Raw genomic sequence first — 54,052 nt, 5'->3', positions numbered from 1 at the left:
GCGCAGGACGAGGACCGTGCAGTGCCGGCCGGGCACATGCCGTACGACATTGGCGACCAGCTCGGTGAGCGCCAGCTCGGCGGCGTCGGTCAGCTCGGCCAGGTCCCAGCGGGCCAGGAACATCCGCACGATGCGCCGCAGGTGCCGCGCCGAGTGCTCACCGACGGTGAAGCCCATGCGGTAGCCGGCGTCCATGTGCGCTGGTGAGTGGTCGGTTGCGTGATTCATGTCACCAGGGTGCGACGACGCGATTACGCTCGGCTACTGACCGAAAGGAGCGCCTCACGGCGTTGAACTTGGGGGTGGCCGCCGCATGGTCGACATCCGCGATCTCGATCCCAGCGCATCGCCGCTGGACTACTACGGCTCCGAACTGCGCCGCCTGAGAGAGGCGGCCGGGCTCAAGCAGGGGCAGCTCGGCGACATCGTCTTCTGTACGGGCTCACTGATCGGCCGGATCGAAACGGCACGCAAGGTGCCGACCCGCGACTTCTCGGACGGATCGACGCGGCGCTGGGGACGGGCGGGACGTTCTCGCGACTGGTGGGGCTGGTGCTGCGGAGCCAGCTGCCGCACTGGTTCCAGCCGTACGCGGAGATGGAGGCGAAGGCGGCGTACATCTCGACGTACCAGGCGCAGCTGGTGTACGGCTTGCTTCAGACGGAGGCATACGCGCGGGCGGTGCTGGCAACGGGTCTGCCGGACAACCTGGATGAGCTGGTGGCGGCTCGAATGGAACGCCAGCGGATCCTGCGTCGGCAGCATCCGCCCATGATCTGGGTGGTGCTGGACGAGGCCGCGCTGTACCGGCCGATCGGCGGCCTGGAAGTCATGCGGAAGCAACTGGCTCACTTGTTGAGCTTCCGCGAGGAGCGCTGGGTGAGGATCCAGGTGCTCCCCTTCGCGGCCGGTGAACACGCGAGCCTGATCGGCTCGTTGAACACCCTGCGGTTCGACGACGACCCGGACCTCGTCTACACGGAGGACCTCATCTCGGGGCACATGACTGCCAACCCTGAGACTGTCAAGGAAGCCGCGCTTCGTTACGCTCACTTGCAGGCCGCTGCCCTCTCTGTAGAGGATTCGGCGGCACTGATCATCCGCGTAAGGGAGGAACGTTATGGGCGCCAGCCAGGACCTGACCAGCGCGCGGTGGCGTAAGTCCAGCTACGGCGGTAACACCGGCGGCGAGTGCGTCGAGTGCGCCCCGCTCGGCGCCGCCGCCTGGCGCAAGTCGTCGTACAGCGGTAACACCGGTGGTGACTGCGTCGAGAGCGCCGCCCAGCCCTGCCGTATCGCCGTCCGCGACTCCAAGCAGCCCGCAGGGCCCGCCTTCACCGTCGCACCCTCCGCCTTCGCGGCCTTCGTGGCGGCGGCGGTCGACGGCGCGGTCTAGAACGCCGGGCGGAGCCCACGAAAACGGGCTCCGCCCGACGAGCCGCGCCTGAGTTGCGGGATGCGGCGAGGGGGCGAAGAGTTGTTCTTGTGATGCCAGTGCACCGTTGAGCCGTGGGGCTCCGGTGACCCAGGGCCGCCTCAAGGGGCTGAGTCCACAAGAACAAAGCAGCACACCACAAGTGCACCTGGAACCCTCATGTCCAGAACTGTCCGACGACAGATCCCCCGCATCGTTGGCGCGTCCTGCTTGGCTGCCGTGCTCGCGCTGCCGGTAGGCATGGGTGCTGCTGTGGCAGCGCCCGATGTCCTCGTCCAGGCCACGACGGCAGGCCCCCCCGACCCCCCGGACCCACCGCCGGAGCCGGAGCAGCCGCAACCCGAGCAGCCGCAGCCGGAACAGCCCGAGCAGCCGCAGCAGCCGCAGCCCGAGCAGCCGCAGCCGGAACAGCCGCAACCCGAGCAGCCCGAGCAGCCGGAGCAGCAACAGCCGGAGCAGCCGGAACAGGAGCAGCCGGAACAGGAGCAGCCGGAACAGCCGCAGGATGGGCAGAAGAAGTTTGTGACGCCGCAGGAACAGAAGGAAGTGAAGGAACAGGCGCAGGACGCGCCGGAGCAGGTGAAGGCGAACCTGAACAAGGTGCTGGCCGAAGCGCTGAAGATAATCAACAGCCCGACCGCCTCGGCCGAGGACAAGCGGGTATACGGGTACATTGTGGCTGATATCAGCAAAACGCTGAACGCCATCGACGACCCGAATACCTCGGCGGAGGACAAGGCCACGTACACGAAGTTCCTGGCGGGCATCACCGGGGCATTGCAAATAGCCCAGGACCCGAAGAAGTCGGCGAACGAAAAAGCTGCCTACAGGGACATCGCCGACAATATGGCCCTTTGGGTGACGAAGCTTCAGGATCCCAATATAACGCCGGCGGACAAGGCGTTCTACAAGGCCAGAGTGGAATTGCTCAGCGACGCGCTGGTGGCACTCTCGAAGCCGAAGGGCAAGCCCCTGGCTCCGCCGGAGCAAAAGAAGATAGTCACGGGAGTGGAGAAGACTCTCGATGCGCTGAAGGCAACCCAGGACCCGAACACGAAGCCCAAGGATCCGAAGGATCAAGAGAAGATCAAGCAGGTCGTGGACAAGAACAGCAAGGCGCTGGTGACAGTCCAGAACCCGGACGCGTCGGAGCAGGAGCGGAACGACGCGCAGGCAACGGTGAACCAGCTGGACAGTGCTCCCCAGAATTCCCAGTTCCTGGAATTCATGGAAGAAGTCAAGCGCCTCGGGGCGCCCTCGACCTGTGTCCAGGCGATAGAGAACCGAACGAATGAGGCCGGCTGGCCGGAAGGATCTCTCTGGGGTCTGTCTGATCCGTCGTGCGCCCAGACGGTATCTGCCGGCGCCGACGGAGGCGGCAAGTGGAGTGCGCTGTTCCAATGCGTGGCGCGCAGCCCGTTCTCTGAATGTGTGGGCACCGTCCCCAAGGAGTGAAGCCACGAGGCCAGTTCCCGGCTTCGGTCAGGCCACGAGAAGGCCCTCCGCGAAGAATTCGCAGTGGGCCTTCTTCTGCTCGCGTTCCTGCCCTTCCGTCTGGCGCTCGGCTTCTTCGAGGTGAACTCGCCCACCGCGCGGACTTTCGGCAACGCGGCGTGTGAGCACAGGGAGCGGTACGGTACGGCTGTGGCTCGGCGTCAGGCTCGCCTGCTTCGGGCGGTTGACGCGCCGCTCGCCCTCCACCCGCCGGCTGCCCTCGGAACTCACCGCAGCATCGACCGCTCCGTGGGCGCCAGCCGTAGCCGCTGCGGGGCCTTGGCCCACCGTTTCGAAAGGGCCGGCAGCACCTCCTCGCGCCAGTGTTCCGAATGCTGTAGACGATTCAGGTGGTCGTCGAGGTGGTCTTCGCCGGTGAAACGTGCGAACCGTACGAAGACCTCCTCGTCCACCCGTACCGGCAGCGCCGGGAAGGTGTTCGGGGCGTGTTCCGACCGCAGGTACGCGAGTGGCTCGCCGCCGGTCTCGGCCAGTACGGGCCGCACCCGCTCCTCGAAGAACTCGACGAACGCGGTGTCGAACGGGCCGTGGCCGTACCAGATCGTGGCGAGGACCAGCGGCGTCGGCGACGCCGCCGGCTCACCGGCGGCCTGCCGGGCGCCGACCGGCACGGGGAACCCGCCGCGTGCCGAGGCCGGCCGCAGCAGCAGGACGTCATCGGAGTCGGTCATCGTCGCGTTCGCCTGGTCGCGGTGCGCCTGCCAGACCGGTCCGCCGTAGAAGCTCTCCAGCGCCTCGGCGCGGCTCGCCATGTCGTCGAAGCCGCGGAGCCAGACGAACCGGTCGGGGTCGTCCAGGTCGCGGAACTGCCCGAGGACGGTCATCCCCACTGCCTCTTGGGGCTCGACGAACTCCCGGCCGAACAGGTCGATCAGGACGTCTCGCTGTCCTGGGCGCAGTGTGTACTGCCGCAGTTCGACGACCGGACACCGTAAAGGTTTCAACAGCCTTACTCCTCGTTCGGTTGACGGAGCGGTCTTCGTCGCAACAAGCGGTATGGCGACCGCCCGACCACCGGCCTGTCTGCCGGCTGGTCCGCCAGCGTCTCGCGGAGTACGTCGGCGATCGACGTGTCCGCCAGCTCCCGCCGCATGGCCTGCTCGACCCGACCGTAGGCGTCGCTCAGGGCGGGCCGGATGCCTCGGCCGACCGGACACTCCAGATTGGGCTCGGTGCGGTGCAGGCCGAACGCCGGCTGCGCGCCGACGGCGTCGTACACCTCGAGAAGGGTGATCTCCTCCGGCCCACGGGCCAGGCTCCAGCCCGCGCCGGCGCCGTGGCGGACCTCCACCAGGCCGGCCCGCCGCAGGTCGCCGAGGCTGCGCCGGATGATCACGGGGTTGGTGTTGACGCTGGCCGCGACCTGCTCCGAAGTGAGAACCGCCGGCACCTTCCGCCCCGCCCGGCCGACACTCGGAATCCAAGCCGCCGTCCCCCTTTCCGGCAGCTCGGACACCTTACGGACTTCTGACGCCCCGCCAGATGGGCCCAGGACTCCGGTCCTACGCCGACGACAGGATGTACGGGCCGCCAGGCACCTGGGACCATGACACCCATGGTTCAGCAGCACACAGACACCGAGCCCACCCGTGCCTCCTCCCGCCCACCGCGCCCCACGCGGACCTGGGCCGTGGTCCTGGCCGCCTGCGCCGGGCAGTTCCTCGTCGTCCTCGACGTGTCCGTCGTCAACGTCGCCCTGCCTTCGATGCGCGCGGACCTCGGACTGAGCGCGATCGGCCTGCAATGGGTGGTCAACGCGTACTCGATCGCCTTCGCCGGATTCATGCTCCTCGGCGGGCGCGCCGCCGACCTGTTCGGCCGCAAGCGGACCTTCCTGACCGGGCTCGGCCTGTTCACCGCCGCGTCCCTCGCGGGCGGCCTCGCCCAGGAGGACTGGCACCTGCTGGCCGCCCGCGCGGTGCAGGGCCTCGGCGCGGCGGTGCTGGCGCCCGCGACGCTCACCATCCTCACCTCGGCCGTCCCCGAGGGGCCCGCCAGGGCACGGGCCATAGGAACGTGGTCGGCGGTCGGCGCGGGCGGCGGGGCCGCGGGCGGGCTCGTCGGCGGCGTACTGACGGACGCGCTGTCCTGGCGCTGGGTGCTGCTGATCAACGTTCCGGTCGGCGCGCTGGTCCTCGCGGGCGCTGCCCTGTGGCTCGTCGAGGGCCACTCCAGGGACGGGCGGCGCCTGGACCTGCCCGGCGCGCTGCTGGTCACGGCCGGGCTCGCGACCCTGGCGTACGGGATCGTGCAGACCGAGGCCGAGGGCTGGGCGGCGGCGGCCACCCTGGTCCCGCTGGCCGCGGGACTGGCTCTCCTCGGCGTCTTCGTGGCGGTGGAGGCGCGGACCGGGGCACCGCTGATGCCGCTGAAGTTCTTCCGGGTGCGGGCGGTCTCGGCGGCGAACGCGGCGATGTTCGTGAACGGCTCCGCGATGTTCAGCATGTGGTTCTTCATGACGCTGTACGCCCAGAACGTGCTGGGCTACACCCCGCTCGGCGCCGGGCTCGCCCTCGTCCCCAGCTCGCTGAGCGTCGTCCTCGGCTCGAAGCTGGCCCCGCGCCTCATGGCCAGGGCCGGCGCCCGCCGGGTCGCGATCACCGGCACCCTGGTGGCGGCGTGCGGCATGGCGTGGCAGTCCGCGATGAGCGCCGAAGGGACGTACCTCACGGCCATCCTCGGCCCGGGTGTCCTGATGATGGCCGGTGCGGGACTCGCCTCCACCCCGCTGGCCTCGCTCGCGACGTCGGGCGGCGAGCCGGGTGACGCCGGGCTCCTCTCGGGCCTGATCAACACCTCCCGCACGATGGGCGGTGCGCTCGGCCTCGCGGTGCTGTCGACGGTCGCGGCGTCCAGGACGGCGGGCGAGGCGAGCGCGCAGGCGCTGACGGCGGGATACGCGCTGGCGTTCCGGGTGGGGGCCGGGGCGCTGCTCGCGGGAGTGGTGCTGATGCTGGTCTGGCTGCCGCGCCACCGCGAGAGGCAGGCGTAGCGCGAGGCAGGAGGCGAGAAGGGACGGGAAGAGGGTCAGAGCCAGCCCTGCTGCCTCGCCGCCCGTACCGCCTCCATGCGGTTGCGGGTGCCGGTCTTGCCGGTCGCCGACGCCAGGTGGTTCCGTACGGCCGACTCGGACAGATGCAGCTTCCCGGCGATGTCCGCGACGGTCGCCCCGTCCACCGCCGCGTTCAGTACGTCGCACTCGCGCGCGGTGAGCGGGCTGGGCCCGGAACTGAGGGCGGCCGCCGCGAGCACCGGGTCGATGACGGTCTCGCCGGTCAGCACCCGCCGGATCGTCGCCGCCAGCTCCTCCACCGGGCCGTCCTTGACCAGGAAACCCGCCGCGCCGGACTCCATCGCGCGGCGCAGACAGCCGGGCCTGCCGAAGGTGGTGAGGATCACCACCCGGCAGTCGGGGACCTGGTCGCGCAGCAGCGCGGCGGCGTCGAGCCCGCTGAGACCCGGCAGTTCGATGTCGAGGAGCGCCACGTCGGGGCGGGACGTGAGGGCGGCGTCCACGATCCGGTCGCCCGCGGACACCTGGGCGACGACCTCGATGTCCGGTTCCAGTCCGAGCAGCAGGGCGAGGGCGCCGCGCATCATGCCCTGGTCCTCGGCGAGGAGGACTCTGATCATGGGGTGGGCTCCAGTTCTGATTCCGGTTCCGGTTCTGGTTCGAGGTCGGTGCGTACGGGCAGTTCGGAACTCCGTCCGGGGCGCGTACCGCGCCGAAGCTCTCGGCCGCCCCCGCGAAGCTCACCGCGGGTCCGTCGTCCCTTGCCGTCGTCATGCGAACGACGGTATGGAACAGGGGCGGTGCCCCGGCAGATGCGCCTGTACGGACTGGGCCGGGGCAAATGTACTGGCGCGGCGGCCGCGCCCCGGCCCCCAAACGCCGGACGGGCCCGGTTCCCGGGCCCGTCCGATGCTCTTGAACACACACCAGGCGCGCCTGCGGCCCGGAGACCTGCGGCCCGGACCTGCGCGGCCCGGACCTGCGCGGGCCTGGGCCTACGGCCTGCGGTGGCGGCCGTGAGCCGGAGCGCTGGAATCCTCCGTCGTGGCCGCGCCTCCCCGGTGCTTTCCGGAGCGGCCGGCGGCGTCCCGTTCGGCGGCCGAAGGCTGCGGCCGCGTCTGGATCGTGTCGGTTCGGGCTTCAGACATGGTGGGAGGTCCCCTGGAATCGCTGCGATCACTTTCAGTGGTGCAAGACCCGCCCCGCCGTCACCGTCCGCATCCAGCCGAAACGGCTGCGCAGCCCCGGCCCGAGTCTAACCACGGGCCCCGCGCCCGGTGAGGGGCGCCTGCTGAAGCGGTACGGGCTTGCACACCACAGGAGTGTCCTTGGCCGCGGATGGTTCCCCACCTGCGCGTTCCGCTTGTGCGGTTTCGGTGATGACGACGTCTTCCGGGGCTTGGACGGCGGCCACCCCGCACGGCACCGCACCCGTCGCGTACGGCAGCCGCAGCACCCCCGCGCGCGTCCACAGCCCGGCCCCCGCCAGCCACCCCGCCGGCGCCGCGAGGTGGTGCAGCCTGCGCCCGGAAGGACGCCACACCCCGACCCAGCTCCCCGCCGCCCCGTCGATCCGCAGCGCCACCGCGCAGTTCTCCGGCATCAGCTCCTGCCCCGGCTGCACCGCGAAAGGCGTCACCGCGCAGTCGGCGGGCCCCAGGCACTCGGGGAAGCGCACCGGAAGCATGCTCCCCAGCACCCCCCAGCCCAGCCGGTCGTGCCCCGGCGCGTCCGACCTGATCAGCAGCAGCCCGCTGTCCGCGTCGGCGAGCAGCAGCCGGTCGTTGCTGCCCTCCGCGATCTGGAGCAGCGGCGTCACCTCCCCGCCCCGCTCCAGGTCGACGGCCACCGTCTTCGTCACCCCGTCGGCCTCCCGGTCCAGGGCGAGCATCCGTCCCGTACGGTCGAGCCACACGCCTCCCGAGCAGCGCCCCGCGACCTCGGCGACGCGCTCGGGCCCGAAGGCGCCGCCCGCCACCAGCCATACGGTGGTGGACGCTTCGCCCACGGCCAGGGCGTACGCGCGACTGCCGTCCGGGGCCGGCGGCAGCAGTGCGAGCCGCTCGCACTCGACCGCGCCGACGGGCAGCTCCCCGGTCCGCGGTCCCGTCGGATACAGCAGCGAGAAGGAGTGCCGGCCGCCGCCACCGCCGAAGACGTGCGAGGCGCCGCCGTGGCGCCGGTGGATCAGCACCCGCCCGTCCGCCAGCGGCAGCAGCCCGGTGTCCGGCTCCTCGGGCTGGTCGGCGGGGAGCGGCACGGCGTAGGGCTCGGGGCCGTCGAGCGTCCACCGCTCGGGGAACCGCGCGTCCCCCTCGCCCGCCAGCCGTGCGCCGTAGGAACCGTCAGCGGCGATCGTGAACACCGCCGCACCCAGGGCGTCGCCGTCAGCGGCGGTCTCGATGGCAGGGGCCGTCATCGTCAGTCACCTCCGGCGACCGAAGCTAGTTTTCGCACTTCCAGCCGAACAACACAAGACCGTGCACTTCACACATAAGGGTGGCCATCGTCTGATTCGGCTGAGGGGACGGGGGCGGATGTGCTGGGGGGTGCGCCGGGGGCCGCAAGCCAGGCATGTCCGACCGAGGCCGCCCGGCCTGCCCCGCCCGATCAGGAGCTCTCGATGTCCGTACGACGCCGCGATACCGCCGCGGTCTCCCTCGCCGTGGCCGCGGCACTCTCCCTCGCGGCATGCAGCGGCAGTGACACCGCGGCCACGAGCGAGGAGAAGAGCGGCGCGACAAGAAGGCGCAGCGGCCCGGTACCGGCATCGGCGCCAGGCAGCCCGCCCTCTCGTTGGTCCGCCGCCTCCCCGGCAGGATCCGCCGGTACGCGAAGAGCTCCCTCATCGGCACCACCCGCGAAGACGCCGGGTCCTCGACGGCCTCCGCACGTACGTGACCACGTGAAGGACCGGCCCGGGCGGGCCGCCTACGCCATGGTGGGCGGGGCACCCGGCGCAGGTAACCTGTCTGCGTGCCCCGTCTGTCTGAAGTCATCGCCGCGCTCGACGCCCTCTGGCCCCCGGAGCGGGCCGAGAGCTGGGACGCGGTCGGCACGGTCTGCGGCGATCCCGACGCCGAGGTGGCCCGGGTCCTGTTCGCCGTCGACCCGGTGCAGGCGACCGTCGACGAAGCCGTACGGCTCGGCGCGGACCTCCTCGTCACCCACCACCCGCTCTACCTGCGCGGTACGACGACGGTCGCGGCGTCCACCTTCAAGGGCCGTGCCGTGCACACCCTGATCAAGAACGACATCGCGCTGCACGTCGCCCACACCAACGCCGACAGCGCCGACCCCGGCGTCTCCGACGCCCTCGCGGGAGCGCTGGACCTGCGGGTCACCGGCCCCCTCGTCCCCGACCCCACCGACCCGTCCGGCCGCCGGGGTCTCGGCCGTGTCTGCGCACTCGACCCGCCGGCCACCCTGGGCCACTTCGCGGCCCGCGTCGCCGCCCGGCTGCCCGCCACCGCGCAGGGCGTCCGCGTCGCCGGCGACCCGGACGCGCTCATCAGCACCGTCGCCGTCAGCGGCGGCTCCGGCGACAGCCTCTTCGCCGACGTACGGGCCGCCGGCGTCGACGCCTTCGTCACGGCGGACCTGCGCCACCACCCGGCGTCCGAGGCCCGCGAACAGACCCCCCTCGCGCTGATCGACGCCGCGCACTGGGCCACCGAATGGCCCTGGTGCGAGCAGGCCGCCGCTCAGCTGGACGAGATCTCCGACCGCCGCGGGTGGGACCTGCGCGTCCACGTCTCGAAGACCCTCACCGACCCCTGGACCTCCCACCACACCCCCACGACCGCCCTTCCGACGAGCGCCTCGCGCGCCCCTTTTGATCCTTCTGGAGCCCCCAACTGAACGCCGCGCCCGCCGACCAGATCCGTCTCCTCGACGTACAGGCCCTCGACCTGCGCCTGTCCCAGCTCGCCCACCGGCGCAACTCCCTCCCCGAGCACGCCGAACTCGAATCGCTCACCAAGGACCTCGCGCAACTTCGCGACCTGCTGGTCGCCGCGCAGACCGAGGAGAGCGACACCACCCGCGAGCAGACCAAGGCCGAGCAGGACGTCGACCAGGTCCGCCAGCGCGCCGTGCGCGACCAGCAGCGCCTCGACTCCGGCGCCGTCTCGTCCCCCAAGGACCTGGAGAACCTCCAGCGCGAGCTCGTCTCGCTCGCCAAGCGCCAGGGCGATCTGGAGGACGTCGTCCTCGAAGTCATGGAGCGCCGCGAGTCGCTGCAGGAACGTGTCGCCGAACTGTCCGGCCGCGTCGCCTCCGTCCAGGCCAAGGCCGACGACGCGACCGCGCGCCGCGACGCCGCGTTCGAGCAGATCGACAGCGAGGTGGCCACGGTCACCAAGCAGCGCGAGGTCGCCTCGGCCACCATCCCCGCCGACCTCCTCAAGCTGTACGAGAAGCTCCGCGTCCAGTCCGGCGGCGTCGGCGCGGCCCGCCTCTACCAGCGCCGCTGCGAGGGCTGCCGGCTGGAGCTCAACATCACCGAGGTCAACGAGGTGCGGGCCGCCGCCCCCGACGCGGTCGTGCGGTGCGAGAACTGCCGCCGCATCCTTGTCCGTACGTCCGAGTCCGGCCTGTAGCCGTGGGACGCAGCCTCGTCATCGAGGCCGACGGCGGCTCCCGGGGCAACCCGGGTCCCGCCGGCTACGGCGCGGTCGTCCTCGACCCGCAGACGGGGGAGACGCTCGCCGAGGCCGCCGAGTACATCGGCGTCGCCACGAACAACGTCGCGGAGTACAAGGGCCTGATCGCCGGGCTCCGCGCCGCGCACGCGCTCGCACCGGACGCGACCGTCCACGTCCGCATGGACTCCAAGCTCGTCGTCGAGCAGATGTCCGGCCGCTGGAAGATCAAGCACCCGGACATGAAGCCGCTCGCGGCCGAGGCCGCGACCGTCTTCCCGCGGGTCCGGGTCACCTACGAGTGGATCCCCCGGGAGAAGAACAAGCACGCCGACCGGCTCGCCAACGAGGCGATGGACGCGGGCAAGAAGGGCAAGAAGTGGGAGCCGTCGGCCTCCACGGCCGACCTCGCCTCCCGTGCCTCCGCCCCTCCCCGTGTGGTCGGCGACGCGGCGGCGGGCGCGGCGAAGGCGCGGGCCGCGCTGGGGCGTGGAGCGGCGGTGCCCGAGCCGCTGACGCTGCCGAGCGCCTCGGAGCCCGAGCCCGCACCCACCGTGGCCACCGTGGGCTGGGGCACCTCCGCCGACGTGGGTACGCCCACGACCTTCGTCCTGCTGCGCCACGGCGAGACCGCGCTCACCCCCGAGAAGCGGTTCTCCGGGAGCGGCGGCTGCGACCCCGAGCTGTCGGCGGTCGGCCGCCGCCAGGCCGAGGCGGTCGCCGCTTCCCTGGCCGCGCGCGGCACCGTCCAGGAGATCGTCAGCTCCCCGCTGCGGCGCTGCCGCGAGACGGCGGACGCGGTGGCGGCGCGGCTCGGCCTGGACGTACGCGTCGAGGAGGGCCTGCGCGAGACGGACTTCGGGGCGTGGGAGGGCCTGACGTTCGGCGAGGTCCGCGAGCGCCACCCCGCGGACCTGGACGCCTGGCTGGCCTCCCCGAAGGCGGCGCCGACGGGCGGCGGCGAGAGCTTCGCGACGGTGGCGCGGCGGGTCTCGACGACGCGCGACAAGCTGATCGCCCGTCACGCGGGCCGCACGGTCCTGGTCGTCACCCACGTGACCCCGGTCAAGACGCTCGTACGCCTGGCCCTGGGCGCCCCGCCCGAGTCCCTGTTCCGGATGGAACTCTCGGCGGCGTCGCTGTCGGCGGTGGCGTACTACGCGGACGGCAACGCGTCGCTGCGCCTGCTGAACGACACGTCGCACCTGCGCTGAGCGGGAGGCGGGGGGACCGTCCGGGGCGGGTGGGTCTCGCGGTCCCGGATGCCGTCCCCGGAGCGGCCCGCCCCCGGCCGGCCCCGGGGCGGCGGTACGCCCCCGCGCCCGGCGACCGCCTCAGCGGCGCAGCCCCGCCGCCTCCCGGGCCAGCGCCTCCACCCGCCCCCAGTCCTTCGCGGCCAGCGCATCCGCCGGGAGCATCCAGGTGCCGCCCACGCACCCCACGTTCCCCAGCGCCAGATACGACGGCGCCGAGGCCGACGTGATGCCGCCCGTGGGGCAGAAGCGGGCCTGGGGCAGCGGCGCCCCCAGGGACTTCAGGTAGGCCGTGCCGCCCGCCGCCTCCGCCGGGAAGAACTTCATCCCGCTCACGCCGCGCTCCAGCAGCGCCACGACCTCCGAGGCCGTCGAGACCCCCGGCAGGAACGGAATCCCGGACGCCGCCATCGCGTCCAGCAGCGCGTCCGTCCACCCCGGGCTCACCAGGAACCGCGCCCCGGCCGTGACCGCGTCGTTCACGCCCGCCGGGGAGATCACCGTGCCGGCCCCGACCACCGCGTCCGGCACCTCCGCGGCGATGGCCCGGACGCAGTCGAGCGCGGCGGGGGTCCGCAGCGTCACCTCGATCGCCGGCAGCCCGCCCGCGACCAGCGCGCGCGCGAGCGGCACCGCGTCGGCGGCGTCCTCCAGGACGACGACAGGGACGACGGGCGCAAGGTCCAGTACGGAAGTCATGCCGTCATCCTGCCGTCGGCAGACGCAGTGCGCAACGCGCGTTGCGAAGCATGCAACGCTCAGTGGATCTGCCTCACCACCACGTCCAGCGCCCACGCCTTCCCGGCCTTCTCCGGAGCCGTGGCCTCCACCACGTGTCCCAGATCCCGCAGCGCCGAGACCAGCTCCGCGGGCCCGGCCGGGTTCGCCCCCGACGCGAGCAGGTCCCGTACGATCCGCCCCTTCGTCGCCTTGTTGAAGTGGCTCACGACGGACCGCTTCTCGACCCCGTTCGCGTCGGTCTGCGCGTGCAGCACCCGCACGGTCGCCGTCCGCCCGGCCACGTCCCCCTTCGGCTTCCAGGCCGCCGCGTACGCCGACGACCGCAGGTCCAGCACCAGCCCGTCGCCCGCGGCCACCGGCATCGCCGCGGCCATCGGCCCCCGCCAGTACGCCCCCAGTGCTCCCAGCCCCGGCAGCCTGACGCCCATGGAACACCGGTAGGAGGGGATCCGGTCGCCGATCCCCACCGCGCCCCACAGCCCCGAGAACACCAGCAGCGACTCCCGGGCCCGCTCCCGCGCGGCCGCGTCCAGGGTGGCCAGGTCCAGCGCGTCGTACAGCACGCCGGTGTAGACCTCCCCGGCCGGCCGCGCCCCGGCGGTCCGCAGCTCCACGTTCTTGGCGATCTCGCCGCGCAGCCCCTCGCTCAGGCCGAGGACCGCGCGCGCCTTCTCCTCGTCGGCGGCGCACAGCTCCACCAGCTCGTCCAGCACCGCGGCCCGCGCCCCGGCCAGCTCCGGCAGTGACAGGGACTCCGGCTTCAGGGGCGCGCCGGAGCCACTGGCGGCCTTTCCTTCGGACGGGGGCAAGAGCACGAGCACAGCGGAACTCCTCGATGACGACGACGCGCGTACGCACACGGCAAAACGCCAGGGTAAGCGGATCCCGCCGGGCCGCCCCGACCCGCCGGCCCCGCCGCCCCGTCCCGCCGGCCGTTGCGCGGGTCACGCGGGCGAGCTGTCCGACGCCCGCGTGACGGCGTCGACGAACGCGCGCGGGTCGTCGGCGTGCAGGCGCACGGTCCGCGTCTCGGCCCGCTCCCCGAGCGGCCGCAGGTAGGCGACCGGCACGGACAGCTCCAGGGTGACGGTCGTCTGCCCGCCCACGCGGAGGCCGAGGACGCCGTCCTCCTTGGTGCCGGAGTAGCGCCGTTCGACACGTACGGACCGGACCGAGGCGGCCGGCACGCGTACGTCGTAGAAGCCGCCGTACCGGATCCGCAGCGACCCGTCCGCGCCGACGACGTGCGGCCGGGTCACGCAGGCGGCGTGCAGCCCGAGGACCTGGATCACCGTGTACACGTCCAGGAACAGCACGACCGCGTGCACCGCCGGCCACGGGATGAGCAGCGCCGGCATCACCGTCTCGACGACGGCGACGAAGAGCAGGCCGCAGAGCATCGCGGTCTGCGGCCCGGTGTACGGCGCCGCGTACGCCCCGGGCCCGACCCCGTGCCGCCGCCTCGCGAGCCAGAGCGCGAGGCTGTGCAGCGCCCGCACCTCGTGCTCCACGAGCCGCAGCGTCCGCACCGGAGCGGCGGCGCGCACCGCCGCCCAGCCCCCGCCGGCGTACAGCCGCCGCACACGCAGCACCTGCCACACCAGCGCCGCGAGCACCAGTGCCTCGGCGGCGGCGACCACCGAGGACGGCACGTCGACCCCGGCCAGCAGGCACGTGACCAGTGCGAGCTCGGCCCCCATGACGAAGATCCCCGCAGTCCGCCCCGTCACCCTGTCACCGTTCCATCCTGTACGTGAGCAGCTCCATCACCCGGCGTACGACGGCGGCCTGGGCAGGGGCGAAGTCCGCGAGCACGGCTTCCCCGTACGCGCCGGCCGCGACGACGGGCCCTTCGGCCGGGACGGCCGCGATCGCGGCGTCCGGCACGGCGGCCGCGAGCTCGTCGGCGAGCGGCCCGATCCGGGGGTCGTCGCGGGCGGCGTCGGCCAGCGCGTCGAGCCGCTCGTACAACGCCACCACACCCGGGTCCCGGGTCATCGGCGCGAGCGCTTCCAGCAGCTGATCGCCCTTGCCGTCACCGGCCAGCAGGGTCAGATGGTCCCGGTCCTTCGCCGCCGACGGCGAATCGGTGACCGGCAGCCCGCCCAGCAGCTCGGCCAGCGCGGGCGGTACGGGGCCCTCGGCGGGCAGCGTCCCGGCCTCGGCCTGCGCCAGCAGCTCGCCCAGCCGCGCCCGCCGCCGCCGGACGTCCGCCTCCTGGCGGGCGAGGTCCGCGTCCAGTTCGCGCAGTACGACGGCGAGTTCGGTCCCCGCGTCGTCGGCGAGGACGTCCCGCACCTCGTCCAGGCCGAGCCCCAGCTCGGTCAGCCGCCTGATCCGGGCCAGGAGGACGGCGTGCCGCACCCCGTACACGCGATAGCCGTTGGCCAGCCGCGGGGGCTCGGGCAGCAGGCCCTGGTGGTGGTAGTGCCGCACGGCACGGGGGGTGACCCCGGCGAGGGCGGCGATCTCTCCGATCCGCATGGGGTCAGTAGAAACCCTGACGCTGCGGCAGGGTCAACCCGGCCGGCCTGGCGGGTAGCATGGTCGGCACGGCAGACGAGCCGGGCGGACGGCCGCGTGGGGATCTCCGGATCTCCCCGAGGAACGTCCGGGCTCCACAGGGCAAGGTGGTGGCTAACGGCCACCCGGGGTGACCCGCGGGACAGTGCCACAGAAAACAGACCGCCGGGGACCTCGGTCCTCGGTAAGGGTGAAACGGTGGTGTAAGAGACCACCAGCGTCTGAGGTGACTCAGGCGGCTAGGTAAACCCCACCTGGAGCAAGGTCAAGAGGGGCCGTCGCGAGACGGCCCTGCGCGGACGATCGAGGGCTGCCCGCCCGAGTCCGCGGGTAGACCGCACGAGGCCGGCGGCAACGCCGGTCCTAGATGGATGGCCGTCGCCCCGACGACCGCGAGGTCCCGGGGCACAGAACCCGGCGTACAGCCCGACTCGTCTGCCACCTACCCCCTCTGACCAGCGAAAACGTAGGGCAGAGGTTTTTCGTGCATGCGAAGGCTCAGCTCAGCCCGGTTCGTACCGGCTCACACCGGACCTCGCACCCCCTGACGTAGCCATGAAAGCAGCCATGGAACCGGTAGTGAGGCGTGCCCCGGAACGAGTGTCGGGCCGGCTCTCCCCGAGCCTGCCCGGGTACCCGAGGAAGGAAAGAGGTCGTGCGGCTGTCCGACCTCGCCGGGCGGCAGGGGTGGACGATCGCATCGACTCCGCAGCCGGCTCCGTCAGTCGATGCTCTCGTAGGGGTTGCGGATCGTGTGGCGGGCGGCGGCTGTGGCCAGGACGTTCTGTGGGTAGCGGGAGCCGGGCACGTAGTAGCGGCCCTTGGTGTTGCCGACCGGGGTCAGCAAGTCCCTGCGCATCAGGTGCTGCATATCGCGCTGGGCTTGTTGTTCACTGATCCCTTCCGCTTTTTCGTAGCGGAAGCGGCGTACCCGGCCGGTCATGGCGACTTCGTGCAGGGCGGTGATCTGGCGTTCGGTGACGCCGAGCATCTCGCGTTGCTCATCGAGCTGGATCCAGCACGTGTTGGAACGGTCCACGCGGTGTTGGACACTCTGGGTCTGCTCGTGATAGGCGCGCAGGTTGAACCGCACCCACGGGGTGGCGTCCCGCGTCGGGCTGTAGACGGGGCCGCCGACCTCGCGTAGCACCTTGTAGTAGTCCCAGGTGTGACCGGGCATACCCAGCCAAGCCTCGATGGAGGAGAACTCGGGGGCGAGGGCGCCTTCTCGGGCGATCAGGAGGGTTTGCAAGGAGCGGGACATACGGCCGTTGCCATCGGCCCACGGGTGGATCTTGACGAGATTGAAATGGGCCATCGCGGCGCGGACGAGTGGGTCGGAGTCGATGTCACCCGTGTTGAGCCAGTCGACCAACTCACCCATCAGGGCGGCCACATCGTCTTCGTGAGGGCCCTCGTACTCTATGGCGTGGGGGTCGCCGACGGCGGTGATGAAGACCGGGCCCCGCCGCCACTGCCCGGCAAGCCTGCGAGGGTGGTGGTGGCCCTGCAGCATCCAGTGCAGCGCGTTGAGCAGGCCCTTGCTGTACTCGAAATCGGGGGCATCGTGAAGTGACTGAAGGTAGGTCATGGCCTGCTGATAGGCGACAGTCTCTGCACGATTCGCCTCGGTGATGTCCACCTTCTCCTGCGCGTCGTCCATGAGGTCGGCGACATCGCGGGCATCGACTTTGTAGCCCTCGATGGTGTTGGACGCGGCGATGGCCGAAGCGGTCAGATGGCGGCGCAGATCGAGGGTCCACTTGGTCGGGGCTTGCTGCACGGCGTGACGCAGGGCGCGACGCATGTCGGCGACTTCGGCCAGGACGTGGTGGTCCGTGGTGGAGAGTCGAGGCGTTTTGTACAGCATGACGTAATGATACCCACAGGGTGTCATTACGTCGAGCGTGTTACTGGGCGGCGACCTGACGACCCTGCTGATCGAACGCAGGGCCGGCGCCTTCGACGGTTGCTCCGGCATCGCGCATTCGCGGGCACCGGGCGACTGCGAGCATTGTCCTGGCAGGCCTGATCTCGTACGACGCAGACCATGTCCTCACGGCCATCGGTGCCGTGAACTGGCGAATTCGAGGGGGACGTCTCCTTGCGCAGCCATCAAAGTAGCCAGGGGAAGCGCCCTCCCCGCATGTTCGCGCAGGTCATATCGGTGTGGTGACTCTCCCCGGCGTACAGCCCGACTCGTCTGCCCGCTAGGCCCCTGACCTGCGAAGCGGCGCTCCACCCTGCGATCGGATGGAGCGCTGGGGAGAATCCGGGGAGATCCGTTACGCAGTGGGGTCGACTTCCGTCACCTCCGCCTCGACAGCGGGGGCCGGCTCGGGTCCGGGCCCGAGTGCGGCCGTGCCGGCAGGGCATGCCTGGGCTTTCAGGGGTGTGCGACTTGGCAGGAATTCAGCCGCCCACAAGAACCACCGGCAAGAAGGAGACACGGAGATGTCGAGCAGTGCACCGGCCAAGCGTGTACTGAGGGGAGTGGCGGGTGTGTTCGCCTTGCCGGCGGGGGCGTCCGCACCTGTTGTCGCGGCGCCGGCACCGTCAGCCGCGAGCGCCGCCGCCGACTTCCCCGAGGGGGTGAAATTCAAGATCCAGAACTATCGGACCCAGGGCTGTCTGTTGGCCGAGTCGGGATTCGACCAGGTCAACGCCCCTCTGCATCCCGGGGTCGACTTCTGTTCGGCGGAACACGCCCTCTGGATTCAGGGAAGCGGCGACAGTATCCGCAGCGACTTCAAGGAGAGGGTCCAGCCCGGGGTTCACTGGTGCCTTGCCGGAGCCGAGAGCGGGAGGGTGAGCACCGAGCCCTGCGACGGCGGGTGGAATCAGAGATGGACCCGTTTCTCGGAGGGCTTCATGAAGAACTGGGCGACCAAGCAGTGTCTGGACGTCAGGAGTGAGAGTCCGTACCTCGTGCACACCCGTGGATGCCTGAAGCACGAATGGCAGAAGTGGGCCTTCAAGCCCGTCTGACCCCGATCTTCCCTGATGAGTCGTCAGTTTATCCGGCGGCCCGGCTCCTTCCTCACCCGGCCGCGCCGGGACAGTGCGGCGGTCATCCGCATCAGCGGCGGCAGCAGCCCGTACGCGGCCACCGGCACCACGATCGCCGTCAGGACGAGTGTCTGTACGGCGAGCGGCAGCGGGCTGACCCACGGCCGCAGCGCCACCATGGCGAGGGTGATCGTCGGATACACGGCCAGCCAGGTCAGTAGGGCCCGGACGTGCACCGACGGGGCGAACGGGGTGGAGCGTGACGAGGACATGGATTTGCCCCTCCGAGGTGCTGAAGACGTTTCCAACTCTTTGGTTGGATACTGGCACGGCCCGGTGATCGTGTCCAACCATCTGGTTGGTACTGGCATACCCTGAAGCCCATGGCATGGGACACGGAACGGACGAAGCGGCTGCTCCTGGAGGCCGCCAGGGCGGAGTTCGCCGCATACGGCATCGCCGGAGCGCGGGTGGACCGGATCGCGGCGAAGGCCGGGGTCAACAAGGAGCGCATCTACGGCTACTTCGGCAACAAGGAGAAGCTGTTCAACGTGGTGCTCGTCGACGCCATGACGGAGCTCGCCGACAAGGTGCGGCCGGGCGAGGGGCCGGTCGGCGAGTACGTCGGCCGCGTCTTCGACTTCCACCGCAGGGACCCGGCGCTGCTGCGGCTGCTGATGTTCGAGGCACTGCACTACGGGGACGCGCTGGTGGACCGGAACCCGAGGCGCGTCGAGTGGTACGAGGTCGCGGTCGGGACCCTGGCGGAGACCACGGGCCGCACGACGGAGGAGGCCGGGCGCCTCCTGATCACCCTTGTCGGGCTGGCCGCCTGGCCGATCGCGATGCCGCAGCTGGCCCCGCTGGTACTGGGCGCGCAGGGGCGGGACGACGAGGCGCTGACCGGTCTGCGGCAGTTCGTGGTCGATTTCGCGGAACGCGGCGTGCGGCCGAGGGAGGAAGAGCCGAGAGGGAAAGGGGAGAGGGGGGAAGGAGGGACGGGGGAAGAGGGGAAAGGGGAAGGGCCGGAATGAGGAGAACACGGGCTTGCGCGCCCACGGTCCTCCCCGATCCTCCTCGGTGCCGACGGACCGGCCGGGTGCTCAGGCGTCCGGGCCGTCTCCCTCTTCCCCCTCCGGGATGCGCGCGCCCGCGCCGCCGACCCTGATCCGCCCGTCGCCCGCGCGCAGTTCCACCGTCAGGACGCCGGGGCGCCCCATGTCGTCGCCCTGGTGGAGGGTGAGCACCGACTCCTGCGGCACGAGGCCCAGTTCCCGCGCGTACGCCCCGAAGGCCGCCGCCGCGGCCCCCGTCGCCGGGTCCTCCACGACGCCGCCCACCGGGAACGGGTCACGGACGTGGAACGTCGTCGCGTCCTCACGCCACACCAGCTGCACCGTCGTCAGGTCCAGGCGGCGCATCAGCACGGCCAGCCGCTCGAAGTCGTACGACAGCCGCGCCAGCCGCTCGCGGGTCGCGGCCGCCAGGACCAGGTGGCGGTTGCCGGCGTACGCGATGCGCGGCGGGAAGGCCGGGTCGAGGTCGGCGGCGGCCCAGTCCAGCGCGGCCAGCGCCTCCGTCACATCGCTCTGTGCCGCGTCCGCCACGTGCGGTTCGACGCTGGTGAGGGTGGCGCGGTACGCGCCGTCGGCGGACGCGGTCACCTCCACCGGGACCGTGCCGGCCGGCGTCTCGAAGACCAGGTCCCCCGGGCGGCCCCGGTGCTCGGCGAGCGCGATCGCCGTCGCGACGGTGGCGTGGCCGCAGAACGCGACCTCGGCCTGCGGGCTGAAGTACCGGACGGTGAAGGCGCGTCCGGGCTCCAGCTCCTCCATGAGGAACGCCGTCTCGCTGTAGCCGACCTCGGCCGCCACGGCGAGCATGGTCGCGTCGTCGAGCCCGGCCGCGTCCAGGACGACACCCGCGGGATTGCCGCCCTCCGGATCGGTCGAGAAGGCCGTGTAGCGCAGGACGTCGGTGCGGGTGAATGACTTCATGCCGCGGTCAACCGCCGTATCCGCCGTGATGTTCCCTCAGCCCCGCCCGATGTACGGCATCGTCGTCGCCAGCACCGTCGCGAACTGCACGTTCGCCTCCAGCGGCAGCTCCGCCATGTGCAGCACCGTGCGCGCCACGTCCCGCGCGTCCATCACCGGCTCCGCCATCAGCTCGCCGTTCGCCTGGAGGATGCCCGCCTGCATCCGCTCCGTCATGTCCGTCGCCGCGTTGCCGATGTCGATCTGGCCGCACGCGATCCGGTACGGACGCCCGTCCAGGGAGAGGGACTTGGTCAGGCCCGTCATGGCGTGCTTGGTGGTCGTGTACGCGAGGGAGTGCGGCCGGGGCGCGTGCGCCGAGATCGAGCCGTTGTTGATGATGCGGCCGCCCTGCGGGTCCTGGTCCTTCATCTGCCGGAACGCCGCCTGCGCGCACAGGAACGAGCCGGTGACGTTCACGTCGACGACCGAGCGCCACTCCTCGTACGCGATGTCCTCCACCGGCACACCGCGCGGCCCGAACGTGCCCGCGTTGTTGAAGAGCAGGTCGAGGCGCCCGTACCGCTTCCGTACGGCGGCGAACAGCGCGTCCACGTCGGCCGGAAGCGACACGTCCGCCTGTACGCACGACGTCTCGCCGCCCGCCTCCCGCGCGGTCTCTTCCAGCGGCCCGGTACGCCGCCCCGCCAGCGCGACCGACCAGCCCGACCCCGCCAGGGCGAGTGCGACGGCCCGGCCGATGCCCGAGCCCGCTCCGGTCACGACGGCGATCTTCGTCCGAGGGTTCATGGCCCAGCAGCGTACGTGACACGTACATGAAAGCGTGACGACGCCCCGTACCACTCCAATACCTCTGACAACAGCCGTCAGGGGAGGGGCAGATGACCATCGCATCGGGCCATGACCAGGAGACACGGGCCGCCGCACGGCACATCCGCCGCCGCCGGTTCCTCACCGTCACCGGGGCCGCCGCCGCGCTCGCCTTCGCGACGAACCTGCCGGGGACCGCCCACGCCGCGGAGTTCGACGCCCGGAAGATCACGGACGATCCCTTCACCCTCGGTGTCGCGTCCGGCGATCCGCTCCCCTCGTCCGTACTGCTGTGGACGAGACTCGCCCCCAGGCCGTACGAGCCGGACAGCGGCCTGCCGCGCGCCCGCGTCCAGGTGCGCTGGGAACTCGCCCGCGACGCGGGCTTCCGGCGGACCGTCAGGCGCGGCCACGTCACCGCGCACCCCGAGTTCCACCACAGCGTCCGCGTCGAGGCCGGCGGGCTCGACCCCGACCGCGTCTACTACTACCGCTTCCGCGCGGGCGACTGGATCAGCCCGGTCGGCCGCACCCGCACGGCGCCCGCCCGCTCCGCGCGGATCAGGGAGCTGCGGCTCGGCGCGGTCTCCTGCCAGGCGTACCACGACGGGTACTTCACCGCGTACAAGCACCTCGCGGAGGAGGACCTCGACGTCGTCTTCCACCTCGGCGACTACCTCTACGAGTACGCCGTGAACGCCGCCGGAGGCGCCCGCGCCTACGCCGACCACCGCGTGCCCGCCCACTTCAACCACGAGACGGTCACGCTGGAGGACTACCGCCTGCGGTACGCCCTCTACAAGTCCGACCCGGACCTGAGGGCCGCGCACGCCGCGCACCCCTCCGTCGTCACCTGGGACGACCACGAGACGGAGAACAACTACGCGGGCGGCACCCCCGAGAACGGCGTACCGCCCGAGGAGTTCCTGCTGCGCCGGGCGGCGGCGTACCGCGCCTACTGGGAGAACCAGCCGCTGCGCGCCCCGCAGCGGCCCGACGGCGCCGACATGCGGCTCTACCGGCGGCTGCACTTCGGGCGGCTCGCGCAGTTCGACATCCTCGACACCCGCCAGTACCGCTCCGACCAGGCGTACGGCGACGGCTGGCAGCTCCCGGGCCCCGAGTCCGAGGACCCGTCGCGCACCATGACCGGCGCGGAGCAGGAGCGGTGGCTCATCGACGGCTGGCGCGACTCGCGGGCGCTGTGGAACGTCGTGCCGCAGCAGGTCACCTTCGCCCGGCGGCGCAGCGCGGGCGACCCGAAGGTCAGCATGGACGCGTGGGACGGCTACCCGGCCTCCCGCAAGCGCGTGCTCGCCGGCGCGGAGGCGGCCGGCGTCGACAACCTCGTGGTGCTCACGGGCGACGTCCACGTGGCGTACGCCTTCGACCTGAAGAAGGACTTCGAGGACCCGGCCTCGCGCACCGTCGGCACGGAGTTCGTCACCACGTCGGTCTCCAGCGGCAAGGACGGCGCGGAGAGGCCCGCCAACTACGACCGCCTGATGCGGGGCAACGCGCACCTGAAGTTCTACGACGGCAGGCGCGGCTACACGACGCTCACGCTCGGCGAGGACGTGGCGCGCGCGGACTTCCGGACGGTGTCCGCGGTCACCACGCCCGGCGCGCCGGTCACGACCGCCGCCTCACTCGTCACCGAGGCGGGGAACCCGGGCCTGAAGCCCGCCTAGGCCCTGCTCGTCCTCGTCGCCCGGGTAACGGACGCCGATGCGGTCGCGCACCGCGTCGAGCGTCCGCATCACGGCGAGGCTGCCGTCCAGCGGGACCAGCGGCGACTCCTTCTCGCCCGCGCGCAGACAGCGCATCACCTCGGCCGCTTCGTACTGGAGGCTGTGACGGCCGGCGATTCCGGCGGTGAACTCCTCCGGCTCCGCCCCGTCCCGGTGCAGCGTGAACCGGTCGGGGTGGAAGAAGCCGCGTCCCAGCTCGATCCTGCCCTTCGTCCCCGTCACGGCCGCCGTGATGGGGGTGTCGGCGGTGATGGAGCAGGACAGCAGCGCCGTCACCCCCGCGTCCCACCCGAGCAGCATGCCGGTGTTCAGGTCGACGCCCTCCGGCGACAGCAGCGCGTCGGCCTGTACGCGGTCGGGCTCGCCCAGCAGCAGATGCGCGAACGACACCGGGTACACGCCGAGGTCCAGCAGCGCCCCGCCGCCCAGCGCCGGATCGCGCAGCCGGTGCTCGGACTCGAACGGCCCCGCGAGCCCGAAGTCGGCGTGCACGGTGCGCACTTCGCCGATCGCCCCGTCCTTCACCAGCTCCGCGAGCCGCCTGATGGCGGGGTTGCAGTACATCCACATCCCCTCCATCAGGAAGCGGTCGTGGCGGCGGGCCACGGCGACCAGTTCCTCCGCCTCGCGGGAGTTCAGCGTGAACGCCTTCTCGCACAGCACCGCCCGGCCCGCCTCCAGGCACAGGCCGGCGGCCGCCCGGTGCGCGGAGTGCGGGCCTGCGACGTACACCACATCGACGTCCTCGTCCGCGGCGAGCTCCGCCCAGCTCCCGTACGCCCGCGGTATCCCGAACCGCTCGGCGAACGCCTTCGCGCCGGCGGTCGTACGGGATGCCACCGCCACCACCTCGGCGTTCTCCGTGTCCCGCATCTCCAGCAGGTCCGCGGTGAACGAGGACGCGATGCCGCCCGTCGCCAGCACGCCCCACCGCACGGTCGTTCCGCCCATACCCGGCCCCCAGAAAAAGGTGTCGACCACTCCGGACGAGCTGAGAGCATAGGTCCGTATTCAACGACATGGAGATGCGAATGCCGGAGACCGGCCAGTCCGCGCAAGGCCACATACCCGGGGCGGAGGCAGCGGCCGCAACCGGCTCCGTCCCCGCCCCCGTTGCCGCCCCCGCCCCCGTCGCCACCACCGCCGCCCGTCGCACGGGTCTCCTGGTCACGCTGGTGCTCGGCGGGCTCACCGCCCTGCCGCCGCTCTCCATGGACATGTACCTCCCCGCCCTGCCCGCGGTCACCGAATCCCTGGGCTCGCCCGCCGCGACCGTGCAGCTCACCCTGACCGCGTGCCTGGCCGGCATGGCGCTCGGACAGCTGGTCGTGGGCCCGATGAGCGACCGGTTCGGCCGCCGCGGGCCGCTCCTCCTCGGCATGCTCGTGTACGTCGTGGCCACCGCGATCTGCGCGTTCGCGCCCTCCGCCGAACTCCTCGTCGCCTTCCGCCTCCTCCAGGGGCTCGCGGGGGCGGCGGGCATCGTGATCGCCCGGGCGGTGGTCCGTGACCTCTACGACGGCGTGGAGATGGCGCGTTTCTTCTCCACCCTGATGCTGATCTCCGGCGTGGCGCCGGTCGTCGCGCCGGTCGTCGGCGGCCAGGTGCTCCGCCTGACGGACTGGCGGGGCATCTTCGCCGTCCTCACCGTCATCGGCGTCCTCCTCACCCTCGTCGTGTGGAGGTGGCTGCACGAGACACTGCCGCCGGGCCGCCGCCACCAGGGAGGCGTGGGCGAGGCACTGCGCACGATGCGCGGCCTCCTCGCGGACCGCGTCTTCACCGGTTACCTGCTGGCCGGCGGTCTCGCCTTCGCCGCCCTCTTCGCCTACATCGCCGCCTCGCCCTTCGTGGTCCAGGAGATCTTCGGCGCGTCCCCGCAGACCTTCAGCCTGCTCTTCGGCATCAACTCGGTCGGTCTGATCGCCGTCGGCCAGATCAACGGCAAGCTGCTGGTGGGCCGGGTCAGCATGGACAAGGTCCTGGCCGTGGGCCTGTCCCTCATCGCGCTCGCCTCGCTCGCGCTGCTCCTGATGACCACGGGCGTCTTCGGCGAGACCGGCCTGGTCCCGGTCGCGGCCGGACTCTTCGTCCTGATGTCGTCGATGGGCCTCGCCCTGCCCAACGCCAACACCCAGGCCCTGATGCGCACCCCGCACGCGGCCGGCTCGGCGTCCGCGCTGCTCGGTACGTCGTCGTTCCTGATCGGCGCGATCGCCTCACCGCTGGTCGGCATCGCGGGCGAGGCGACGGCGGTCCCGATGGCGGTGGTCCAGCTGACCTGCGCGCTGGCCTCGCTCATGTGCTTCGCGGCCCTGTGCCGCCCGTGGCGGCGCACCGCGCCGGTGTGACGGAGAGGTTCCCGGGAGGACTGGGCCCGGCCGCCCGAGACGGGACTGGAGGGCCCGCCCCAGGGCAGCCCGGGAAGGCGGAACAACCGGCCCGGGCCGGCCCTGAGGACCGGTCACTTGCGCCAGAACAAGTGGTGCGTCACCCCGCTCGGGCTGGGCACGACCTCCAGGTGGAACCGGTCGAGCAGCTCGTCGGGGGACTCCCAGAGCCGTACTCCGGACCCGAGCTCCACCGGCGAGACCGCCACATGCAGGGTGTCGACGAGGTCGGCGTCGAGGAACTGCCGGATGGTGGTGGCCCCGCCGCCGAGCCGGACGTCCTTGCCCTGCGCCGCCTCCCGCGCCTGTTCGAGGACCGTGGCCGGTTCGCCGCCGACGAAGTGGAACGTGGTGTCGGAGAGCGTGAACGAAGGACGCCTGTGGTGGGTCATGACGAACACCGGGGCACGGAACGGGGGCTCCTCCCCCCACCAGCCGCGCCACTCGTGGTCGTTCCAGGGCCCGCGCTGGGGCCCGAACTTGTTGCGGCCCATGATCTCGGCACCGATGTTGCGTGCGTAGTCCCGGGTGAGGTAGTCGTCCAGGCCCCGGCTGCCCCCGGGGTCGGTGCGCATGGGCCAGCTCGCCGTGGCGCCGGCCCAGGCGAACAGCCTCTCGGGCTCGACGTGGCCGAACGGCCTCTCGAAGCTCTGGTCCTCCCCGGCACCGATCCCGTCACTCGAGACATTGAAGTTCTGCACTCTCAGTAGCTGAGCCACGTGTTCCTCCTGTGAGGGCGACAATGGTGGTGAGACTCCCCGGGCCGCGAAAACTCATCGCTGCGTCCGTTCTCAGGACCGGCACCTCTGCCGTCATCGGCATCGACGCGCCGACGATCTCGACGCCGGGCCAAAGCTCACGGGCCAGAGCTCACGGGTCCTCGCCCTCCCTCACCCCCGGCGGGCGTAGGCGATCAGGTGGCGGCGGTCCTTGCGGTCCGTCCAGGGGAACAGGGCCGTGCCCGCCACCTCCACCGCGGGTACGTGTACGTTCGCCGGGAGCGCCGTCGGCTCCGCCGTGGTGAGGTCGGCCTCCACGGGGGTGCGCGTCGCCGTCGTGCCGTACGCGATGCCCGTGTCCGTCACCGCCGTCAGGGACAGCGGCTTCGTGCCGTCCGCCTCCTCGAAGCAGTGCCCCGACCCCGTCTCCAGGTCGAAGCCCAGGCTCCCCGCCACCACGTACCGCCCCTCCGGCGCCACCGCCGCCTGCGGGTACTTCCCCGGCTCTATCGCGGGCCTGCGGCACTCCGCCTTCGCCAGCGCCCTCCCCGTCGTCGCGTCGTGCACCGCCCACACGTCGTAGTCGGCCGCGCCCGCGCCGCCCCGCTTCCTCTGCCACTTGGCGAGGATCCGGCCGCCCGCCACCGACGTCGGCACCCCCGACGCCGCGTCCGCTCCGGCCGGGGCCGCCTGCCGGCTGTGCCAGCCGTCGCGCACCCAGAAGCCCCGGCGCCCGCTCACCAGGACCCCCTTCTCGGTGACCGCCCGCACCTGGGTCTGCGTCCGGCAGTCCGCGCACCCCTTCGGGTAACGGAGGTCCTTCGGGGCCAGCCGCGCCACCCGGCCGGTCACCGGGTCGACGACCGCGCTGTCCGCGCCGCCGTCGCTGACGAGGATGCCGGGGCCGGACCCGTCCACGGCCGGGGCGCCGGCCCAGGGCAGCTCGACGCGCCGCCGCGCGCCGCTTTCCGCGTCGTACACGTCGAGCGCCACGATCATGTCGGCGGCGGTCAGCGCGTCCTCGCCGACCTTCCCGTACGACCAGGTGACGAAGAACTCCCGGCCGTCCTTCGCGACGGACAGCAGCCGGGGGAAGTACGCCGGATCGGACAGCGGCCGCCAGGCGTCGCCCGCCCACCGCGTCCTCCCGCTCGCCGCGTCGACGGCCCGCAGCCGGAACCGGGCGGCGGACACCCGCTCCAGGTACCCGACCCGCCCCGCGCCCACGGCGACCGCGTACTCGGCCGACGCGCCGGTGACCTCCCAGCCCCGCCGGTTGGTGTACGCCGCGGGAACGGCCAGCCGCGTCACGGGCCCGGCCGCGCCCTTCCTCGCGGGCTCCGCCGGCCCGGCCTTCCGCCGCTCGTCCGTACGGTCGCCACCACCCCCGTCGCCGCCGCACGTGGCCAGCAGGAGCAGCAGGGCCAAGACGATCACACCGGCCACCAGAGCCACGCGTACGACCCGCTGTCCCATGCGTCCCCCCGACGGTCGAGCCGACGGGCGTCAGCGTAGCAACTGCCTCTCGCACCGCATCAGTTCGTCCGAGCCCCTTCCCGCCCCGGTACGGGCGATCCGCGGCGTACTCCGAAAGTGCCTAAAATCTTCCGGTGAACTCCACCCTCCCCACCGCAGAAGCCCTGCGCACCGCACTCGCCGGACTTCTCGACGGGCTGCCGCCCAAGCAGGCCGCACAGGCCGTCGAGCGGCTGATCACCAGCTACCGGGGGACCACCCCCACCGACGCGCCCGTCCTGCGCGACCGCTCCGACGTCGCCGCGTACGCCGCGTACCGGATGCCGGCGACCTTCGAGGCGGTGCGTTCCGCGCTGGCAGCCCTCCGCGACGCGGCCCCGGAGTGGATCCCGGCGACGCACACGGACATCGGCGGCGGGACGGGCGCCGCGACCTGGGCCGTCGCGGAGGCGTGGCGGGAGGAGCCGGCCAGTACGGTCGTCGACTGGGCCGAGCCCGCCCTCGTGCTCGGCCGGGAGCTCGCCGAGGCGTCCGGTTCGCCCGCCCTGCGCGCCACGGCCTGGCAGCGCTCCCGCATCGGATCGGCGCTGCGGATCGAGAGCACCGATCTCGTCACCGTCTCGTACGTCCTCAAGGAGCTCACCGCCGCCGACCGCGCGCACCTCGTCACCGAGGCGGCCCGCGCCGCCCGCGCCGTCGTGATCGTCGAGCCCGGCACCCCCGACGGCTACCTCCGCGTCATCGAGGCCAGGCAGCGGCTGATCGACGCGGGCCTGCGCGTCGCCGCCCCCTGCCCGCACAGCGGTGCCTGCCCCATCGAGCCCGGCGCCGACTGGTGCCACTTCTCGGCCCGGGTGAGCCGTTCCTCCCTCCACCGCCAGGTGAAGGGAGGCTCGCTGCCGTACGAGGACGAGAAGTTCAGCTACGTCGCGGCCGTCCGCGACGGTGCGGACGGTCCGGCCGTCGTCCCGGCCGCCAACCGCGTGATCCGCAGGCCGCAGATCCGCAAGGGCATGGTCCTGCTGGAACTGTGCGCGAAACCCGAGGAGCTCACCCGCGAGACGGTCACCAAGAAGCGCCACGGCGACCTCTACCGGGCGGCCCGGGACACCGACTGGGGCGACGCCTGGCCGCCGTCCCGGTCCGGGAACCCCTAGCCGCGCAGCTCCTGGGTGCAGCACTTCACGCTGCCGCCGCCCTTGAGCAGCTCTCCGAGGTCCATCCCGACCGGTTCGTACCCGCGCGCCCGCAACGGCTCGAAGAGCCCGAGCGCGGCGTGCGGCAGCAGCACGTGGCGCCCGTCGCTCACCGCGTTGAGCCCGAGCGCCGCCGCGTCCGCCTCCCGGGCGACGATCGCGTCGGGGAAGAGCCGGGCGAGGACGGCCCGGCTGCCGGGGGAGAAGGCGTCGGGGTAGTACATGACCTCGTCGCCGCGGTCGTCGAGGACGGCCAGCGCGGTGTCCAGGTGGTAGTAGCGCGGGTCGACGAGGTCCAGGCCGATGACCGGGCGGCCGAAGAACTCCTGTGCCTCGTCGTGCGAGAGCGGGCTGGAGCGGAAGCCCCGCCCGGCGAGGATCCAGGACGAGGTGACGGCGAAGTCGCCCTCGCCCTCGTTGATGTGCGAGGGCTCGCAGATCTCCGTGAAGCCGTGGGCGCGGAACCACTCCAGGTGGGCCTCGGCCTCCGGCGTCCGTTCCGCGTACGCGAACCGGGCGCCGAGCACCCGGCCGTCGATGACGGTGGCGCCGTTGGCGGCGTACACCATGTCGGGCAGGCCGGGCCTGGGGGCGAGGAGCTCGACGGTGTGGCCGAGGTTCCGGTAGCGGTCGCGCAGGTCCTCCCACTGGGCGAGGGCCAGCGGCAGGTCGACCGGCTTCCCGGGGTCCATCCAGGGGTTGATGGAGTACGTCACCCTGAAGTGCTCCGGGGGACACATCAGATAGCGGCGGGGCGAGGCGTCACGAGGCACTGAGGGCTCCTCACGAGCGGCATGGCGCACCGAGTGTGCGTGAGAGCCATGGTCCGCCGTGCAGAGCCGTCGCGCTGTGCACCGATCGGGTGGTTCCCGGCTGGTCAGCCCGCATCCGACAGGCGAGACGGATCGTCTCGCCATGCTGGTAGATTGGCCCCATGGCCGACACCGCGACCCCCGGAACGCCCAGGACCCCCGACTCCGCACGCCGCAGCGAGCGCTCGCGCCGCGCGATCTACGAAGCGGCCCTCTCCCTCGTCGGCGAGGCGGGCTACACCAAGACGACGATCGAGGGCATCGCCGCCCGCGCCGGCGTGGGCAAGCAGACGATCTACCGCTGGTGGCCCTCGAAGGCCGCCGTACTGCTCGAAGCCTTCGTCGACCTCGGTGAACAGGCCGCAGAGGCGGCGGGCGGCGACGGCGGGTCCGAGTTCCCCGACACCGGCGACCTGGCCGCCGACCTCAGGACGGTCCTGCGCGCCACCGTCGACGAACTCGTCGATCCCAAGTACGAAGCCCCTTCCCGCGCCCTCACCGCCGCGGGCATCGTCGATGCGGCCCTGGGCGCGGAGTTCGTGGAGAAGCTGCTCGAACCGTCGCTCCAGCTGTACGTGAAGCGGCTGCACGCGGCGCAGGAGGCCGGTGACGTACGGGAGGGGATCGACCCGCGCGTCGCCGTGGAGCTGCTCGTCGGCCCGCTCTTCCACCGCTGGCTGCTGCGTACCCTCCCGCTCACGCACGCGTACGCGGACGCCCTCGTCGACTGCGCGCTGGGCGGTCTCGCCCCGCGCCGGTAGCACGCGGAGGTGAATTCGCTCACGGGACCGCGGGAGGCGGTCACCGCCGGACGGGCGGTCGCCGCAGGGCCGCGTACCGGGGCAAAGGCGTCAATCGCACCACCGCTGCGGCGGTGGCCCGCGTACCCCGGATGGGGACTGCGGCCACCCGAGGCGCAGGATGGTGGCAGCATGGACAGCACAACGCTGAGGTGAGGGGTTGAATGGGCGCCGACTTCGGCCGCTATCGCGGCACAGAGAGCAGGCAGACGGTGGAGAGCAGACTGCCCCAGTGGCTGCGCCGCCGCCCGAAGGCCGCCGCCGCCCACGACGCGGCCGAGAACCGCGAGGCCCTGCTCCTGGCCGCCGCTGCCGCGGGCCTGCCGCTCGCCCCCGCCGCGCATCCCGTCGGATACCGGTGTTCGTGCGAACGCGTCGGCTGTCCCACCCCCGCCCGGCACCCGGTCTCGTTCGCCTGGCAGACCCAGTCGACCACCGACTCCGCGCAGGTCGAACGCTGGGCCGAGGGGCAGCCGGAGGCCAACTTCATCACCGCGACGGGCATGGTCCACGACGTGCTCGACGTACCGCTCGAAGCGGGCCGCAGCGCGCTGGAGCGCCTGCTCGAAGCCGGAATCGACGTCGGTCCCGTGGCCGAGTTCGGCGCAGGCAACGGCGACGAGGCGCGCCTGCTCTTCTTCACCGCCACCCGCGGCACCCCGGACGACGAGGACGAGTGGTGGCCGTGCGAGCTGGACTGCCACCCCGAGACCATGGACGAGCATCCGGGGCTGCGCTGGCACTGCCGCGGCAGCTACGTCCTCGTACCGCCCGCGAAGCTGCCCGGTGAGCACGAGGTCAGCTGGGTCCGCGGCCTCGAACACCCGCTGCCCGACCCGCTGACCCTCCTGGAGACGCTGACCGACGCCTGCGCGCGGTACGTCGGCGAGGACGACCCCGACGACCACCACGCGGTGGCCTGGCCGCTGGGCCGCTGAGCCCCGGCCGCCGAGCCCCGGACCGCGCGCGGGCGCCGGTCAGGAGCCCTGGGCGGCCGTGAGCCCCTGAATCCGGGAGAGCACCGTCACCTGCTGCTCCTGCTGCTTGCCCTTGCCCGCGCCGGCCGCGCCCTTCTCCGGCACCTGCGCGACCTGACTGGAGACCCGCTCCTTGGTGAGCTTGGTCCTCGCGGTGCCGGTCATCAGCGCCCGTACGTCGGCGTTGAGGCTCAGCCGCACCCCCTCGGCCACGGTCTGCTGCTCGTACTGGCGGGTGGCGAAGAACACCGTCGCCCCGCCGCCCTCCGTGACGAGCCCCAGCGGCGCGAACGTCCCGCTGTCCAGGGGCTGGTCGGCGTACTGGACGGAGCGCCCGGGCTGGCGCGCCGCCTTCTGGCGCGCCTGGCGCACGGCGGAGGTGTGCGGCCCGGGGGCGAAGACGGCGGGCTCGCCGCTCTGCAAGTACGAGGCGTACTCCTCGCTCAGGTCCTCCGGCGCCACCGCGAGTCCGGGCGCGTCCGGCGCGACCGCCTCGGCCCAGCCGTCCTCGTCCTTCTTGAAGTCGGGCATCCGGGCCGGTGTGAGGACCCACAGGTGCGAGACCTCCCACAACTGGTCGGCGCCGCCGCGTACGAACACCAGCAGCCAGCGGGTGTCGAGCCGGCCGCTGTCCTGGTCGCGGTTGCTGTCGGCGTCCGCGACGAACCACCGGGGCCAGCCCGCCTTCTTGGGGATGGCGTACTGCGCGTCGGTCAGCTCCAGCGGCTCGTGGCGCGGATTGCCGTCCGGGCTCTGCGCCTGCCGCGCCTTGAGCCCGGCCTGGTTGATCGCGCCGAGCGCGCCGGTGACCCGCCCCGCGTCGAGGGCCGGGTCGTACGCCTTGTCCGCCTTGTTGTACGCGGCCGTGAAGTCCTTGAGGGCCTGGGCGGCCTCGGCCTCCGTCGCCGACGGCACGACCTCCAGCTCGCCGTGCACCGTCACGCACCCGCTCGCCGTCACCGACAGCGCCGTCGCCGCCGCGAGACCCGTTCCCAGCCGCTTCAGCGTGCTCAGCCTGCTCATGCGCTGCCTTCTGTGTCTTCGTCCCCACCGACCTCCGGAACCCTACCGGGGACAGGAGGGGCGCGAGCGTGGGGACCGGGTACAGCGGCCGCCCCGTGACCTGGCGGACAACCGGACCGCGGCGGGCCGGTGCTTCAATGCCGGGATGAACGAACTCGACGTGCTCCGCGTCTTCTGCGGCCCCGGCGGACGCCACGGCAACGCCCTCGGCGTCGTACGCGACGGGCGTACGTACCCCGACGAGGCGTCCCGGCAGGCGCTCGCCGCCGAACTCGGCTTCAGCGAGACCGTGTTCGTCGACGACCCCGAGCGCGGCGTCGTCGACATCCGCACACCGGGCCTGCGCCTGCCCTTCGCCGGGCACTCTCTCCCGGACCCCGCCCGGGGGGACCCCCGCCTCGCTGCGCTCGTCGGCGTCGCCTGGCTGCTCGACCTGGAAGTGGTCAACCCGCCCGCCGGGGAGGTGTGGGCGCGCCACGACGGCGAGTTCACCTGGATCACGGCGCGCCCCGAGTGGGCCCCGCCGCGCCGCCTCCAGCGGTACGCGACGGCCGCCGAGGTCGACGCGCTGCCCGCGCCCCCGCCCGGCGAGGGCCGGCTGTACGCCTGGGCCTGGGAGGACGAGGCGGCGGGCCGGGTCCGCGCCCGGGCGTTCCCGCGCCGCGACGACGGCACTGCGGAGGACGGGGCGACCGGCGCGGCGGCCCTCCTGCTCACCGCCGAACTGGGCCGCGCCCTGAACATCACGCAGGGCCGCGGGTCCCAGATCCTGACGGCACCGGGGCCCGACGGCACGATCGAGATCGGCGGCCGGGTCCGTTTCGCCCCGCACGCGTCGCGCCGGTCGCACTGAGTCGCGCCGGTCGCACTAGGCGGTGAGCGGGAACTCCCTGCCCAGTTCGCGGAAGACCGCGCCGTTGAAGTCGAACGCGCGCTTGCACTCGTCGATGATGCGCCGCTTCTCCAGGTCGTCCGCGTTCACCCGGTCCAGCAGCTCGCGGTAACCCCGTTTGAAAGCCGCCGGGTTCGAGATGTCCTCGAAGACGTAGAAGCGCACCCCGTCGCCCTTGCGCGCGAAGCCCCACGTCTTCTCCGCCTTGTCGCGGATGATCTGGCCGCCCGACAGGTCGCCGAGGTAGCGGGTGTAGTGGTGCGCCACGTACCCGGCCGGCCAGTCGCGCGCGCACGCGGCGACCCGCTCGGCGTACGCCGCGGTCGCGGGCAGCGGCTCGGCCCCTGCGCGCCAGTGCGCGCCGCGCAGGTGCGCCAGGTCGCGCTCCAGCTCGGCCGTGCGCATCAGCTCGGGCTGGATGAACGGGCCCGCGACCGGGTGGTCCGCGAGCGACTCCGCGGCATCCTCCAGCGCCCGGTACACGAACCACAGCTGCTCGGTGTAGCGCGCGTACGCGTCCACCGGGAGCTTCCCGCCGAGCAGGTCGCTCATGAAGGTCGAGGTCTCCGCCTCCGTGTGCTGCTCGTGCGAGGCGACACGGATGAGCGTGGAGAACGGCGTTTCGGCGGTGGTGGCGGCTGTGGCGGTTGCGTCCAAGGCGGACCTCCGGGGACCGAGGGGTACGGGAAAGGAGGAGCGTGCGGTGGCAGCACGCGCAGCCGCCACCGCCGATCTTCCTACTTAGGTATGCCTAAGTCAATGGGTTCCCGACGTCCTGTCGGTAAAAACGCTACCGCGCGGATCCGTTCACGGCAGCGTGAGAATGTCCGCGCCGGTCTCCGTCACCACCAGCGTGTGCTCGAACTGCGCCGTCCGCTTCCGGTCCTTGGTCACGACCGTCCAGCCGTCGTCCCACATGTCGTACTCGTGCGTGCCGAGCGTGAGCATCGGCTCGATGGTGAAGGTCATGCCGGGCCGCATCACCGTCGTGGCGTGCGGGCTGTCGTAGTGCGGAATGATCAGTCCGGAGTGGAACGACGAGTTGATGCCGTGCCCCGTGAAGTCACGCACCACGCCGTAGCCGAAGCGCTTGGCGTACGACTCGATCACCCGCCCGATGACGTTGATCTGACGCCCGGGCCTGACCGCCTTGATGGCGCGGGCGAGCGACTCGCGGGTGCGCTCGACGAGCAGCCGCGACTCCTCGTCGACGTCACCGCACAGGTACGTCGCGTTGTTGTCGCCGTGCACCCCGTTGATGTACGCCGTGACGTCGAGGTTCACGATGTCGCCGTCCCGGAGCACCGTGGAGTCCGGGATGCCGTGGCAGATGACCTCGTTGACGGAGCTGCACAGCGACTTGGGGTAGCCGCGGTATCCGAGGGTAGACGGGTACGCACCATGATCGATCATGAAGTCGTGAGCGACCCGGTCCAGCTCGTCCGTGGTCACCCCCGGGGCGATGTGCTTGGCGGCCTCCTCCATCGCCTGCGCGGCGATGCGGCCCGCGATGCGCATCCGCTCGACGGTGTCGGAATCCTGGATCTCCGGGCCGGTGTACGGCGCCGGCGCCGGCTTCCCGACGTACTCGGGGCGCCGGATGGTGCCGGGGACGGAACGGGCGGGAGAGAGCTCCCCTGGTACGAGCAGCGACTGGCCAGACATGCAAGCGAGTGTATCCAGCCGCCATCGGGCAGCATGGCGGCAGAGGAAGGAGCCGACGATGGCCCTGTTCAAGAAGCGCGCAGCCGGAAAACCGGGCGAATGGTTCTACTGCCTGGAGCACAAGAAGGTGGAGGAGGGCCCCGAGTGCCCGGCCAAGGACCGCTTCGGCCCCTATCCGACGCGCCAGGAGGCGCAGCGCGCGATGGAGACCGCGGCCGAGCGCAATCTCCAGTGGGAGACGGATCCGAAGTGGCACGACAGGAACGACGGGCGGCCGGGGGAGGAGGGCGCCTGATCACCGGGCGCCCGCTCACCCCGCCGCTTCAGCCGCCGCCGCGTCCTTCCGGGCCCGGCGGCGCTGCGCGTCCGCCGCCGTGTGCGCTTCCGTGTCCGCGTCGTACGTCATGAGCTTCGGCAGCGCCGCGGCGAGCAGGCCGACGACGACCGGTCCCACGGATCCGGCGGCGTACACCAGCTCCCCGCACTCGTACCCCCACCGGCGCCCGCCCGCTACCACCGCCCCGGCGGCGGGGCCGTCAGCTGGTCGGCCAGCCGGGAGAGCCGGTCCCGCAGCCGCCGCTTCCCCCGCGGCGCGGGCAGGCTGTTCTCCCCGGCCGCCGCGCTCACCAGGTGCTGCACCGTGTCCAGGTCCACGTCCCCGCCGGCCGGCACGGACAGCGCCTCGTGCGCCAGCCCTCTGATCTCCCGGTCCCCGCCGTCCAGCGACAGCACGGTCGCCCCGGCCCGCCGCGCGTCGTGCACCCGCTCCAGCAGCTCCGCCTCCGGCCGCTGAGGCGCCACGACGAGCAGGGTCTCGCCCCGGGCGGCCGCCTCGATCCTGCCCAGCCCCACCGACAGGTGCGCCGGCTCTCCGGGCCGCACCCGGTGGCGTACGAGCGTGGGGTTCAGCTCCGCGAGTCCGGACCAGGCCGCCTCGTCGACGAGGTGCGCGGCCAGGTGCCACGGCTCGTACGCCCCGGTTCCCACCAGCAGCAGCCCGCCGCCGTGCGGCACGACGGACGACCGCAGCACCCCGGCGAACCGCCGCGTGGCCGGCAACCACTCGGTGCCGTCGAGGACTTCGCGCAGCAGGGCGACACGTACGGCATCCATGCCGGGGCATCCTGCCGTACGCCCGCGCCGGCCGCGGGCGAATGCCGCCGCCTCACCCGGACGGGCGTGCTACCTCCGAGTAGGGTCGGCGCATGACTTCGACCGACAACAGCACCGACAGCGCGAAGAAGCCCGCCGCCCGGGCAGCCGGGGCGGCCAAGGACCCCTGGGACCTCCCGGACGTGTCCGGCCTGGTCGTGGGGGTGCTCGGCGGGACCGGCGATCAGGGGCGCGGTCTCGCGTACCGGCTGGCCAGGGCCGGCCAGAAGGTGATCATCGGTTCGCGGGCCGCCGAGCGCGCGCGCAGCGCCGCCGGCGAGCTGGGCCTCGGCGTCGAGGGCGCGGACAACGCGCAGTGCGCGCTCCGCAGCGACATCGTGATCGTCGCCGTGCCGTGGGAGGGCCACGCCGAGACGCTCGAAGCGCTGCGCGGGGAGCTGAGCGGCAAGCTCGTCGTCGACTGCGTCAACCCGCTCGGTTTCGACAAGAAGGGTGCGTACGCCCTGAAGCCGGAGGAGGGCAGCGCCGCCGAGCAGGCCGCCGCCCTGCTGCCCGACTCGCGGGTGACCGCCGCCTTCCACCACCTGTCGGCCGTCCTCCTCCAGGACGCGACGGTCGAGGAGATCGACACCGATGTGATGGTGCTGGGCGAGACGCGCGCCGACACCGACCTGGTGCAGGCGCTGGCGGCCCGCATCCCGGGCATGCGCGGCGTCTTCGCGGGCCGGCTGCGGGGTGCCCACCAGGTGGAGTCGCTGGTCGCCAACCTGATCTCGGTGAACCGCCGCTACAAGGCGCACGCGGGTCTGCGCGTGACCGACGTATAAGCGCGTGACCGACGTATAAGCACGATCGGGGCATGGTGGACACTGGACCGGAAGCATTCCGCACCCGGACAGGAGCCGCCCCCCATGCCCCGCCTCGCTCTGTACGCCCTCGTCGTCTGCGTCCTCGCCGTGGCCGCGGCGGTGGTGTCCTTCGTCCAGGGCACCTGGCTCGGGGTCATCTGGATCCTGCTGGCCGGGGTCACCTCGAACATGGCCTGGTACTACCTGCGCAGGGCGAAGGCCGAACGGGAGTCCCCGGTCACCCGGTAGTCGGGGGCAGCTGCGGTTCGCCCTGCCAGAAGCGGTAGAACCGCTGGCCCAGGGCGGGGTCCAGGGCGGGGACGCCCAGCCCGCGCAGGATCGCGTCCACCGCGTCGAAGAAGACCTGGTTGACCCCCGGGATCCACAGCACGCCGAAGACCAGCAGCAGCCCGAAGGGCGCGAGCGGCTCGACCTGGCGGCGGATCCCGTACGAGAGCCAGGGCTCTATCACGCCGTAACCGTCGAGGCCCGGCACCGGCAGGAAGTTCAGGATCGCCGCCGTGACCTGGAGCAGGGCGAGGAACCCGAGCGCGTAACGGAACACATCGGGGACGCCGTCCAGCGCGTCCAGCCAGAACGGCGCCGTGCACACGGCCGCGAACAGCACGTTCGTCAGCGGCCCCGCCGCCGAGACGAGGCTGTGCTTCCAGCGGCCCTGGATGCGGCTCCGCTCGATGAAGACGGCGCCGCCGGGCAGGCCGATTCCACCCATGATCACGAAGAGCACCGGCAGCACGATGCTCAGCAGGGCGTGGGTGTATGTGAGTGGGTTGAGGGTCAGATACCCCTTCGCGCCGATGGAGATGTCGCCGCTGTGCAGGGCGGTGCGGGCGTGCGCGTACTCGTGCAGACAGAGCGAGACGATCCACGCGGACGTGACGAAGAGGAAGACGGCGAAGCCGGTGCTGGCCGAGAACTCCGTCCACACCGCCCAGCCGGAGACCGCCATGACGGCGGTGATCCCGAGGAAGACGGGACTGATCCGCCGGTCGCGACGGGTGAGGGCGGTGGTCATGCGCGGGGCTCCCGGAGTGGAGGGCGGGCGTACGGGCAGGACTGAGAAAACGTCTCGCGCGGCAACGGTAGTTCCGGCAAAGCTGGATCCATGGCGCTCTGGCGAATCATGTACGACAGCTGGCAGATGGAATGCTGCGGCGAACCGTTCTCGGTGGGCGACGAAGTGCGGTGGCGGCTGATGCTGCGGGGGCCGGACGAAGGGGCGGCGCCCGAGACGTGGCAGGACAGCTACAGCGCGCTGGAGCCGGTGGGCCACGGACTGGTGGGCGGCCCCGGCCTCACCGCGCTCTGCGCCGGAAGGCCTTCCGCCCACCCGGTCGGCCTCCTCGCGGTGGAGACGCACGGGCCGGGACCGAACGACGTGCCGGAGACCGTCGGCACGGTCCGCTCCATCCAGGTGGTCGTCGAGGGGTACGCCGCCACGCGCGCCGGGGGGCGTACGTACGAGCCGGTGCCCGGCGAACGGTGGCTGCGGGCGGTCGAGACCTGCCCCAAGTGGTTCGGCGACACGGCGGAGCCGGACCGGGCGGGGCGCGGCCACCGGCGCACGGAGACCGGGGTCCTGGTCGGGCTGGAGACGCCCGGCGGCCCGGCGACCGCCCGTCCCGGACAATAGGGCCGTGCGCTACCGCATCCTCGGCCCCACGCAGGCACTCCGCGACGACGGCACGCCCGTCACCGTCGGCGGAGCGCGGCTGCGCGCGCTGGTGACGGTACTGGCGCTGCGTCCCGGGCGTACGGTCACGGCCGGCGCCCTCGCCGACGAGGTGTGGAACGGCGACCCGCCCGCCGACGCGACCGGCGCGCTCCAGGCCCTGGTCGCCCGCGCCCGCCGTGCCCTGGGCCACGCGGCGATCGCCTCCGCCGACGGCGGCTACCGGCTGTGCGCCGACCCCGAGGACGTGGACCTGTACCGCTTCCAGCGCCTCGCGGGGGAGGGCGCGAAGGCCCTGGACGACGGTGACCCCGGCAAGGCGGCGGCGCTGCTCGACGAGGCGCTGGAGCTGTGGCACGGACCGGTCCTGGCCGGCCTTCCCGACCGTACGGCGGAGGCGGCCCGCTGGGAGGACCGCCGCCTCACGGCCCGCCGGGCCCGTCTGGCGGCCCTGGTCGGCCTGGGGCGGGCCGAGGAGGCCCTGCCGGAACTCACGGCGCTCTGCGACGACCACCCCATCGACGAACCGCTCCACTCCCTGCGCCTGCGCGCCCTGCGCGACACGGGCCGCTCCGCGCAGGCGCTCGCGGCGTACGACGAACTCCGCCGCGACCTGGCGTCGCGCCTGGGCGCGGACCCGTCCCCCCAACTCCGCGCCCTGCACACCGAACTGCTCGCGCCGGCCGGCCGGCCCCCGGTGGACCGGCCTCCGACGGACCGGTCGCCGGCGGACCGGCCTGCGGCCGACCACCGCGTCGCGCCCGGCAACCTGCGGGCCCGGCTGACCTCCTTCGTCGGGCGCGAGGCCGACATCGAGGCCATCACCGGCGACCTCGCGCGCGCCCGCCTCGTCACCCTGCTCGGCCCCGGCGGCGCCGGCAAGACGCGGCTGTCGCAGGAGGCCGCAGAGGCCGCCAAGGCCGCCGACGGTGCCTGGCGGGACGGCGTGTGGCTCGCGGAGCTCGCGCCCGTCGACGACCCCGAGACCGTTCCCGAAGCGGTGCTCGTCGCGCTGGGCGCGCGCGAGACCGTCCTGCGCGGCGCCGGCGCCGAGGAACTGCGCGCCGCGGACCGGCACGGCGACGATCCGCTCGTACGCCTCGTCGAGCACTGCGCCCGCCGCCGGATGCTGATCCTGCTCGACAACTGCGAGCACGTCGTCGACGCCGCGGCCCGCCTCGCCGAGGAACTGCTGGCCCGCTGCCCCGGCGTGACCGTACTCGCCACCAGCCGTGAACCGCTCGGCGTGCCCGGCGAGACCGTCCGGCCCGTGGAGCCGCTGCCCGGCCCCATGGCGCTGCGCCTCCTCGCCGAACGCGGCGCGGCCGCCAGGCCCGGCTTCCGCGTCGACGACGACCCGGACGCCGCCGCCGAGATCTGCCGGCGCCTCGACGGGCTGCCCCTCGCCATCGAACTGGCCGCCGCCCGGCTGCGGATGCTCACCCCGCGCCAGATCGCGGACCGCCTCGACGACCGGTTCCGGCTCCTGACCGGCGGCAGCCGCACCGTGCTGCCGAGGCAGCAGACCCTGCGCGCGGTCGTCGACTGGTCGTGGGACCTGCTGGACGAGCGGGAGAGGGCCGCGCTGCGCGCCCTGTCCGTCTTCGCTGGCGGCTGCGACCTGGCCGCCGCCGAAGCGGTGTGCGGCCCGGACGCGCTCGATGTACTCGGCTCGCTGGTCGACAAGTCGCTGGTCGTGGCCGCCCCCTCGGACGACGGGAGTGGCGGCGACGGGAGCGGCGGCATGCGTTACCGCCTCCTCGAAACCGTCGCCGAGTACGCCGCCGAACGTCTCGACGAGGCCGGCGACCGCCCCACCGCCGAGCGCCGCCACCTCGTCCACTTCCGCGAGCTCGCCCGCCACACCGAACCCCTGCTGCGCGGCCGCGAACAGCTCGCCCGCATCAACCTCCTCCAGGTCGAGTACGAGAACCTGCGCACCGCACTGCGCCGCGCCGCGGCCGCCCACGACGAGCACGAAGTGCTCTGCCTCGTCCACTCACTCGCCTGGTACTGGACGATCCGCGGCCTGCGCGGCGAGGCCCGCCACTGGTCGCTGGCCGCCACCCAGCTCGGACCCGACCCCTTCGCCCCGCCGGCCGCCCCCGCTCCCGCCCTGCACGAACGGTGTACGGACGCGCCGCCGCCCATGGCGCCCGAGCAGCTCCTGGAGGCCAGGCGCGGAGCCTGGCTGATCCACCTGGCGAGCATGAACCACGAGCTCGACGACTGGACGGGCGACGAGGCGACGGCATGGCTGCGCCGCGTCGTCGACGTCTACCGGCCCGGCCTGCCGCAGACCTGTCGCATGCCGGGGACCCTCTGGCTCTACGCGGTCATGCTGACCGGCAGCCCCGGGCAGTTGCACGAGGTCCTCAACCGGACCGTCGACGCCTGCCGGGAGTACGGCTACCCCTGGGAGCTCGCCGCCGCCCTCCAGATGCGGGCCAACATCCTTGCCAACCGGAGCGACTGGGCGGGTGACGCGAGCCGCGACGCGGAGGAGAGCCTGGAGATCTTCACCCGGCTCGGTGACGCGTGGGGCGCGGCCGAGGCCCTGTCCGCGCGCGGCGAGGCGCACGAGCGCAGCGGCCGGTTCGGTCTCGCCGCCGAGGACTTCCGTGCCGCGATCGACCATGCGGCCCGGCTCGGCGCGCAGACGCAGGTGTCGCTGTTGCGGGCCCGGTTCGCGGGCGTACTGATGGAGGCGGGGGACGGCGAGAAGGCCGAGGTGATGCTGCGCGAGATCCTCGCCGAGGTCGAGCAGCACGGGCACGAGTCGGAGCCCGCCGCCCGCATGTTCCTGGCGATACGGCTCGCCCGCACCGGCCGCACCGGCGAAGGGCGGGCCCAACTGGAGCTGATGCGCCGGTCCTTCAACCGGACCAACCTCGCGATCTTCGAAGGCTTCGTGCTCGGCCTCCTCGCCTGGATGGACAACCTGGACGGCCGGTACGACCAGGCGCTCGGCCGGGCCCGCCAGGCGCTGGAGCGCTCGCGCGAGCCGCTGTCCCGGATGGTCGCTCCGCAGATGCCGGCGCTCCACCTGGTGACGGTGGCCCGCGCCCTGGCCGGGCTCGCCGGGCCGGGCCAGGCGCGGGACGCCGCCCGGCTGCTCGGCGCACACGAGGGCTTCCTGCTCCCGGGCCACTTCGTGTCGGCCCAGGAGCGCGAGGCCACGGTGGACGCCGAGGCGGCGGCCCGCGCCGCGCTGGGCGACACCGCGTACGAGGCGGCGTACGCCGAGGGCGGCTGCCTCACCCTGGAGGAGGCAGCCGCCCTCGCCGGCCCCTGACACGGCCTCAGTACCTCATCGGTACCTCTCCGTGCCCAGGGACTCAGGTCTTCTTGCGGAACTTCGAGACCGCGAGCGGCGCCGTCACCAGCGTGATGACCGCTGCCCAGGCCAGCACCATCCACACATCGCGGGCGACGGGCCCGCCGATGAACAGACCGCGCGCCGCGTCGGCGAGGTTCGACAGCGGGTTGTAGTCGGTGAAGGTCTGGAGCCAGCCCGGCATCGTCGACGGCGGGGTGAAGATCGAGGACCCGAACTGCAAGGGCATCAGCACGAGGAACGCCACCCCCTGCACGGCCTGCGCCGTCTTCACGGAGAGCCCGATCAGAATGAAGATCCACATCAGCGAGGCGCCGAAGAGGAGCGAGAGCCCGACCGCGCCCAGCACGTGCAGCGGCGACGTCTCGACCGACAGCCCCAGGACGAAGCCCACGATCAGCAGGATCGCGAAGGCGACCGTCATCCGGCCGACCTCGACGACGATCTTCGCTATGAGGACGGAGGACCGGGCGATCGGCATCGTGCGGAACCGGTCCATGACCCCCTTCTGGAAGTCCTCGTTGATGCCGGTGCCGACGGCCATGGAGACGTTCATGCCCATCATCGCCATCAGTCCGGGGACCAGATAGCTGACGTACTCGGACTGGTTGCCCTTGCCCGCGACCGCGCCGCCGAAGACGAAGACGAAGAGCAGGGTGAAGACGATCGGCATCAGCAGGACGTCGAACATCGACTCCGGGTCCTGCTTGATCTGCATGACGTTGCGGCGGGCGAGCGCGCCGATGTGCCGCAGACTGGCCCGCAGGCCGATCCGCCCCTCGTCGTCGTGCGTCGCCTTCGCGGGCGCCGGCGCCGGCGGGGTCACTGTCGCCGCGCTCATGCCGCGACCTCCTCGTGCTTGTTGTTCGCGGGGGACCCGGACGTGACGGTCCCGGCCGCCGCTTCGCTCGTCTTCTCGCCCGTGATGGCCAGGAACACCTCGTCCAGGCTGGGCAGGTGGGTGCCGATGTGCGCGATGCCGAAGCCGCGCGCGCCCAGCAGGCCGACCACCGCGGTCAGCTGCTCGTCGCTGAGGATCGGTACGTACAGCAGGCCCTCGCCGGCGTCGGTCTTCGAGCCCGCGATGCCGTCGAGCCCCGCCTCGCTCAACACCCGTGCCATGGCGGTCAGCTGCGCCGGATCGGCCGGCCGGACCTCCAGGGTGCGGCCGCCGACCTTCGCCTTCAGCTCGTCGACCTTGCCGCCCGCGATGACGCGGCCGCGGTCGATGACCGTCAGCTCGCTCGCGAGCTGCTCGGCCTCCTCCATGTACTGGGTGGTGAGCAGGACGGTGACCCCCTCGCCCACCATCCGTTTGACCTCGTCCCACACCTCGTTGCGCGTACGGGGGTCGAGCCCTGTCGTCGGCTCGTCCAGGTAGAGCACGGCGGGCTCCCCGATCATCGACGCCGCCAGGTCCAGGCGCCGCCGCATGCCGCCGGAGTACTGCATCACCGGCTTCCTCGCGGCCTCGGTGAGCGAGAACCGCTCCAGCAGCTCGTCCGCGCGCCGCCGTGCGTCCTTGCGGGACAGATCGAGCAGCCGCCCGATCATGTAGAGGTTCTCCCAGCCGGCGAGCTTCTCGTCGACCGAGGCGTACTGCCCGGTCAGGCCTATCGTGCGGCGAAGCTGCCGGGGCTGCTTCACCACGTCGTACCCGGCCACGACGGCCGTGCCGGCATCCGGCCGGACCAGCGTGGACAGGCACCGTACGAGGGTGGTCTTGCCGGCGCCGTTGGGCCCGAGGACACCGAGCACGGTGCCTTCCCGTACGTCCAGGTCCACGCCGTCCAGTGCCTTGGTCCCGCCGTAGTGCTTGACCAGTCCCCTTACCTCGACGGCGTTGGCCGCGCCGCCCCTGGGGTTCGTGTCGAATCGCGTCATGCCGACCATGAGAGCAGCCGCCACTGACAACGCGCCGACAGCCCGCCGACAAACACCGACAGCCCGCCGATGGGGGAAGTCGGCGGGCTGTCCCTGGTGCGGGCAGTGGCTAGTGGAAGGTGTGCTCCTCCTGCGGGAACGCCCCGCCGACGACATCGCCGGCGAACGCCTTCGCCGCGTCCCCGAGGGTCTCCCGCAGGTTCGCGTACTGCTTGGTGAAGCGCGGCACCTTGCCGCCCGTCAGGCCCGCCATGTCGGTCCAGACGAGGACCTGCGCGTCCGTGTCGGGCCCCGCGCCGATGCCCACGGTCGGAATGTGCAGCGAGCGCGTCACCTCGGCGGCCAGCTCGGCCGGTACGAGCTCCAGCACGACCGCGAACGCACCCGCGTCCTGCGCGGCCTTCGCGTCCCTCAGCAGCTGGTGCGCGGCCTCGTCGCTGCGCCCCTGGACCCGGTAGCCCATGGTGTTGACGGACTGCGGCGTCAGCCCGAGGTGCGACATGACCGGGATGCCGGCCTTCACCAGCAGCTCGGTCTGGGCGTGCGAGCGCTCGCCGCCCTCCAGCTTCACCGCGCCCACGCCGGCGTCCTTGATCAGCCGGGTCGCGTTGCGCAGGGCCTGTACCGGGCCTTCCTGGTACGAGCCGAAGGGCAGGTCGCCGACGACCAGGGCGCGCCTGGTGCCCCGTACGACAGCGGCGGAGAGCAGCGTCATCTCGTCCATCGTGACGGGCACGGTGGTCTCGTAACCGAGATGGCAGTTGCCCATGGAGTCGCCGACGAGCAGGACCGGGATGCCGGCCTCGTCGAAGACGGAGGCGGTCATCGCGTCGTACGCGGTGAGCATGGGCCACTTCTCGCCGCGCTCCTTGGCGGCGGCGATGTCGTGGACGGTGATGCGGCGAGTGCCCTTGCCGCCGTACAGCGCCTTGGCGCTGTCGGCGGAAGTCTTCTGGGCAGCCTGAAGCGTCATGGCCTACGGCTCCTTCGAAATCTCGAGGCGCCCTGACGGCGTCCCCGGACCACGTCCATGGTGGCATCCCCACCGGGGCCCCGGGAAGTGGGGACCCGCCGCCGCACGCGTCCACTGGCTGGTTTGTGCGCGTTTCGTCACAGCATTCGTCCGACGCGCCCGGCCCGGAACCCCCCGCGCCGCCCCGTCGTCCTCGTGGCAGTACGGCCGTCGTGTTCGGCGGCGGGGAAAGACGCCGGTCATCGCCTAGGGTCTGAGGCGGAGGCGGTGTGCACGGCAAGGCAGTGAGGACAGCGGAATGGCGCAGGCGTACATGACGGACACGGGGAACGGCAGCTCAGGGTCTGAGCGTTCCGGATCCCGGCTCCGGCGCCGCCTCGAAAGCCTGCGTCACGATCGCGGCATCTGGCGGCGCGGCATCCTCCTCGCGCTCTGCGCGGTCCTGCTCACGGTGCTGATGGTCTTCCACGCGCAGATCCCCAACGTGATCGGCAACCTCGGCAGCCTCACCGAAACCTTCCTTCCCTGGCTGGGTCTGGGCGTTCCGCTTCTGCTCGCGGCCGCCCTGCTGCGCCGCTCGGCGACCGGGCTCGTCGCCCTGCTGCTGCCTGCCCTGGTCTGGCTCAATCTCTTCGGCGGCCTGCTCACCGACAAGTCGGAGGCGGGCGGCAACCTCACGGTCGTCACCCACAACGTCAAGGCCGGCAACGCCGACCCCGCGGGAACGGGCCGCGAGCTGGCCGAATCGGGCGCGGACGTGGTGGCGCTGCAGGAGCTCAAGGCGAGCGAGGTGTCGACGTACGAGAGCGCCCTGTCCGGTACGTACAAGCACCACTCGGTGCAGGGCACGGTCGGTCTGTGGAGCAAGTACCCGATGACCGGCACGCAGTCCGTCGACATCAAGATGGGCTGGACGCGTGCGATGCGCTCGACCGTGACGACCCCGGCGGGGGACGTCGCGGTGTACGTCGCCCACCTGCCGTCGGTACGGCTCAAGGTCGACGCCGGTTTCACGGCCGGGCAGCGCGACGACAGCGCGGACGCGCTGGGCGAGGCCATCGCCCGCGAGCCCGTCGGCAAGGTCGTCCTCCTCGGCGACCTGAACGGCACGATGAACGACCGGGCCCTGAACGCCGTCACCTCGCAGATGCGGTCCACGCAGGGCGCGGCGGGCGACGGCTTCGGCTTCAGCTGGCCGGCGTCGTTCCCGATGGCGCGGATCGACCAGATCATGGTGAAGGGGATCACGCCGGTGTCGTCGTGGGCCCTGCCGGAGACGGGCAGCGACCACCTGCCGGTCGCGGCGCGCGTGGAGATCTGACGCACGAGCTCCGAGGTGCGGGGTCCGACCCCCGCACGCCCTGCCGCAACCCCGTGTTCACGCCGCGGAACATTTCACCTGAGAGACTTTGTTCAGTACAGGAACGAAGTCCCTCTTGTGGAAGGTCTCCCATGCCCCGGCCGCCCCGGCCCGTAGCCCTGCTCGCCCTCGCCGTGAGTGCCTTCGGCATCGGCACCACCGAATTCGTCATGATGGGCCTGCTGCCCAATGTCGCGGACGACCTGGGCACCTCGGTGCCCACCGCCGGCCACCTCGTGTCGGCGTACGCGATCGGCGTGGTCATCGGCGCCCCGCTGCTCACCGCCCTCGGCTCGCGCATTCCGCGCCAGCGCATGCTCCTGCTGCTCATGGCCCTCTTCACGGTCGGCAACCTCGCCTCCGCCCTCGCCCCCGGCTTCGGCTGGCTGGTGGCGGGCCGGGTGCTCGCCGGGCTGCCGCACGGGGCGTTCTTCGGGGTCGGCGCGGTGGTCGCGGCGCGGCTGGTCGCGGACGGGCGGCAGGCGCGGGCCGTCGCGACGATGTTCCTGGGCCTCACGGTCGCCAACATCGTCGGCGTACCCGCCGCCACCCTGCTCGGCCAGCACCTCGGCTGGCGCGCCACGTTCCTGGTGGTGGCGGCGATCGGCCTGGTCGCGATGGCGGCGCTGGCCCGCCTGGTTCCGTACATCCCGACGGACACCCGGCAGAGCGTGGGCCGCGAACTGCGCACCCTCGGCAACCGCCAGGTCCTCCTCGGCCTGCTCACCGCCGTCTTCGGCTTCGCGGGCGTCTTCGCGGTCTACTCCTACCTGGCCTCGATGACGACCGAGGTCATGGGCTTCGGCCAGTCCTCCGTGACGCTGGTCCTCGCCCTCTTCGGCATCGGCATGACGCTGGGCGCCCTCGCGGCGGGCCCGCTGACCGACCGGGCCCTGCGCCTCACGCTCTACGGCTCGCTGGGCGCCCTCGCGGTCGTCCTGCTGGCGTTCAACTACACCGCGCACGTGCGGTGGGCGGCGCTGGTCACCGTGGTGGTGCTGGGCGCGGTCGGCTTCATGACCACGACACCGCTCCAGATGCTGGTCATGAACAAGGCCAAGGAGGCCCCCACCCTGGCCTCGGCCTCCAACCACTCGGCCTTCAACCTCGCCAACGCGGGCGGTGCGTGGCTCGGCGGCATGGCGATCACCGCCGGCTGGGGCTGGATGTCCCCGACGCTGGTCGGGGCGGTACTGGCGGCGGCGGGCCTCGCGATCGCCGTCACGGCGGGCCTCCTGGACCGCACCCCGGCGTCGTCCCGCTCGCGGGTGGTGGCCGGGGGCGCGGCGGCCCGGGAGCCGGTGCGCGACACGGTGGCCTGACGGGGGCCTCCCCCTGCCCGCCCCTTCCCGGACCGGGGCTCCGACCCGGGCCCCCGACCTCGGACGCCGGACGGGCTGACGGTGGCCGCAACGGGCATTGTCCAGCCCGTCCCGGCGTCCGAGGACACGCCCGGAGGGCGTCCGGGGGCGTCCAGGGCAGAGGGCTCGTCCCGGGGCTCGTCCCCGGCTCGGGAAGGGGCGGGGTGGGGCGGGGCGGGGAACAGGCCCCGCGCAGCGGCCCGCCCCCGCCCCTTCGCCCCCGCGTCAGACGGGTGACTCGCGCCACCGGTTCGTGATCGGCAGACGGCGGTCCTTGCCGAAGCCCTTCGGGGAGATCTTCGTGCCCGGCGGATACTGCCGGCGCTTGTACTCCGCCGTGTCCACCATCCGCAGCGTCCTCGCGACCAGCGCCCGGTCGAAGCCCGCGGCCACGATCGACTCCAGGCCCTGGTCCTGGTCGACGTACATCTCCAGGATCCGGTCCAGCACGTCGTAGTCCGGCAGCGAGTCGGTGTCGACCTGCCCCGGGCGCAGCTCAGCGCTCGGCGGCTTGGAGATCGAGCTCTCCGGGATCGGCGGGGTCTGGCCCCGCTCCTCGGCCGCCTTGTTCCGCCACCTCGCCAGCGCGAAGATCCACGTCTTGTAGACGTCCTTGACCGGCCCGTACGCGCCGACCGAGTCGCCGTAGAGGGTCGAGTAACCCACCGCCAGCTCGGACTTGTTGCCCGGCGCGAGCACGATCTGGCCCTCCTGGTTGGAGATGGCCATCAGCGTGGTGCCGCGCAGCCGCGACTGGAGGTTCTCCTCGGCGAGCCCGGTCAGGGCGAGCGAGCCCATGTACGCGTCGAACATCGGTCCGATCGGAACGGTCCGGAAGTTCAGTCCGGTGCGGCGGGCCAGTTCGGCCGCGTCGCGCTTGGAGTGCTCCGAGGAGTACTTCGACGGCATGGACACGCCGTACACGTTCTGCGCGCCCAGCGCGTCGCACGCGATCGCGGCCACGAGTGCCGAGTCGATGCCGCCGGACAGCCCGACCAGGACGGAGCCGAAGCCGTTCTTGGCAGCGTACGCGCGCAGGCCCACGACCAGCGCCGAGTACACCTCCTCCGTGTCCTCCAGGCGTTCGGCGTACCCGCCGGTCAGCTCGGGCTCGTACGCGGGGAGGGGCTCCTCGGAGAGCACGACGTGGTCGATGCGCAACCCGTCGTCGACCGTCCCGGACGGGGGAACGGGGCTCGCGGCCGGCAGCTCCAGGTCGAGCAGCATGCTGCCCTCCGAGAACTGCGGGGCGCGCGCTATGACCTCGCCGTCCTTGTCGCAGACGATCGAGTCGCCGTCGTAGACCAGCTCGTCCTGGCCGCCGGTCATCGCGACGTACGCCGTCGTGCAGCCCGCCTCCCGGGCGCGCTTGCGCACCAGCTCCAGGCGGCTGTCGTCCTTGTGGACCTCGTACGGGGAGGCGTTGATGGAGAGCAGCAGGCCCGCCCCGGCGGACCGGGCGGCCGGCACGCGGCCACCGTCCTGCCAGAGGTCCTCGCAGATGGCGAGGGCGACGTCGACGCCGTGCACGCGGACAACGGGCATCGAGTCGCCCGGCACGAAGTACCGGAACTCGTCGAAGACGCCGTAGTTGGGGAGGTGGTGCTTGGCGAAGGACAGCGCGACCCGGCCGCGGTGCAGCACGGCGGCGGCGTCCTGCGGGGAGCCGGCGGGCTGGCCGTAGCGCGGCTGGGCCTTCTCGCAGCGGTCGAGGTAGCCGACGATCACGGGGATCTCCCCGAAGCCCTCGTCGGCGAGGCGCGCCGCGAGCGCCCGCACGGCGCCCTGCGACGCCTCGACGAAGGACGAGCGCAGGGCGAGGTCCTCGACGGGGTAGCCGGTCAGTGCCATCTCGGGAAACGCCACAAGACGGGCGCCCTGTCCGGCGGCGTGCCGGGTCCAGCGGACGATCGCTTCGGCATTGCCCGCGAGGTCGCCGACGGTCGAGTCGATCTGATTCAGGGCGAGGCGTAGTTGAGGCACGCGCCCAGTTTATCGTCTCTCTGACGCGATGTCTTGGGGGCGTCGGGACGGACCTGCGCGGGACGCCTCGCTCCGGCGCTCCGCTCCGCCCGGAGGCGGCGGTGCCTGGAACCCGGTCGGCGGCGGGCCCCACGGACTCTGGTCGGAGGGCGGGGCGGGCATGGTCGTCCGGCGTCCTTCAGATGTGGGCGAACGGGAGTTCGGCGACGTGGGCGGGGTCAACAGGGCGGACCGCCCGGACGCGGTGGTCCGGGCGGTCCGTGGGGGAGGGGAAGGGCGGGCGGCCCGGTCAGGGACGGGGAGCCGCGCCCCGCGCCTTCAGCAGGTCGGCCATCAGCTTGATCTCCGACTCCTGGGCGTCGGCCATGCCCTGCGCCAGGGACCGCTCCGGGGCGACCTCGCACCGGTCGGCGCAGCCCTGGGCCATCGCGACGCCGCCCTTGTGGTGGTCGGTCATCAGCTGGAGGTAGAGGATCTCCGCCTTCCTGCCGTCCGCCGCGCGGAGCTCCGCCAGCTCGGCCCTGGTCGCCATGCCGGGCATGAGCACCCCGTCACGCGCCCCGTGCGCCTCGTGCGACCCGTGCCCGCCGTGGTCGCCCTGGCCGGAGGAATCCCCTGCGGCCATCCAGGCCATCGGCTCGTCCGGCGAGTGCTTCGGCAGGCCCCACAGGTCGAGCCAGCCGAGCATCATGCCCCGCTGGTTGGCCTGGGTGTTGGCGATGTCGTACGCCAGCCTGCGCACCTCTTCGTCCTTTGTGCGGTCGCGCACGACGAACGACATCTCCACCGCCTGCTGGTGGTGCACCGACATGTCCCGCGCGAAGCCCGCGTCCGCCGAGTCCCCGGCGGGCGTCCGGCCCGCGGCGGCGGTGCCACCGCCGTCGCCGCCGTTCCCGTTCCCGGCGGCGACGGTGACGGCCCCGGCCGCGAAGAGCAGGGCGAGGACCACGGCCGTGACGGCGGCCCAGTGCGTACGCGTCATCACTGGCCGATACCGCCCGTGCACGCCGCACCGAGCTCGGGCGTCTGCGGTCCCTGCACGTACTTCGTGAAGAACTGGTCGACCCGCGGGTCCGTCGCGCTGTCCACGGTCACCTGCTTGCCCCACGCGCTGAGCATGAGCGCACCGGCCTGGTCCTTGACCGGGCTCATCAGCGCGTACGAGGTCTTGCCGACCTTCTCGGCGAGCTTCTTGACGTCGGTGTCCGGCGCCTTGTCGTTGTACGTCACCCAGACCGCGCCGTGCTCCAGCGAGTGCACCGCGTTGACCTCGGGGATCTCCTTCTTGTAGACGTCCCGGTCGCAGTTCATCCACGCCTGGTGGTGGTCACCGCCCACCGGCGGCGTCATCGGGTAGGAGACGTCCTTGGTGACGTGTTCGCGGCCCAGCTTCTTGGCGTCCCAGGACTTCTCGCCCTTGACGGGGGCCTTGGCCTGGGCCGCCGCCTTCTCCTTCTTGTCCGATTCCTGGAGGAAGACGTACGAGCCGAATCCGACCAGGCCGACCACGACGGCCGTGCTGACGGCGATCGTGATGAGCCGGTTGCGGCGCTCGCGCGACTGCTCGGCGCGGCGCATCTCCTCTATTCGGGCCTTGCGTGACGCGTTTGCGGTCTTGTGGGAAGTCATGGTGTGTGTCCTTCGCCTGCTGAAGGGGGTCGGGGGGCGGCGGAGGCCCGGCGCGGGCGGCCCGGCTACGTCCGCATCACCTGAAGGACATGACGCCCCGGCGCCCGCGGAAGCGCCCCGGCGCCGCATACCGGGTCGGTGGCGGCCCGCGGTGCGACATGCTGCGGCTCGGTGGTCACCGGCGTGGCCGGCGGCGGCACGGTGAGCACGGCGGGGGACAGGTGCGGGAAGGCGCCGCAGGGCTGGGAGTCGTACGGACAGAGGTACGCGTGCCGGTCCTGCGCGGGAGCGGCGGCAGCGGCGGCCGCGGCGGCGACGGGAACGGGAAGGGCGACGTCGACGGCGGCGGTCCCGTGGCGCTCCCGGGACTCGGAACCCGGCTCGGCCCCCGTACTCAGGCAGACGAAGAGCGCGGCGAACAGCGTCGCCACGGCGCTCAGCAGCACCATGGGACGTGTGGTGCGCCTGGTGCGCCCGGTGCGGGATTGCCGCAGTCCGCCCATGGGCGCAGATCGTAGTCCGCGAAGACCTCTTCGATGCCCTGCGGGTGGTATCCAGTTGTATCCAGTGGGGCGGATGTTTTGCGCCCCGGAGATCGGCAACCCGCCCTTCATGGTGCACATCGGATACACGATGATGACGGAGCAGGCCGGGCCCCGTGATCTGGTCGACCATGTGGTCGCCGCGGAGCGTGCCGGTTTCGACTTCTCCGTCACCTCGGACCACTACTTCCCGTGGCTGGACGAACAGGGCCACGCACCGTACGCCTGGAGCGTGCTCGGCGCGGCCGCCCAGGCCACCTCACGCATTCCGCTGATGACGTACGTGACCTGCCCGACAATCCGCTACCACCCCGCTGTCGTCGCCCAGAAGGCCGCGACCGTGCAGCTGCTCGCGCAGGGCCGGTTCCGGCTCGGCCTCGGGTCGGGCGAGAACCTCAACGAGCACGTCGTCGGCGCGGGCTGGCCCGCCGCCCACGTCCGCCTGGAGATGCTGGAGGAGGCCGTGGAGATCATCCGCGCGCTGTTCGCCGGCGGCGACGTGAGCCACCACGGCACGCACTACGACGTCGAGAACGCCCGGCTCTGGGACCTGCCCGAGCAGCTCCCCCCGATCGGCATCGCGGTCTCCGGCCCCCGGTCCTGCGAGATCGCCGGCCGCCTCGGCGACCTGGTCATCGCCACCGAGCCCAAGAGCGAACTCCTGGAGGCGTTCGACCGCCACGGCGGCAGCGGAAAGCCCCGGGTCGGCCAGGTGCCGGTCTGCTTCGACACCGACCGGGACGCGGCGCTCAAGCGGGCGCACGAGCAGTTCCGCTGGTCCGTCGGCGGCTGGAAGGTCAACTCGGAGCTGCCGGGTCCCGCCGGATTCGACCAGGCCACCCGGTTCGTACGGCCCGAGGACGTCGCGCAGTCCATCCCGTGCGGCTCGGACGTCGATACGTTCGTCGAGGCGGTACGGCCGTACGCCGAGGCGGGCTTCACCGAGATCGCCCTGGTCCAGGTCGGCGGCGACCACCAGCGGCCGTTCATCGCATGGGCGGAGAAGGAGCTGCTGCCCGCCCTGCGCCGGCTCTGAGGACCGGCGCAGGGCGGGCGGCGGTCAGCGCGGAGCGCCCCCATGGGCCAGCGTGAAGGAGTGCCCCGCCGGATCGGAGTACACCCGTTCGTCGCGCGGGCCGCTGTTGTTCTTCGTGTCCACGGGCCGGGCACCGAGGCTCACGGCCTCGCGCTCCGCCTCGTCCATGTCGCCGCGCTCCACCAGGATCCGCAGGTGCGCCTGGAGCGAGTCGTCCGGGCGCGGCCAGCTGGGCGGCGCGTAGCCGTGGTCCCGGCGGATCGCCAGCTCCACGCCCCGGTGGCCCACGATCTCCACGAAGTCCGGGTTGGTCCCGATCCTGGCTTCCGCGCCCAGCAGGGCGGCGTAGAACTCCGCCAGCTCCTCGGGCTTCGCGCAGTCCAGGACGAGAACGCTCTGTTTCGCGACTGTCATCTGCTCTTCCCACTCCCCACTCGCCGCAGGCGGCCGGACGGCCATCCACCCGCCTACCCGCGGGATGCGGCGGCACACGGACCGTCACGGCACCCGGATCCGGGCCGGACGCATCTCCGCCGCGCGAACGGGTACCCGCGCCGCAGCCATCCGGGCGCCGACCTGCGGGTACCGCCGCTCCGCCGGCCCGCGGACCCACCGGTCCACGGCCTCCGGTCGCGCACGCGATCCCGCCGGGTGAGCCTGGGGACCGGCGACGACGAGAGAAAGAGGCTCCACTGTGAACAGCACGGAACACACCGGAACGCAGGTCCTGGTCGAAGTCACCGGCAGCTCCAAGGAGGACGCCAACGCCGTTTTCGGCGCACTGTGCACCGCCTTCACCTCCGACCGCCCGTCCGACGACGCGCCGCGGGACGACACGGGCGGACGCCCGATGGTGTGGAGCGCCACCTACGACGTGTCCGCCGTACGGGAACAGGCCGCCCCCGCACGGCTGACGGAGCCCGTCTCCGTCACCCTCCAGGGCGGCTACCAGGCGGTGGACCAGCTGCGTGAGCAGCTCGCATCGGCGTTCTCCGTGTCCGAGGAGGGCTCCGCCTCCGGCGATCAGGAGAAGGAGCTTCAGCTGCGTCTGGAGAGCGGGTCCGGGACGGCACCATGAGCGATACGGGGCCCCGGGAGGACCGGCGGGGCCGTACCGACGGGACGGGCTCCCGGAAGCTGCGGCGGGGCCGTGACGAGACGGAGGAGGAGCGGGCGGACCGGCTGTGGGCGGAGCTGCTCCAGGAGCTGCGGGTCGCCCAGACCGGCGTACAGATCCTGTTCGCCTTCCTGCTGACCTTCGTCTTCCAGCCGCGGTTCACCGACCTGTCGACGACCGACCGGAACATCTACGTCGTCACGGTCGTGCTCGGAGCGGCGACGGTCGGCTCGCTGGTCGGCCCGGTCTCCTTCCACCGCCTGGTCACCGGCCGCCGGCTCAAGCCGCAAATGGTGATGTGGGCGTCCAGGCTGACCCTTCTCGGGCTGGTGCTGCTGCTGTGCACGATGGCGCTGGCGCTGCTGCTGATCCTCCGGCTGGCGCTGCACAGCACCCTCGCCCTGTGGCTGGTCGGCGGGCTGGTGACCTGGTTCGTGCTGTGCTGGTTCGTGCTGCCGGCCTGGGCCCGGCATGCCAGTGCGGGCAAGGACAGGGCGGGCGAGGAGTGACCGAAGTCGCTCCTCGCCCGCCCTGTC

The 54,052-nt window shown here is 72.3% G+C and carries 54 protein-coding genes, 1 other RNA gene and 2 pseudogenes (1 of these 57 cut by a window edge); 26 read left to right on the top strand and 31 right to left on the bottom strand.

Going from position 1 to position 54,052, the window contains the following annotated elements; genetic code table 11:
- Positions 1 to 228, bottom strand: the 5' portion of a protein-coding gene (locus tag ACWDZ4_RS28315; RefSeq protein WP_451511220.1) for an ATP-binding protein. The gene continues 240 nt to the left of window position 1, outside the view; 228 of the gene's 468 nt are visible here — the first part of the coding sequence; it begins with the start codon at positions 226 to 228; its stop codon lies off the left edge, out of view.
- An 85-nt stretch (positions 229 to 313) separates the two neighbouring features.
- Here ACWDZ4_RS28315 and ACWDZ4_RS28310 point away from each other — a divergent pair.
- From ACWDZ4_RS28310 to ACWDZ4_RS28300, 3 genes and pseudogenes are all read left to right on the top strand, one after another.
- Positions 314 to 1,161: pseudogene (locus ACWDZ4_RS28310) on the top strand (helix-turn-helix domain-containing protein).
- Positions 1,121 to 1,396, top strand: coding sequence for a DUF397 domain-containing protein (locus ACWDZ4_RS28305; protein WP_451511219.1), 276 nt, complete (start codon positions 1,121 to 1,123; stop codon positions 1,394 to 1,396). Before ACWDZ4_RS28310 ends, ACWDZ4_RS28305 begins: the two are co-directional and overlap by 41 nt.
- A 249-nt stretch (positions 1,397 to 1,645) precedes the next feature.
- A complete protein-coding gene (locus ACWDZ4_RS28300) occupies positions 1,646 to 2,890 on the top strand; it encodes a hypothetical protein (RefSeq protein ID WP_451511218.1) in 1,245 nt (414 codons plus the stop codon).
- Positions 2,891 to 3,156: 266 nt separating this feature from the next.
- Here the strand turns inward: ACWDZ4_RS28300 and ACWDZ4_RS28295 are convergent, their stop codons facing one another.
- Both ACWDZ4_RS28295 and ACWDZ4_RS28290 read right to left on the bottom strand, forming a co-directional pair.
- Entirely contained in the window at positions 3,157 to 3,894 is a 738-nt protein-coding gene (locus ACWDZ4_RS28295) for an NIPSNAP family protein (RefSeq protein ID WP_451511217.1), read from the bottom strand.
- 92 nt (positions 3,895 to 3,986) lie between these two features.
- Positions 3,987 to 4,406, bottom strand: a pseudogene (locus ACWDZ4_RS28290) (Rrf2 family transcriptional regulator); the annotation flags it as partial.
- A gap of 99 nt (positions 4,407 to 4,505) precedes the next feature.
- On the opposite strand from ACWDZ4_RS28290, the gene ACWDZ4_RS28285 reads away from it, so the two are divergent.
- Entirely contained in the window at positions 4,506 to 5,942 is a 1,437-nt protein-coding gene (locus ACWDZ4_RS28285; RefSeq protein ID WP_451511216.1) for an MFS transporter, read from the top strand.
- A gap of 35 nt (positions 5,943 to 5,977) precedes the next feature.
- Here ACWDZ4_RS28285 and ACWDZ4_RS28280 read toward each other — a convergent pair whose 3' ends face one another.
- Positions 5,978 to 6,583, bottom strand: coding sequence for a response regulator (locus ACWDZ4_RS28280; RefSeq protein ID WP_451511215.1), 606 nt, complete (start codon positions 6,581 to 6,583; stop codon positions 5,978 to 5,980).
- 635 nt (positions 6,584 to 7,218) lie between these two features.
- The gene (locus ACWDZ4_RS28275; protein WP_451511214.1) at positions 7,219 to 8,382 is read right to left on the bottom strand and encodes a hypothetical protein; all 1,164 of its coding nucleotides are present in this window, start codon (positions 8,380 to 8,382) and stop codon (positions 7,219 to 7,221) included.
- Positions 8,383 to 8,939: 557 nt separating this feature from the next.
- On the opposite strand from ACWDZ4_RS28275, the gene ACWDZ4_RS28270 reads away from it, so the two are divergent.
- The 3 genes from ACWDZ4_RS28270 to ACWDZ4_RS28260 are packed head-to-tail and all read left to right on the top strand — an operon-like array spanning position 8,940 to position 11,820.
- The gene (locus tag ACWDZ4_RS28270; RefSeq protein WP_451511213.1) at positions 8,940 to 9,824 is read left to right on the top strand and encodes a Nif3-like dinuclear metal center hexameric protein; all 885 of its coding nucleotides are present in this window, start codon (positions 8,940 to 8,942) and stop codon (positions 9,822 to 9,824) included.
- Complete coding sequence (locus tag ACWDZ4_RS28265) at positions 9,821 to 10,564, top strand: zinc ribbon domain-containing protein (protein ID WP_451511225.1); 744 nt, start codon at positions 9,821 to 9,823, stop codon at positions 10,562 to 10,564. The genes ACWDZ4_RS28270 and ACWDZ4_RS28265 overlap by 4 nt, the downstream gene beginning before the upstream one ends.
- 2 nt (positions 10,565 to 10,566) lie before the next feature.
- On the top strand, positions 10,567 to 11,820 hold the full coding sequence (locus tag ACWDZ4_RS28260; RefSeq protein ID WP_451511212.1) for a bifunctional RNase H/acid phosphatase: 1,254 nt from the start codon (positions 10,567 to 10,569) through the stop codon (positions 11,818 to 11,820).
- A gap of 120 nt (positions 11,821 to 11,940) precedes the next feature.
- Here ACWDZ4_RS28260 and eda read toward each other — a convergent pair whose 3' ends face one another.
- The 4 genes from eda to ACWDZ4_RS28240 all read right to left on the bottom strand — a co-directional run bounded on the left by eda (position 11,941) and on the right by ACWDZ4_RS28240 (position 15,084).
- Entirely contained in the window at positions 11,941 to 12,558 is a 618-nt protein-coding gene (gene eda, locus ACWDZ4_RS28255; protein WP_451511211.1) for a bifunctional 4-hydroxy-2-oxoglutarate aldolase/2-dehydro-3-deoxy-phosphogluconate aldolase, read from the bottom strand.
- A gap of 59 nt (positions 12,559 to 12,617) precedes the next feature.
- Positions 12,618 to 13,421, bottom strand: coding sequence for a peroxide stress protein YaaA (gene yaaA, locus ACWDZ4_RS28250; RefSeq protein ID WP_451511210.1), 804 nt, complete (start codon positions 13,419 to 13,421; stop codon positions 12,618 to 12,620).
- A gap of 123 nt (positions 13,422 to 13,544) precedes the next feature.
- Positions 13,545 to 14,330: a hypothetical protein gene (locus tag ACWDZ4_RS28245; protein ID WP_451511209.1), complete on the bottom strand. Its 786-nt coding sequence runs from the start codon at positions 14,328 to 14,330 to the stop codon at positions 13,545 to 13,547.
- A 4-nt stretch (positions 14,331 to 14,334) separates the two neighbouring features.
- Positions 14,335 to 15,084 (bottom strand): MerR family transcriptional regulator, encoded by a 750-nt coding sequence (locus ACWDZ4_RS28240; RefSeq protein WP_451511208.1) that lies wholly within the window; start codon positions 15,082 to 15,084, stop codon positions 14,335 to 14,337.
- Between the two features lie 76 nt (positions 15,085 to 15,160).
- Here ACWDZ4_RS28240 and rnpB point away from each other — a divergent pair.
- An RNA gene (gene rnpB, locus ACWDZ4_RS28235) (RNase P RNA component class A) lies at positions 15,161 to 15,561 on the top strand.
- A gap of 283 nt (positions 15,562 to 15,844) precedes the next feature.
- On the opposite strand, the gene ACWDZ4_RS28230 is transcribed toward rnpB, so the two are convergent.
- A complete protein-coding gene (locus ACWDZ4_RS28230; RefSeq protein WP_451511207.1) occupies positions 15,845 to 16,993 on the bottom strand; it encodes a Fic family protein in 1,149 nt (382 codons plus the stop codon).
- A 584-nt stretch (positions 16,994 to 17,577) separates the two neighbouring features.
- Here ACWDZ4_RS28230 and ACWDZ4_RS28225 point away from each other — a divergent pair.
- Positions 17,578 to 18,111 carry a ricin-type beta-trefoil lectin domain protein gene (locus ACWDZ4_RS28225; protein ID WP_451511206.1) on the top strand — a complete coding sequence of 178 codons (534 nt, stop codon included), beginning with the start codon at positions 17,578 to 17,580 and terminating at the stop codon, positions 18,109 to 18,111.
- Between the two features lie 23 nt (positions 18,112 to 18,134).
- Here the strand turns inward: ACWDZ4_RS28225 and ACWDZ4_RS28220 are convergent, their stop codons facing one another.
- Positions 18,135 to 18,404, bottom strand: coding sequence for a hypothetical protein (locus ACWDZ4_RS28220; protein WP_451511205.1), 270 nt, complete (start codon positions 18,402 to 18,404; stop codon positions 18,135 to 18,137).
- A gap of 111 nt (positions 18,405 to 18,515) precedes the next feature.
- On the opposite strand from ACWDZ4_RS28220, the gene ACWDZ4_RS28215 reads away from it, so the two are divergent.
- Positions 18,516 to 19,166, top strand: coding sequence for a TetR/AcrR family transcriptional regulator (locus ACWDZ4_RS28215; protein ID WP_451511204.1), 651 nt, complete (start codon positions 18,516 to 18,518; stop codon positions 19,164 to 19,166).
- A gap of 69 nt (positions 19,167 to 19,235) precedes the next feature.
- Here ACWDZ4_RS28215 and ACWDZ4_RS28210 read toward each other — a convergent pair whose 3' ends face one another.
- Positions 19,236 to 20,129, bottom strand: a complete 894-nt coding sequence (locus ACWDZ4_RS28210) for a PhzF family phenazine biosynthesis protein (protein WP_451511203.1) — start codon at positions 20,127 to 20,129, stop codon at positions 19,236 to 19,238.
- Between the two features lie 36 nt (positions 20,130 to 20,165).
- A complete protein-coding gene (locus ACWDZ4_RS28205; protein ID WP_451511202.1) occupies positions 20,166 to 20,918 on the bottom strand; it encodes an SDR family oxidoreductase in 753 nt (250 codons plus the stop codon).
- 92 nt (positions 20,919 to 21,010) lie between these two features.
- Here ACWDZ4_RS28205 and ACWDZ4_RS28200 point away from each other — a divergent pair, with 92 nt between their 5' ends.
- Entirely contained in the window at positions 21,011 to 22,630 is a 1,620-nt protein-coding gene (locus tag ACWDZ4_RS28200; RefSeq protein ID WP_451511201.1) for an alkaline phosphatase D family protein, read from the top strand.
- Here the strand turns inward: ACWDZ4_RS28200 and ACWDZ4_RS28195 are convergent.
- Positions 22,586 to 23,641, bottom strand: a complete 1,056-nt coding sequence (locus ACWDZ4_RS28195; RefSeq protein WP_451511200.1) for a Gfo/Idh/MocA family protein — start codon at positions 23,639 to 23,641, stop codon at positions 22,586 to 22,588. The two genes, ACWDZ4_RS28200 and ACWDZ4_RS28195, sit on opposite strands and share 45 nt — an antisense overlap.
- 80 nt (positions 23,642 to 23,721) lie before the next feature.
- Here ACWDZ4_RS28195 and ACWDZ4_RS28190 point away from each other — a divergent pair, with 80 nt between their 5' ends.
- On the top strand, positions 23,722 to 25,041 hold the full coding sequence (locus ACWDZ4_RS28190; protein ID WP_451511199.1) for a multidrug effflux MFS transporter: 1,320 nt from the start codon (positions 23,722 to 23,724) through the stop codon (positions 25,039 to 25,041).
- A 113-nt stretch (positions 25,042 to 25,154) separates the two neighbouring features.
- Here the strand turns inward: ACWDZ4_RS28190 and ACWDZ4_RS28185 are convergent, their stop codons facing one another.
- Complete coding sequence (locus ACWDZ4_RS28185) at positions 25,155 to 25,799, bottom strand: dihydrofolate reductase family protein (RefSeq protein WP_451511198.1); 645 nt, start codon at positions 25,797 to 25,799, stop codon at positions 25,155 to 25,157.
- Between the two features lie 171 nt (positions 25,800 to 25,970).
- A complete protein-coding gene (locus ACWDZ4_RS28180) occupies positions 25,971 to 27,275 on the bottom strand; it encodes a hypothetical protein (protein ID WP_451511197.1) in 1,305 nt (434 codons plus the stop codon).
- A gap of 134 nt (positions 27,276 to 27,409) precedes the next feature.
- Between ACWDZ4_RS28180 and ACWDZ4_RS28175 the strand changes: the two genes are divergently transcribed.
- Positions 27,410 to 28,432 carry a small ribosomal subunit Rsm22 family protein gene (locus ACWDZ4_RS28175; protein WP_451511196.1) on the top strand — a complete coding sequence of 341 codons (1,023 nt, stop codon included), beginning with the start codon at positions 27,410 to 27,412 and terminating at the stop codon, positions 28,430 to 28,432.
- Here the strand turns inward: ACWDZ4_RS28175 and ddaH are convergent.
- Positions 28,429 to 29,274: a dimethylargininase gene (ddaH, locus tag ACWDZ4_RS28170; protein WP_451511195.1), complete on the bottom strand. Its 846-nt coding sequence runs from the start codon at positions 29,272 to 29,274 to the stop codon at positions 28,429 to 28,431. The two genes, ACWDZ4_RS28175 and ddaH, sit on opposite strands and share 4 nt — an antisense overlap.
- A 131-nt stretch (positions 29,275 to 29,405) precedes the next feature.
- Between ddaH and ACWDZ4_RS28165 the strand changes: the two genes are divergently transcribed.
- A complete protein-coding gene (locus ACWDZ4_RS28165; RefSeq protein WP_451511194.1) occupies positions 29,406 to 30,044 on the top strand; it encodes a TetR/AcrR family transcriptional regulator in 639 nt (212 codons plus the stop codon).
- Between the two features lie 203 nt (positions 30,045 to 30,247).
- Entirely contained in the window at positions 30,248 to 31,021 is a 774-nt protein-coding gene (locus ACWDZ4_RS28160) for a bifunctional DNA primase/polymerase (protein WP_451511193.1), read from the top strand.
- 39 nt (positions 31,022 to 31,060) lie between these two features.
- Here the strand turns inward: ACWDZ4_RS28160 and ACWDZ4_RS28155 are convergent, their stop codons facing one another.
- Complete coding sequence (locus tag ACWDZ4_RS28155; protein WP_451511192.1) at positions 31,061 to 32,083, bottom strand: hypothetical protein; 1,023 nt, start codon at positions 32,081 to 32,083, stop codon at positions 31,061 to 31,063.
- Positions 32,084 to 32,228: 145 nt separating this feature from the next.
- Between ACWDZ4_RS28155 and ACWDZ4_RS28150 the strand changes: the two genes are divergently transcribed.
- On the top strand, positions 32,229 to 32,936 hold the full coding sequence (locus ACWDZ4_RS28150; protein WP_451511191.1) for a PhzF family phenazine biosynthesis protein: 708 nt from the start codon (positions 32,229 to 32,231) through the stop codon (positions 32,934 to 32,936).
- 15 nt (positions 32,937 to 32,951) lie between these two features.
- Here the strand turns inward: ACWDZ4_RS28150 and ACWDZ4_RS28145 are convergent, their stop codons facing one another.
- Together ACWDZ4_RS28145 and map are read right to left on the bottom strand one after the other, a co-directional pair.
- Positions 32,952 to 33,632: a biliverdin-producing heme oxygenase gene (locus tag ACWDZ4_RS28145; RefSeq protein WP_451511190.1), complete on the bottom strand. Its 681-nt coding sequence runs from the start codon at positions 33,630 to 33,632 to the stop codon at positions 32,952 to 32,954.
- 150 nt (positions 33,633 to 33,782) lie between these two features.
- Positions 33,783 to 34,640 carry a type I methionyl aminopeptidase gene (gene map / locus ACWDZ4_RS28140; RefSeq protein WP_451511189.1) on the bottom strand — a complete coding sequence of 286 codons (858 nt, stop codon included), beginning with the start codon at positions 34,638 to 34,640 and terminating at the stop codon, positions 33,783 to 33,785.
- A 58-nt stretch (positions 34,641 to 34,698) separates the two neighbouring features.
- Between map and ACWDZ4_RS28135 the strand changes: the two genes are divergently transcribed.
- Positions 34,699 to 34,935, top strand: a complete 237-nt coding sequence (locus ACWDZ4_RS28135; RefSeq protein WP_344491630.1) for a hypothetical protein — start codon at positions 34,699 to 34,701, stop codon at positions 34,933 to 34,935.
- Positions 34,936 to 34,950: 15 nt separating this feature from the next.
- Here the strand turns inward: ACWDZ4_RS28135 and ACWDZ4_RS28130 are convergent, their stop codons facing one another.
- Together ACWDZ4_RS28130 and ACWDZ4_RS28125 are read right to left on the bottom strand one after the other, a co-directional pair.
- Positions 34,951 to 35,112, bottom strand: coding sequence for a hypothetical protein (locus ACWDZ4_RS28130; RefSeq protein WP_451511188.1), 162 nt, complete (start codon positions 35,110 to 35,112; stop codon positions 34,951 to 34,953).
- 38 nt (positions 35,113 to 35,150) lie between these two features.
- Positions 35,151 to 35,753, bottom strand: coding sequence for a hypothetical protein (locus tag ACWDZ4_RS28125; protein WP_451511187.1), 603 nt, complete (start codon positions 35,751 to 35,753; stop codon positions 35,151 to 35,153).
- 92 nt (positions 35,754 to 35,845) lie between these two features.
- Between ACWDZ4_RS28125 and npdG the strand changes: the two genes are divergently transcribed.
- Positions 35,846 to 36,580 carry an NADPH-dependent F420 reductase gene (npdG, locus tag ACWDZ4_RS28120; protein WP_451511186.1) on the top strand — a complete coding sequence of 245 codons (735 nt, stop codon included), beginning with the start codon at positions 35,846 to 35,848 and terminating at the stop codon, positions 36,578 to 36,580.
- Between the two features lie 84 nt (positions 36,581 to 36,664).
- A complete protein-coding gene (locus ACWDZ4_RS28115) occupies positions 36,665 to 36,850 on the top strand; it encodes a hypothetical protein (protein WP_451511185.1) in 186 nt (61 codons plus the stop codon).
- On the opposite strand, the gene ACWDZ4_RS28110 is transcribed toward ACWDZ4_RS28115, so the two are convergent.
- Positions 36,840 to 37,637 (bottom strand): site-2 protease family protein, encoded by a 798-nt coding sequence (locus ACWDZ4_RS28110; RefSeq protein ID WP_451511184.1) that lies wholly within the window; start codon positions 37,635 to 37,637, stop codon positions 36,840 to 36,842. The two genes, ACWDZ4_RS28115 and ACWDZ4_RS28110, sit on opposite strands and share 11 nt — an antisense overlap.
- Positions 37,638 to 37,727: 90 nt before the next feature.
- Between ACWDZ4_RS28110 and ACWDZ4_RS28105 the strand changes: the two genes are divergently transcribed.
- Positions 37,728 to 38,255, top strand: coding sequence for a DUF6578 domain-containing protein (locus ACWDZ4_RS28105; protein ID WP_451511183.1), 528 nt, complete (start codon positions 37,728 to 37,730; stop codon positions 38,253 to 38,255).
- Between the two features lie 4 nt (positions 38,256 to 38,259).
- Complete coding sequence (locus ACWDZ4_RS28100; RefSeq protein WP_451511182.1) at positions 38,260 to 41,589, top strand: BTAD domain-containing putative transcriptional regulator; 3,330 nt, start codon at positions 38,260 to 38,262, stop codon at positions 41,587 to 41,589.
- Positions 41,590 to 41,632: 43 nt separating this feature from the next.
- Here ACWDZ4_RS28100 and ACWDZ4_RS28095 read toward each other — a convergent pair whose 3' ends face one another.
- From ACWDZ4_RS28095 to panB, 3 genes are all read right to left on the bottom strand, one after another.
- Positions 41,633 to 42,472 carry an ABC transporter permease gene (locus tag ACWDZ4_RS28095; RefSeq protein WP_451511181.1) on the bottom strand — a complete coding sequence of 280 codons (840 nt, stop codon included), beginning with the start codon at positions 42,470 to 42,472 and terminating at the stop codon, positions 41,633 to 41,635.
- Positions 42,469 to 43,524, bottom strand: a complete 1,056-nt coding sequence (locus tag ACWDZ4_RS28090; RefSeq protein ID WP_451511224.1) for an ATP-binding cassette domain-containing protein — start codon at positions 43,522 to 43,524, stop codon at positions 42,469 to 42,471. Before ACWDZ4_RS28090 ends, ACWDZ4_RS28095 begins: the two co-directional genes overlap by 4 nt.
- A gap of 100 nt (positions 43,525 to 43,624) precedes the next feature.
- Positions 43,625 to 44,488 carry a 3-methyl-2-oxobutanoate hydroxymethyltransferase gene (panB, locus tag ACWDZ4_RS28085; protein ID WP_451511180.1) on the bottom strand — a complete coding sequence of 288 codons (864 nt, stop codon included), beginning with the start codon at positions 44,486 to 44,488 and terminating at the stop codon, positions 43,625 to 43,627.
- 298 nt (positions 44,489 to 44,786) lie between these two features.
- Between panB and ACWDZ4_RS28080 the strand changes: the two genes are divergently transcribed.
- Together ACWDZ4_RS28080 and ACWDZ4_RS28075 are read left to right on the top strand one after the other, a co-directional pair.
- Positions 44,787 to 45,809 (top strand): endonuclease/exonuclease/phosphatase family protein, encoded by a 1,023-nt coding sequence (locus ACWDZ4_RS28080; RefSeq protein WP_451511179.1) that lies wholly within the window; start codon positions 44,787 to 44,789, stop codon positions 45,807 to 45,809.
- A gap of 131 nt (positions 45,810 to 45,940) precedes the next feature.
- A complete protein-coding gene (locus tag ACWDZ4_RS28075) occupies positions 45,941 to 47,170 on the top strand; it encodes an MFS transporter (RefSeq protein WP_451511178.1) in 1,230 nt (409 codons plus the stop codon).
- A gap of 264 nt (positions 47,171 to 47,434) precedes the next feature.
- On the opposite strand, the gene ACWDZ4_RS28070 is transcribed toward ACWDZ4_RS28075, so the two are convergent.
- From ACWDZ4_RS28070 to ACWDZ4_RS28055, 4 genes are all read right to left on the bottom strand, one after another.
- Positions 47,435 to 49,192 carry an NAD+ synthase gene (locus ACWDZ4_RS28070; protein ID WP_451511177.1) on the bottom strand — a complete coding sequence of 586 codons (1,758 nt, stop codon included), beginning with the start codon at positions 49,190 to 49,192 and terminating at the stop codon, positions 47,435 to 47,437.
- 289 nt (positions 49,193 to 49,481) lie between these two features.
- Positions 49,482 to 50,174: a DUF305 domain-containing protein gene (locus tag ACWDZ4_RS28065; protein ID WP_451511176.1), complete on the bottom strand. Its 693-nt coding sequence runs from the start codon at positions 50,172 to 50,174 to the stop codon at positions 49,482 to 49,484.
- Positions 50,174 to 50,821, bottom strand: coding sequence for a DUF3105 domain-containing protein (locus ACWDZ4_RS28060; protein WP_451511175.1), 648 nt, complete (start codon positions 50,819 to 50,821; stop codon positions 50,174 to 50,176). The genes ACWDZ4_RS28065 and ACWDZ4_RS28060 overlap by 1 nt, the downstream gene beginning before the upstream one ends.
- A gap of 65 nt (positions 50,822 to 50,886) precedes the next feature.
- The gene (locus ACWDZ4_RS28055; protein ID WP_451511174.1) at positions 50,887 to 51,324 is read right to left on the bottom strand and encodes a hypothetical protein; all 438 of its coding nucleotides are present in this window, start codon (positions 51,322 to 51,324) and stop codon (positions 50,887 to 50,889) included.
- Positions 51,325 to 51,433: 109 nt separating this feature from the next.
- Between ACWDZ4_RS28055 and ACWDZ4_RS28050 the strand changes: the two genes are divergently transcribed.
- Positions 51,434 to 52,399, top strand: coding sequence for an LLM class F420-dependent oxidoreductase (locus ACWDZ4_RS28050; RefSeq protein WP_451511223.1), 966 nt, complete (start codon positions 51,434 to 51,436; stop codon positions 52,397 to 52,399).
- Positions 52,400 to 52,423: 24 nt separating this feature from the next.
- Here ACWDZ4_RS28050 and ACWDZ4_RS28045 read toward each other — a convergent pair whose 3' ends face one another.
- Positions 52,424 to 52,813 (bottom strand): VOC family protein, encoded by a 390-nt coding sequence (locus tag ACWDZ4_RS28045; protein WP_451511173.1) that lies wholly within the window; start codon positions 52,811 to 52,813, stop codon positions 52,424 to 52,426.
- A gap of 280 nt (positions 52,814 to 53,093) precedes the next feature.
- On the opposite strand from ACWDZ4_RS28045, the gene ACWDZ4_RS28040 reads away from it, so the two are divergent.
- Positions 53,094 to 53,477 (top strand): hypothetical protein, encoded by a 384-nt coding sequence (locus tag ACWDZ4_RS28040; RefSeq protein WP_451511172.1) that lies wholly within the window; start codon positions 53,094 to 53,096, stop codon positions 53,475 to 53,477.
- Positions 53,474 to 54,025: a DUF6328 family protein gene (locus tag ACWDZ4_RS28035; protein ID WP_451511171.1), complete on the top strand. Its 552-nt coding sequence runs from the start codon at positions 53,474 to 53,476 to the stop codon at positions 54,023 to 54,025. The genes ACWDZ4_RS28040 and ACWDZ4_RS28035 overlap by 4 nt, the downstream gene beginning before the upstream one ends.
- Positions 54,026 to 54,052: the final 27 nt, after the last annotated feature.

The organism is Streptomyces sp. NPDC003016 (assembly GCF_053591455.1).
Note: the sequence above shows the minus strand (reverse complement) of the source record. Positions and strands in the feature narration are given on the sequence as shown.

Excerpts from the sequence above, each read along its gene's own strand:
- map (WP_451511189.1), bottom strand. The coding sequence starts at position 34,640 with ATGTCTGGCCAGTCGCTGCTCGTACCAGGGGAGCTCTCTCCCGCCCGT.
- ACWDZ4_RS28195 (WP_451511200.1), bottom strand. The coding sequence starts at position 23,641 with ATGGGCGGAACGACCGTGCGGTGGGGCGTGCTGGCGACGGGCGGCATC.
- ACWDZ4_RS28160 (WP_451511193.1), top strand. The coding sequence starts at position 30,248 with ATGGGCGCCGACTTCGGCCGCTATCGCGGCACAGAGAGCAGGCAGACG.
- ACWDZ4_RS28150 (WP_451511191.1), top strand. The coding sequence starts at position 32,229 with ATGAACGAACTCGACGTGCTCCGCGTCTTCTGCGGCCCCGGCGGACGC.
- ACWDZ4_RS28280 (WP_451511215.1), bottom strand. The coding sequence starts at position 6,583 with ATGATCAGAGTCCTCCTCGCCGAGGACCAGGGCATGATGCGCGGCGCC.
- ACWDZ4_RS28115 (WP_451511185.1), top strand. The coding sequence starts at position 36,665 with ATGCCCCGCCTCGCTCTGTACGCCCTCGTCGTCTGCGTCCTCGCCGTG.
- eda (WP_451511211.1), bottom strand. The coding sequence starts at position 12,558 with ATGACTTCCGTACTGGACCTTGCGCCCGTCGTCCCTGTCGTCGTCCTG.
- ACWDZ4_RS28035 (WP_451511171.1), top strand. The coding sequence starts at position 53,474 with ATGAGCGATACGGGGCCCCGGGAGGACCGGCGGGGCCGTACCGACGGG.
- ACWDZ4_RS28190 (WP_451511199.1), top strand. The coding sequence starts at position 23,722 with ATGCCGGAGACCGGCCAGTCCGCGCAAGGCCACATACCCGGGGCGGAG.
- ACWDZ4_RS28230 (WP_451511207.1), bottom strand. The coding sequence starts at position 16,993 with ATGCTGTACAAAACGCCTCGACTCTCCACCACGGACCACCACGTCCTG.
- ACWDZ4_RS28110 (WP_451511184.1), bottom strand. The coding sequence starts at position 37,637 with ATGACCACCGCCCTCACCCGTCGCGACCGGCGGATCAGTCCCGTCTTC.
- ACWDZ4_RS28215 (WP_451511204.1), top strand. The coding sequence starts at position 18,516 with ATGGCATGGGACACGGAACGGACGAAGCGGCTGCTCCTGGAGGCCGCC.
- ACWDZ4_RS28065 (WP_451511176.1), bottom strand. The coding sequence starts at position 50,174 with ATGACGCGTACGCACTGGGCCGCCGTCACGGCCGTGGTCCTCGCCCTG.
- ACWDZ4_RS28050 (WP_451511223.1), top strand. The coding sequence starts at position 51,434 with ATGGTGCACATCGGATACACGATGATGACGGAGCAGGCCGGGCCCCGT.
- ACWDZ4_RS28080 (WP_451511179.1), top strand. The coding sequence starts at position 44,787 with ATGGCGCAGGCGTACATGACGGACACGGGGAACGGCAGCTCAGGGTCT.
- ACWDZ4_RS28090 (WP_451511224.1), bottom strand. The coding sequence starts at position 43,524 with ATGGTCGGCATGACGCGATTCGACACGAACCCCAGGGGCGGCGCGGCC.
- panB (WP_451511180.1), bottom strand. The coding sequence starts at position 44,488 with ATGACGCTTCAGGCTGCCCAGAAGACTTCCGCCGACAGCGCCAAGGCG.
- ACWDZ4_RS28210 (WP_451511203.1), bottom strand. The coding sequence starts at position 20,129 with ATGAAGTCATTCACCCGCACCGACGTCCTGCGCTACACGGCCTTCTCG.
- ACWDZ4_RS28180 (WP_451511197.1), bottom strand. The coding sequence starts at position 27,275 with ATGGGACAGCGGGTCGTACGCGTGGCTCTGGTGGCCGGTGTGATCGTC.
- ACWDZ4_RS28105 (WP_451511183.1), top strand. The coding sequence starts at position 37,728 with ATGGCGCTCTGGCGAATCATGTACGACAGCTGGCAGATGGAATGCTGC.
- ACWDZ4_RS28055 (WP_451511174.1), bottom strand. The coding sequence starts at position 51,324 with ATGGGCGGACTGCGGCAATCCCGCACCGGGCGCACCAGGCGCACCACA.
- ACWDZ4_RS28125 (WP_451511187.1), bottom strand. The coding sequence starts at position 35,753 with ATGGATGCCGTACGTGTCGCCCTGCTGCGCGAAGTCCTCGACGGCACC.
- ACWDZ4_RS28275 (WP_451511214.1), bottom strand. The coding sequence starts at position 8,382 with ATGACGGCCCCTGCCATCGAGACCGCCGCTGACGGCGACGCCCTGGGT.
- ACWDZ4_RS28240 (WP_451511208.1), bottom strand. The coding sequence starts at position 15,084 with ATGCGGATCGGAGAGATCGCCGCCCTCGCCGGGGTCACCCCCCGTGCC.
- ACWDZ4_RS28095 (WP_451511181.1), bottom strand. The coding sequence starts at position 42,472 with ATGAGCGCGGCGACAGTGACCCCGCCGGCGCCGGCGCCCGCGAAGGCG.
- ACWDZ4_RS28225 (WP_451511206.1), top strand. The coding sequence starts at position 17,578 with ATGTCGAGCAGTGCACCGGCCAAGCGTGTACTGAGGGGAGTGGCGGGT.
- ACWDZ4_RS28155 (WP_451511192.1), bottom strand. The coding sequence starts at position 32,083 with ATGAGCAGGCTGAGCACGCTGAAGCGGCTGGGAACGGGTCTCGCGGCG.
- npdG (WP_451511186.1), top strand. The coding sequence starts at position 35,846 with ATGACTTCGACCGACAACAGCACCGACAGCGCGAAGAAGCCCGCCGCC.
- ACWDZ4_RS28060 (WP_451511175.1), bottom strand. The coding sequence starts at position 50,821 with ATGACTTCCCACAAGACCGCAAACGCGTCACGCAAGGCCCGAATAGAG.
- ACWDZ4_RS28220 (WP_451511205.1), bottom strand. The coding sequence starts at position 18,404 with ATGTCCTCGTCACGCTCCACCCCGTTCGCCCCGTCGGTGCACGTCCGG.
- ACWDZ4_RS28165 (WP_451511194.1), top strand. The coding sequence starts at position 29,406 with ATGGCCGACACCGCGACCCCCGGAACGCCCAGGACCCCCGACTCCGCA.
- ACWDZ4_RS28045 (WP_451511173.1), bottom strand. The coding sequence starts at position 52,813 with ATGACAGTCGCGAAACAGAGCGTTCTCGTCCTGGACTGCGCGAAGCCC.
- ACWDZ4_RS28075 (WP_451511178.1), top strand. The coding sequence starts at position 45,941 with ATGCCCCGGCCGCCCCGGCCCGTAGCCCTGCTCGCCCTCGCCGTGAGT.
- ACWDZ4_RS28285 (WP_451511216.1), top strand. The coding sequence starts at position 4,506 with ATGGTTCAGCAGCACACAGACACCGAGCCCACCCGTGCCTCCTCCCGC.
- ACWDZ4_RS28205 (WP_451511202.1), bottom strand. The coding sequence starts at position 20,918 with ATGAACCCTCGGACGAAGATCGCCGTCGTGACCGGAGCGGGCTCGGGC.
- ACWDZ4_RS28305 (WP_451511219.1), top strand. The coding sequence starts at position 1,121 with ATGGGCGCCAGCCAGGACCTGACCAGCGCGCGGTGGCGTAAGTCCAGC.
- ACWDZ4_RS28200 (WP_451511201.1), top strand. The coding sequence starts at position 21,011 with ATGACCATCGCATCGGGCCATGACCAGGAGACACGGGCCGCCGCACGG.
- ACWDZ4_RS28135 (WP_344491630.1), top strand. The coding sequence starts at position 34,699 with ATGGCCCTGTTCAAGAAGCGCGCAGCCGGAAAACCGGGCGAATGGTTC.